Origin of the sequence: uncultured Clostridium sp., from assembly GCF_900547735.1 — a bacterium.
GTDB lineage: Bacteria > Bacillota > Clostridia > Lachnospirales > Lachnospiraceae > Otoolea.
On record NZ_URHZ01000010.1, the window covers coordinates 1 to 57,671 of the forward strand.

The 57,671-nt window shown below is 49.5% G+C and carries 53 protein-coding genes (1 of these 53 running past the window's edge); 35 read left to right on the top strand and 18 right to left on the bottom strand.

Annotated features, from left to right (window positions below; all coding sequences use genetic code 11):
- The first annotated feature begins 356 nt into the window (after positions 1 to 356).
- On the top strand, positions 357 to 1,109 hold the full coding sequence (locus QZT18_RS04750) for a DeoR/GlpR family DNA-binding transcription regulator (protein WP_294145222.1): 753 nt from the start codon (positions 357 to 359) through the stop codon (positions 1,107 to 1,109).
- Between the two features lie 205 nt (positions 1,110 to 1,314).
- Here QZT18_RS04750 and QZT18_RS04755 read toward each other — a convergent pair whose 3' ends face one another.
- Positions 1,315 to 2,208 carry a glycyl-radical enzyme activating protein gene (locus tag QZT18_RS04755; RefSeq protein WP_294145114.1) on the bottom strand — a complete coding sequence of 298 codons (894 nt, stop codon included), beginning with the start codon at positions 2,206 to 2,208 and terminating at the stop codon, positions 1,315 to 1,317.
- Positions 2,209 to 2,548: 340 nt separating this feature from the next.
- Between QZT18_RS04755 and QZT18_RS04760 the strand changes: the two genes are divergently transcribed.
- From QZT18_RS04760 to QZT18_RS04770, 3 genes are all read left to right on the top strand, one after another.
- Positions 2,549 to 4,966, top strand: a complete 2,418-nt coding sequence (locus tag QZT18_RS04760; RefSeq protein ID WP_294145116.1) for a glycyl radical protein — start codon at positions 2,549 to 2,551, stop codon at positions 4,964 to 4,966.
- Positions 4,967 to 5,189: 223 nt separating this feature from the next.
- Positions 5,190 to 5,867, top strand: coding sequence for a fructose-6-phosphate aldolase (locus tag QZT18_RS04765; protein ID WP_294145118.1), 678 nt, complete (start codon positions 5,190 to 5,192; stop codon positions 5,865 to 5,867).
- A gap of 68 nt (positions 5,868 to 5,935) precedes the next feature.
- Entirely contained in the window at positions 5,936 to 6,847 is a 912-nt protein-coding gene (locus tag QZT18_RS04770) for an ROK family protein (RefSeq protein ID WP_294145120.1), read from the top strand.
- A gap of 62 nt (positions 6,848 to 6,909) precedes the next feature.
- Here the strand turns inward: QZT18_RS04770 and QZT18_RS04775 are convergent, their stop codons facing one another.
- The 4 genes from QZT18_RS04775 to QZT18_RS04790 all read right to left on the bottom strand — a co-directional run bounded on the left by QZT18_RS04775 (position 6,910) and on the right by QZT18_RS04790 (position 10,173).
- Positions 6,910 to 7,359, bottom strand: coding sequence for a hypothetical protein (locus tag QZT18_RS04775; RefSeq protein WP_294145122.1), 450 nt, complete (start codon positions 7,357 to 7,359; stop codon positions 6,910 to 6,912).
- A gap of 28 nt (positions 7,360 to 7,387) precedes the next feature.
- Positions 7,388 to 8,266, bottom strand: a complete 879-nt coding sequence (locus QZT18_RS04780; protein ID WP_294145123.1) for a hypothetical protein — start codon at positions 8,264 to 8,266, stop codon at positions 7,388 to 7,390.
- 40 nt (positions 8,267 to 8,306) lie between these two features.
- Entirely contained in the window at positions 8,307 to 9,041 is a 735-nt protein-coding gene (locus QZT18_RS04785; protein ID WP_294145124.1) for a DUF4825 domain-containing protein, read from the bottom strand.
- Between the two features lie 211 nt (positions 9,042 to 9,252).
- The gene (locus tag QZT18_RS04790; RefSeq protein WP_294145125.1) at positions 9,253 to 10,173 is read right to left on the bottom strand and encodes a LysR family transcriptional regulator; all 921 of its coding nucleotides are present in this window, start codon (positions 10,171 to 10,173) and stop codon (positions 9,253 to 9,255) included.
- 224 nt (positions 10,174 to 10,397) lie between these two features.
- Here QZT18_RS04790 and dctP point away from each other — a divergent pair, with 224 nt between their 5' ends.
- From dctP to QZT18_RS04855, 13 genes are all read left to right on the top strand, one after another.
- A complete protein-coding gene (dctP, locus tag QZT18_RS04795) occupies positions 10,398 to 11,495 on the top strand; it encodes a TRAP transporter substrate-binding protein (RefSeq protein ID WP_294145126.1) in 1,098 nt (365 codons plus the stop codon).
- A 38-nt stretch (positions 11,496 to 11,533) separates the two neighbouring features.
- Positions 11,534 to 12,052, top strand: a complete 519-nt coding sequence (locus QZT18_RS04800) for a TRAP transporter small permease (RefSeq protein ID WP_294145127.1) — start codon at positions 11,534 to 11,536, stop codon at positions 12,050 to 12,052.
- Positions 12,049 to 13,329 (top strand): TRAP transporter large permease, encoded by a 1,281-nt coding sequence (locus tag QZT18_RS04805; RefSeq protein WP_294145128.1) that lies wholly within the window; start codon positions 12,049 to 12,051, stop codon positions 13,327 to 13,329. Before QZT18_RS04800 ends, QZT18_RS04805 begins: the two co-directional genes overlap by 4 nt.
- Before the next feature lie 22 nt (positions 13,330 to 13,351).
- Positions 13,352 to 14,473 carry a 4-hydroxybutyrate dehydrogenase gene (locus QZT18_RS04810; protein ID WP_294145129.1) on the top strand — a complete coding sequence of 374 codons (1,122 nt, stop codon included), beginning with the start codon at positions 13,352 to 13,354 and terminating at the stop codon, positions 14,471 to 14,473.
- Positions 14,474 to 14,547: 74 nt separating this feature from the next.
- Positions 14,548 to 15,567 carry a succinylglutamate desuccinylase/aspartoacylase family protein gene (locus tag QZT18_RS04815; RefSeq protein ID WP_294145130.1) on the top strand — a complete coding sequence of 340 codons (1,020 nt, stop codon included), beginning with the start codon at positions 14,548 to 14,550 and terminating at the stop codon, positions 15,565 to 15,567.
- Between the two features lie 199 nt (positions 15,568 to 15,766).
- Positions 15,767 to 16,126, top strand: a complete 360-nt coding sequence (locus QZT18_RS04820; protein WP_294145131.1) for a hypothetical protein — start codon at positions 15,767 to 15,769, stop codon at positions 16,124 to 16,126.
- Between the two features lie 174 nt (positions 16,127 to 16,300).
- Positions 16,301 to 17,635, top strand: a complete 1,335-nt coding sequence (locus QZT18_RS04825; RefSeq protein ID WP_294145132.1) for a Sapep family Mn(2+)-dependent dipeptidase — start codon at positions 16,301 to 16,303, stop codon at positions 17,633 to 17,635.
- Between the two features lie 36 nt (positions 17,636 to 17,671).
- Complete coding sequence (locus QZT18_RS04830) at positions 17,672 to 18,760, top strand: dipeptide epimerase (protein WP_294145134.1); 1,089 nt, start codon at positions 17,672 to 17,674, stop codon at positions 18,758 to 18,760.
- 81 nt (positions 18,761 to 18,841) lie between these two features.
- Positions 18,842 to 20,149 carry a Na+/H+ antiporter NhaC family protein gene (locus QZT18_RS04835; RefSeq protein WP_294145136.1) on the top strand — a complete coding sequence of 436 codons (1,308 nt, stop codon included), beginning with the start codon at positions 18,842 to 18,844 and terminating at the stop codon, positions 20,147 to 20,149.
- A gap of 12 nt (positions 20,150 to 20,161) precedes the next feature.
- The gene (locus QZT18_RS04840) at positions 20,162 to 20,947 is read left to right on the top strand and encodes a serine hydrolase (protein ID WP_294145138.1); all 786 of its coding nucleotides are present in this window, start codon (positions 20,162 to 20,164) and stop codon (positions 20,945 to 20,947) included.
- Positions 20,948 to 21,192: 245 nt separating this feature from the next.
- A complete protein-coding gene (locus tag QZT18_RS04845; protein WP_227030464.1) occupies positions 21,193 to 21,513 on the top strand; it encodes a DUF3870 domain-containing protein in 321 nt (106 codons plus the stop codon).
- A gap of 1 nt (position 21,514) precedes the next feature.
- Complete coding sequence (locus tag QZT18_RS04850; protein ID WP_294145139.1) at positions 21,515 to 22,273, top strand: threonine/serine exporter ThrE family protein; 759 nt, start codon at positions 21,515 to 21,517, stop codon at positions 22,271 to 22,273.
- Positions 22,270 to 22,728, top strand: coding sequence for a threonine/serine exporter family protein (locus tag QZT18_RS04855; RefSeq protein ID WP_294145140.1), 459 nt, complete (start codon positions 22,270 to 22,272; stop codon positions 22,726 to 22,728). The genes QZT18_RS04850 and QZT18_RS04855 overlap by 4 nt, the downstream gene beginning before the upstream one ends.
- A 63-nt stretch (positions 22,729 to 22,791) precedes the next feature.
- On the opposite strand, the gene QZT18_RS04860 is transcribed toward QZT18_RS04855, so the two are convergent.
- The 4 genes from QZT18_RS04860 to QZT18_RS04875 all read right to left on the bottom strand — a co-directional run bounded on the left by QZT18_RS04860 (position 22,792) and on the right by QZT18_RS04875 (position 27,321).
- Entirely contained in the window at positions 22,792 to 23,787 is a 996-nt protein-coding gene (locus QZT18_RS04860) for an MBL fold metallo-hydrolase (protein ID WP_294145141.1), read from the bottom strand.
- Position 23,788: 1 nt separating this feature from the next.
- The gene (locus QZT18_RS04865; protein ID WP_294145142.1) at positions 23,789 to 25,147 is read right to left on the bottom strand and encodes an MATE family efflux transporter; all 1,359 of its coding nucleotides are present in this window, start codon (positions 25,145 to 25,147) and stop codon (positions 23,789 to 23,791) included.
- Positions 25,148 to 25,181: 34 nt separating this feature from the next.
- Positions 25,182 to 25,613: a MarR family winged helix-turn-helix transcriptional regulator gene (locus QZT18_RS04870; RefSeq protein WP_294145143.1), complete on the bottom strand. Its 432-nt coding sequence runs from the start codon at positions 25,611 to 25,613 to the stop codon at positions 25,182 to 25,184.
- 766 nt (positions 25,614 to 26,379) lie between these two features.
- A complete protein-coding gene (locus tag QZT18_RS04875) occupies positions 26,380 to 27,321 on the bottom strand; it encodes a 2-hydroxyacid dehydrogenase (protein ID WP_294145144.1) in 942 nt (313 codons plus the stop codon).
- Between the two features lie 399 nt (positions 27,322 to 27,720).
- Here QZT18_RS04875 and QZT18_RS04880 point away from each other — a divergent pair, with 399 nt between their 5' ends.
- From QZT18_RS04880 to QZT18_RS04895, 4 genes are all read left to right on the top strand, one after another.
- Positions 27,721 to 28,422 carry an RraA family protein gene (locus tag QZT18_RS04880; protein WP_294145145.1) on the top strand — a complete coding sequence of 234 codons (702 nt, stop codon included), beginning with the start codon at positions 27,721 to 27,723 and terminating at the stop codon, positions 28,420 to 28,422.
- Between the two features lie 107 nt (positions 28,423 to 28,529).
- The gene (locus QZT18_RS04885; protein WP_294145146.1) at positions 28,530 to 29,552 is read left to right on the top strand and encodes a tripartite tricarboxylate transporter substrate binding protein; all 1,023 of its coding nucleotides are present in this window, start codon (positions 28,530 to 28,532) and stop codon (positions 29,550 to 29,552) included.
- Positions 29,553 to 29,569: 17 nt separating this feature from the next.
- On the top strand, positions 29,570 to 30,031 hold the full coding sequence (locus QZT18_RS04890; protein ID WP_294145147.1) for a tripartite tricarboxylate transporter TctB family protein: 462 nt from the start codon (positions 29,570 to 29,572) through the stop codon (positions 30,029 to 30,031).
- An 11-nt stretch (positions 30,032 to 30,042) separates the two neighbouring features.
- On the top strand, positions 30,043 to 31,530 hold the full coding sequence (locus tag QZT18_RS04895; RefSeq protein ID WP_294145148.1) for a tripartite tricarboxylate transporter permease: 1,488 nt from the start codon (positions 30,043 to 30,045) through the stop codon (positions 31,528 to 31,530).
- A 208-nt stretch (positions 31,531 to 31,738) separates the two neighbouring features.
- On the opposite strand, the gene QZT18_RS04900 is transcribed toward QZT18_RS04895, so the two are convergent.
- The 4 genes from QZT18_RS04900 to QZT18_RS04915 all read right to left on the bottom strand — a co-directional run bounded on the left by QZT18_RS04900 (position 31,739) and on the right by QZT18_RS04915 (position 36,346).
- Complete coding sequence (locus QZT18_RS04900; protein ID WP_294145149.1) at positions 31,739 to 32,581, bottom strand: DUF6282 family protein; 843 nt, start codon at positions 32,579 to 32,581, stop codon at positions 31,739 to 31,741.
- 91 nt (positions 32,582 to 32,672) lie between these two features.
- A complete protein-coding gene (locus QZT18_RS04905; RefSeq protein ID WP_294145150.1) occupies positions 32,673 to 33,926 on the bottom strand; it encodes an SLC13 family permease in 1,254 nt (417 codons plus the stop codon).
- A 159-nt stretch (positions 33,927 to 34,085) separates the two neighbouring features.
- On the bottom strand, positions 34,086 to 35,039 hold the full coding sequence (locus tag QZT18_RS04910) for a LysR family transcriptional regulator (RefSeq protein ID WP_294145151.1): 954 nt from the start codon (positions 35,037 to 35,039) through the stop codon (positions 34,086 to 34,088).
- Positions 35,040 to 35,110: 71 nt separating this feature from the next.
- Positions 35,111 to 36,346, bottom strand: coding sequence for a Zn-dependent hydrolase (locus tag QZT18_RS04915; protein ID WP_294145152.1), 1,236 nt, complete (start codon positions 36,344 to 36,346; stop codon positions 35,111 to 35,113).
- A gap of 391 nt (positions 36,347 to 36,737) precedes the next feature.
- On the opposite strand from QZT18_RS04915, the gene QZT18_RS04920 reads away from it, so the two are divergent.
- The 10 genes from QZT18_RS04920 (at position 36,738) to tuf (ending at position 46,261) form a co-directional block, all read left to right on the top strand.
- The gene (locus QZT18_RS04920; RefSeq protein WP_294145153.1) at positions 36,738 to 37,883 is read left to right on the top strand and encodes a hypothetical protein; all 1,146 of its coding nucleotides are present in this window, start codon (positions 36,738 to 36,740) and stop codon (positions 37,881 to 37,883) included.
- 83 nt (positions 37,884 to 37,966) lie between these two features.
- Positions 37,967 to 38,377 (top strand): DUF3795 domain-containing protein, encoded by a 411-nt coding sequence (locus QZT18_RS04925; RefSeq protein WP_366925799.1) that lies wholly within the window; start codon positions 37,967 to 37,969, stop codon positions 38,375 to 38,377.
- A 28-nt stretch (positions 38,378 to 38,405) separates the two neighbouring features.
- Positions 38,406 to 38,870, top strand: coding sequence for a cupin domain-containing protein (locus QZT18_RS04930; RefSeq protein WP_294145155.1), 465 nt, complete (start codon positions 38,406 to 38,408; stop codon positions 38,868 to 38,870).
- Positions 38,871 to 39,881 carry a GNAT family N-acetyltransferase gene (locus QZT18_RS23470; RefSeq protein ID WP_366925800.1) on the top strand — a complete coding sequence of 337 codons (1,011 nt, stop codon included), beginning with the start codon at positions 38,871 to 38,873 and terminating at the stop codon, positions 39,879 to 39,881.
- A 47-nt stretch (positions 39,882 to 39,928) separates the two neighbouring features.
- Positions 39,929 to 40,576 carry a class I SAM-dependent methyltransferase gene (locus QZT18_RS04945; RefSeq protein WP_294145156.1) on the top strand — a complete coding sequence of 216 codons (648 nt, stop codon included), beginning with the start codon at positions 39,929 to 39,931 and terminating at the stop codon, positions 40,574 to 40,576.
- A 9-nt stretch (positions 40,577 to 40,585) separates the two neighbouring features.
- Positions 40,586 to 41,122: a GNAT family N-acetyltransferase gene (locus tag QZT18_RS04950; protein ID WP_294145157.1), complete on the top strand. Its 537-nt coding sequence runs from the start codon at positions 40,586 to 40,588 to the stop codon at positions 41,120 to 41,122.
- A 578-nt stretch (positions 41,123 to 41,700) separates the two neighbouring features.
- Positions 41,701 to 42,120 carry a 30S ribosomal protein S12 gene (gene rpsL, locus QZT18_RS04955; protein WP_125143004.1) on the top strand — a complete coding sequence of 140 codons (420 nt, stop codon included), beginning with the start codon at positions 41,701 to 41,703 and terminating at the stop codon, positions 42,118 to 42,120.
- Between the two features lie 180 nt (positions 42,121 to 42,300).
- Positions 42,301 to 42,771 carry a 30S ribosomal protein S7 gene (gene rpsG / locus QZT18_RS04960; RefSeq protein WP_206429510.1) on the top strand — a complete coding sequence of 157 codons (471 nt, stop codon included), beginning with the start codon at positions 42,301 to 42,303 and terminating at the stop codon, positions 42,769 to 42,771.
- A gap of 15 nt (positions 42,772 to 42,786) precedes the next feature.
- Complete coding sequence (fusA, locus tag QZT18_RS04965; protein WP_294145158.1) at positions 42,787 to 44,907, top strand: elongation factor G; 2,121 nt, start codon at positions 42,787 to 42,789, stop codon at positions 44,905 to 44,907.
- A gap of 160 nt (positions 44,908 to 45,067) precedes the next feature.
- Positions 45,068 to 46,261: an elongation factor Tu gene (gene tuf, locus QZT18_RS04970; protein WP_125143007.1), complete on the top strand. Its 1,194-nt coding sequence runs from the start codon at positions 45,068 to 45,070 to the stop codon at positions 46,259 to 46,261.
- Positions 46,262 to 46,710: 449 nt separating this feature from the next.
- Here tuf and QZT18_RS04975 read toward each other — a convergent pair whose 3' ends face one another.
- The gene (locus QZT18_RS04975) at positions 46,711 to 47,862 is read right to left on the bottom strand and encodes a PucR family transcriptional regulator (protein ID WP_294145159.1); all 1,152 of its coding nucleotides are present in this window, start codon (positions 47,860 to 47,862) and stop codon (positions 46,711 to 46,713) included.
- A gap of 283 nt (positions 47,863 to 48,145) precedes the next feature.
- Between QZT18_RS04975 and QZT18_RS04980 the strand changes: the two genes are divergently transcribed.
- Both QZT18_RS04980 and QZT18_RS04985 read left to right on the top strand, forming a co-directional pair.
- A complete protein-coding gene (locus tag QZT18_RS04980) occupies positions 48,146 to 49,225 on the top strand; it encodes a DUF917 domain-containing protein (RefSeq protein WP_294145160.1) in 1,080 nt (359 codons plus the stop codon).
- A 15-nt stretch (positions 49,226 to 49,240) separates the two neighbouring features.
- Positions 49,241 to 50,608: a cytosine permease gene (locus QZT18_RS04985; protein ID WP_294145161.1), complete on the top strand. Its 1,368-nt coding sequence runs from the start codon at positions 49,241 to 49,243 to the stop codon at positions 50,606 to 50,608.
- Positions 50,609 to 50,921: 313 nt separating this feature from the next.
- Here QZT18_RS04985 and QZT18_RS04990 read toward each other — a convergent pair whose 3' ends face one another.
- The 4 genes from QZT18_RS04990 to QZT18_RS05005 form a co-directional block, all read right to left on the bottom strand.
- Entirely contained in the window at positions 50,922 to 51,998 is a 1,077-nt protein-coding gene (locus tag QZT18_RS04990) for a substrate-binding domain-containing protein (protein ID WP_294145163.1), read from the bottom strand.
- Positions 51,999 to 52,167: 169 nt separating this feature from the next.
- Entirely contained in the window at positions 52,168 to 53,058 is an 891-nt protein-coding gene (locus QZT18_RS04995; protein WP_294145164.1) for an SMP-30/gluconolactonase/LRE family protein, read from the bottom strand.
- Between the two features lie 17 nt (positions 53,059 to 53,075).
- Positions 53,076 to 54,224, bottom strand: a complete 1,149-nt coding sequence (dgoD, locus tag QZT18_RS05000; protein ID WP_294145165.1) for a galactonate dehydratase — start codon at positions 54,222 to 54,224, stop codon at positions 53,076 to 53,078.
- Entirely contained in the window at positions 54,221 to 54,997 is a 777-nt protein-coding gene (locus tag QZT18_RS05005) for an SDR family NAD(P)-dependent oxidoreductase (protein ID WP_294145168.1), read from the bottom strand. Before QZT18_RS05005 ends, dgoD begins: the two co-directional genes overlap by 4 nt.
- A gap of 521 nt (positions 54,998 to 55,518) precedes the next feature.
- Between QZT18_RS05005 and QZT18_RS05010 the strand changes: the two genes are divergently transcribed.
- Together QZT18_RS05010 and QZT18_RS05015 are read left to right on the top strand one after the other, a co-directional pair.
- Positions 55,519 to 57,033, top strand: a complete 1,515-nt coding sequence (locus QZT18_RS05010) for a sugar ABC transporter ATP-binding protein (protein ID WP_294145170.1) — start codon at positions 55,519 to 55,521, stop codon at positions 57,031 to 57,033.
- Between the two features lie 16 nt (positions 57,034 to 57,049).
- On the top strand, positions 57,050 to 57,671 hold the 5' portion of the coding sequence (locus QZT18_RS05015; RefSeq protein WP_294145172.1) for an ABC transporter permease. The gene runs 392 nt beyond the window's last position; only the first 622 of its 1,014 coding nucleotides appear in the window; it begins with the start codon at positions 57,050 to 57,052; the stop codon falls past the right edge of the window.

Here is a 57,671-nt window from a genome sequence, read left to right on the forward strand (position 1 = left end):
GAGGAGAAAAACTTTCCGAAGGGTGACCTTGAAGCCCGCCGGTGCTTGGCGAGGTATTTTCGAGCCTAGCATCCGCTGTGCGCTTCACAAGCGGGAGCGCGTCCCCGCAGGAATTTTTTTCTCCGGATTCCCCCTCACGACAACCAACCATCGGGACTGAAGACTCATACACACCTTCTCACTACCCCGTCCGCCGTCTTACAGAGGCGTCCTCGCATCTCAACTAAATTCCTATTTACGGATGAAAGTCTGATATGTTATACTAAAAAACAGCAGACACAGAGCGGAAGAGGGCGGCCGCAATTTGTGGCACACAATTACAGAAAGGAGAGCGGCATATGCCGCAGGGAGTGACAATGACAGAACGCCATACGAGAATACTTGATATAGTCAGCGAGGAGAAAAAAGTGGAGGTTAACCGGCTGTCGGAGCTTCTGGGCGTTTCACAGGTGACGATCCGTAAGGATCTCGATATGCTGGAGGAGAGAGGGCTTCTTTCACGCGAACACGGCTATGCGGTCATGAAGAATGTAGATGACATCAACAACAGAATGGCGGTCCGCTACGATACGAAACTGAAAATTGCCAAAGAGGCGGCAAAGAGCGTCGTGAACGGTGAGACGATCATGATCGAGTCCGGTTCCAGTTGTGCCCTTTTGGCAGAACAACTGGCCGTGGAAAAGAAAGATGTGACGATTATCACCAATTCCGCATTTATAGCCAATTATATAAGGGAGATATCCGTAGGGAGAGTCATTCTGCTGGGGGGAGAATACCAGAAAGAATCCCAGGTCATGGTCGGCCCTCTTGTCAGGCAGTGTGCCGGAGAATTTTATGTAGATAAGCTGTTCGTGGGAACGGACGGTTTTGTGCCGGAGATCGGTTTTACCGGCGGTGACATGATGAGGACCGAGGCCATGAAGAGCATGGCGAAGTCGGCAAAGAAGGTAATTGTCGTCACGGATTCCAGCAAGTTCTGTAAACAGGGCGTGGTCGTGCAGTTCAAGCTTTCCGAGGTCCACAGCGTCTATACGGACAGTGGTCTTTCAATGGAGGCGAAGGAACTGCTGGAAGAACAGGGACTGAAAGTGTGCCTGGCGGGTGAGTGATAGAATAAGCGGGTAATATAATAAATGGGTAATATAATAAATGAGTAATATAATAAATGAGTAATATAATAAATGAGTAATATATTGAATGAGTAATATAATAAGTAAACAGTACGATAAAAAGAGCAAGCGCCTTATCCGGTAAATGGATAGGGCGCTTTGACTGTAGATAAACTATAGTTTCCTTGTATCGGAAGTTTGAGAGTTACATGGAAACATTCAGCCCGGCATCTTTAAATACGTTGAAATACTCGGTTAAATCCTCCGGGTGCAGAGCTTTTACGTCTTTCAGCTCGTACGGGACCTGCAGCTCCTCGTACTTTTTCTCACCAAACTGGTGGAACGGAAGCAGGTTTACCGTATCAACCCTGTGTGCCTTGAGCAGTTTTACAAATTCTTTCGCATCGTGCAGGCTGTCGTTGATATTCGGGATAACCGGGATTCGGGCAATGACCGGAACCCTCATTGCGATGGCAAAATCCAGGTTTTCCAGGATAGACTGGTTGGAGACGCCGGTGTATTTGATGTGCTCCCTGTCACTGTGGTGCTTGATGTCCAGAAGCAGCAAATCCGTCCCCGCAATCACTTTGGAGAAGACAAGGGGAGTTGCAAACGCCGTGGTTTCCAGAGCGGTGTGGATTTTCTGTTCCCTGCATTTCTTCAAAAGTTCTGCGGCAAAAGCAGACTGCATCAGGACCTCTCCGCCCGAGAGAGTGACGCCGCCGCCGGATTCCTGGTAAAAATCCATGTCTTTTAACACTTCCTCCATCACCTCATCCACTTCCATCATATTGCCGACGAAAGTCAATGCCCTTCCGGGACACTGGGTAATGCAGCTTTTACACCCGGTACAGCACTCCGGGTCAAATACCAGATTGTTGTTTTTAAAACTCATGCAGCCGGCGGGGCACTTTACCTCGCACAGATGGCCGTACAGACATTTCTTTTTGTCCCAGAGTATCTGAGTGGGGCGCTGCTGTGACTCAGGGTTCGAACACCAGGGACATCGTAAGGGACATCCTTTGAAAAATACGACCGTCCTGATTCCCGGACCGTCATGGATACTGAATTTCTGGATATTAAAGATATTCGCCTTCATATTGGTAAGCTCCTGTTACTCTTAACAGCTAATGTGCGTATTAAAGAAAAAACAACTATTGGATACTATAGCACAACCGAATTCAAAAGTAAATAAGTTTCAAATGAAAATACAATATTGACAAAATGAAATAAAAAGCGTAAACTGAAATCATAAAAAAGAAAAAAAATCGGCAAAATGTCTTTGCAGGATTGAGCGGAGCTGTTTTTATAGGCAAAGTGCCTGAATGAAAGGGAGCGCAGTGAAACGGCCTCTTTCATATGAAGAAAAAACGGCAGAAAAAAATAATATAAAAAGAGATGTTAAATTTACATAGTGCGGTTTTGAGGAGGATATGACCATGGAAAACAATCATTTTGGAAAGCTGACGGAGCGTATGCATCATTTCAGAGAAGAACTTCTCGATGCCAGGCCCTATGTCTGCGCGGAGCGGGCCGTCCTGACGACGGAGAGTTACAGGCAGCATGCGGATAAACCGGTTGTCCTTAAGAGGGCCTATATGCTGAAGAACATTCTGGAACATATGACCATTTTTATCGAGCCGCAGACGCTTATCGCAGGGAACCAGGCATCCGCGAACCGTTCAGCCCCCATCTTTCCCGAGTACGCGATGGACTGGGTGATTGATGAACTGGATCAATTTGAGCACAGGGATGGGGATGTCTTTTATATTACGGAGGAGACCAAGAAAGAGCTCAGGGAACTGGCTCCATACTGGGAACATAACACGACAAAGGACAGAGGCCTTGCGGCAATGCCGGAGCAGAGCCGGATTTTCTACGACCTTGGGATTATCAAGGCGGAGGGGAACATTACTTCGGGTGACGCCCATCTTGCGGTGGAGTATGAGAAGGTGCTGAAACTCGGTCTGAAAGATTACGAAAAACGGACCCGGGAAGCGATGGGGAGTCTTGAGCTGACCGAGATGGAGAATCTGAAAAAGTTCTATTTCTATCAGGCTATTTTAATTGTCATAGACGCCGTAAGGAATTTTGCCGCGCGGTATGCGAAGCTCGCCCTCTCACAGGCCGAAGCGCTGGAGAGCGAAGGAAAGCAAAGGAGAGCCGGGGAGCTTAGGGAGATGGCGCGTATCCTTACCAAAGTGCCCTATGAACCGGCGGATACATTTGCCGAGGCGATCCAGTCCATGTGGCTCGTCCATCTGGTGCTTCAGATTGAGTCCAACGGCCATTCCCTTTCCTACGGAAGAATGGATCAGTATCTGAACCCATTTTACCAGAGGGATCTTGAAAGCGGCAGGGTGACGGAAGAATCGGCCTGCGAGCTGATGACAAATCTATGGCTTAAAACATTTACAATCAATAAGATTAGAAGCTGGTCCCATACCCAGTTCAGCGCCGGAAGTCCGCTCTACCAGAATGTGACGGTCGGAGGACAGACAGCCGGTAAACAAGACGCGGTTAATCCGATGACCTATCTGATTCTCCGGAGTGTGGCCCAGACTAGGCTGCCCCAGCCGAACCTGACCGTGCGCTACCATGCCGGCCTAAGTGAGGAATTCATGGGAGAATGTATTGAAGTGGTGCGCCTGGGCTTTGGAATGCCCGCCTTTAACAATGATGAGATTATTATTCCATCGTTTATTGAAAAGGGCGTAAAGGAGGAAGACGCTTATAATTACAGCGCCATCGGCTGTGTTGAGACGGCGGTTCCGGGAAAATGGGGATACCGCTGTACGGGAATGAGCTTCTTAAATTTCCCAAAGTCACTTTTGATTGCACTGAACGACGGAGTGGATCCGGAATCGGGAGTGAAGCTGTGCGAGGGAGCCGGACATTTCAGGAATATGACATGCTATGGGGATGTAGAGCGGGCCTGGGATAAGATTATCAGGATTTTCACAAAACACAGCGTTATTATCGAAACCTGCTGTGATATGGTTCTGGAAGAAACCGTACCCGACGTGCTCTGTTCCTCCCTGGTAGAGGACTGCATCGGCAGAGGAAAGACCTTAAAGGAAGGCGGCGCCGTTTATGACTTTATCAGCGGCCTCCAGGTGGGGATTGCCAATATGGCGGACTCCCTTGCCGCGATTAAGAAATGTGTGTTTGAGGATAAAAGTTTTACGGCCGGGGAACTGTGGGACGTCCTGGTGAACAACTTTGAGGGGGAGAAGGGAAACTGGATCAGAAACCAGCTTCTTGCAGCCCCGAAGTACGGCAATGACGAGGATTATGTGGATTCCCTGATACGGAGCGCCTACGACGTCTATATTGATGAGATTAAAAAATACCACAACACCCGCTACGGCAGAGGCCCTGTGGGCGGTGTCTACTATGCGGGAACCTCCTCCATATCGGCCAACGTGGGCCAGGGGATGGGAACGTCGGCCACACCGGACGGAAGGAAGGCCGGTGAACCGCTGGCGGAAGGCTGTTCTCCGAGCCACGGGATGGACCGGAAAGGACCGACGGCCGTCTTTAAGACCGTTTCCAAACTGCCCACAAAAGAGATTACGGGCGGGGTACTGTTAAACCAGAAGGTGACGCCGCAGCTCCTCTCAAAGCCGGAAGACAGGATGAAGCTCACGATGCTTTTGCGGACATTTTTCAACCGTCTACACGGTTATCATGTCCAGTACAATGTCGTATCAAGGGATACACTTAAGGCGGCACAGAAAAATCCGGAGGAGTACCGCGACCTGATCGTCCGCGTTGCCGGGTATTCGGCATTCTTTAATGCATTGTCACGCCAGACGCAGGATGATATTATAGAGAGGACGGAGCAGAGTCTGTAAGGACCGGAAGCAGCCGGCAAATAACGTTACTGTTCACCCCCCAGCTAAAAGCAGCTGTGCTGCGAACAATAACACGCTCCGCGATGCACAGAAACGACAAAAAACGCCGTTTCGCGCGACACAACTCGGGATTTTCACGAAAAAACGTGAAAACACCTCGCGGAATATATCCTGTGTGAACAGTAACGAAATAACACAGATCAAAGCGGAGGATACAGAAATTATGGAATTTTTATTTGACACAGCCAATATCGAAGACATCAGAAAATACAGCGCCATCTATCCGATTACGGGCGTTACCAGCAATCCTTCCATCATTAAAAAGGAAGGTAAAATCGATTTTTACAGCCATTTCAGGGAAATCAGGAAGCTGATCGGCATGGAACGCTCCCTGCATATCCAGCTCACGGCGCCGGATGAGGCGACGATGATGCGGGAGGCCGACGCTGTCCTGAACCGGGTGGATGACCGGGTATTCATCAAAGTCCCCACGAATGAGACGGGACTGAAGGTGATGAGGGCTCTTAAAAATGAAAAGGCCGGGGTCACCGCTACGGCCGTGTATTCGAAAATCCAGGGTTATCTCGCGCTGGAGGCAGGGGCCGATTTCATAGCGCCGTATTATAACCGCATGGAAAATCTGGACATTGACTCCTTTGAGACCATTGCGTCCCTGGCGGAACAGATTAGAAATTACGGTTATAAGACAAAAATACTGGCGGCCAGCTTTAAAAATATTGCACAGGTAAACGCGGCTTTTGCGGCCGGCGCCCAGACGGCTACGCTTCCTCCGGAGCTTCTGCATGAGGCGATGGGAATGGCGGCCATCGGAAAGGCTGTGGATGGCTTCCATAATGACTGGAAAAGTGTGTTCGGGGACCGGGATCTGACTCAGTTGTAAAAGAAATTTACCGGATGCGGGATGGCATTTTTAACAGGGGATGGAAGTGTTATAAAAGGGGAGACAGGATGAAATTTCTTGTGATCGATATTGGGGGATCTTTTATAAAATATGCGCTGATGGATGAGGCGTACAATGTGATGACGACCGATCAGCTTCCCACGCCGAAGGAGGGGAGGGAGGCCCTGATCGAGGCCATCGGAGGACTTTACGATAAGTTTGCCGGGGAGATAGGCGGCATGGCGCTGGCGGCTCCGGGAATAATCGACAGTGAAAAAGGTTATTTTTATACCGGGGGAGCGCTGCGGTATAATGAAGGTTTTGCCATGAAGGAGGCGCTTTTAAGGCGCTGTCCGACCAGAATCCATATTGAGAATGACGGAAAGTGCGCCGCTATGGCCGAGGCGGAGCTGGGCAGCCTGTCCGACGTGGAAAACGGCGTTGTGCTGGTACTTGGAACAATGATAGGCGGAGGGATTATCGCAGGCGGAAAGCTCTACAAGGGAAGTCACTTTTCGGCCGGGGAGGTATCCTTTGTCTGCACGGCAGGAACGGGGCGGCCCGATGCCGGGAATATCTGGGGCAATCGCTGCGGGGGCGTGTCCCTGGCAAAGAGAGTGGCGGAGAAAAAGAAGATTCCATACGGCGAGATGGACGGAAAAAGGGTTTTTCAACTTGCCGGGGATGGGGATGAAGAGGTGCTGCAATGTCTGGATGACTATACAAAAGAGATTGCCGTCCAGATATTTAATCTCCAGAACATCCTGGACCCGGAGCGGTTCGCCATTGGAGGCGGCATCAGCGGCCAGCCTCTGCTGATGAAGTATATTGAAAAGAACCTGGACGAGATATACAGTGGGTTTACCTATATTGTCAGAAGGGCGGAAGTAGTGACCTGCCAGTATCTGAATGCGTCGAATCTGCTGGGTGCTCTTGTCTGTTTCCTGAAAGAGGAACAGGAAGAAGTGGGGGAAAATTGAAAAGAATAGAAAAAACAGGAGAGGTCCAGATTGCAAAACAACCTGGGCATCTCCTGTTTTTTCTATTCTTTTCTTTCCGCCATATAGCGTTCAACTTCGCCGGCAGTCAGTTTCCGGATCCTGGTGTGCGGATATTCCCGATATTGATCTGCCGTATAAACAGGTTCCATCCGTTGGCACGTCTTGCCTTTGTTTTTTTGAAGGTAGAGACGCAGGCTTTCGGCGTCCTCAAAAATCTTATAGGAGGCCCTGCCGATTTTGCTTTTAAGCTCATAGACACCGCAGGTTTTTTTTGACGTGTAATCTGCGGTGCGAAGGTAAAGCACTGCGATTTCGGCGGACTTAAACGGGAAATTCCATCTCTGTAAATTCCGGACCGGATCATGTTCGATACAGATGCAGCGGCCGCAGGTCCCGCAGATGTACTGAGTATGGTTTTGCAGACAGCCGAGCGGTTTCAAAAGCGGAGTAATCCTGTTGTTTTCGGAATAACATTCCTGACATCGGGACATAGCGTTTCTCCATTCTGGATTTGTCGTTTTATTTTTTCCGGAAACGTCTCCTAAGACGGATCCCCAGGGCGGTACTGATAAGGCAGATTACGGCAAAAGCGGCGATAAGCGGCCAGAAATTGGAGCGGTAACTTCCTTCCCCGGTTTCTCTTGCCCGGTTATCCTGGACTTCCGCATGGCCGTCGTCTTCAGCGGCCATAGTTTTTCCCACTCTGTCAGATGCTGAGACATCCTGGCTTTCCGGTGTTCCGTCAGCCTCTGCATCAGAAGTACCTGCCGCCTTTTCCCAGACGGTTTCTTCCGCAGTGGTGCCATCCTCCTGGCGTATGTACGCGACAATCATATCGCTTTCGATGGATTTAAAGTCGTTTACGGCTCCGTCGGAATGGATAAAAACTTCCCAGGCGGCCGCCGTGCCGCCTTTTTCTTTTTCGGGCAGAAGCTCCAGTGTTTCCGGATCGGTTCCGCTCACTTCATAGGGGCCCCAGACGGCATCCCAGATATCCCCCTTTTTGTCCAGGGACAGAAGGACGAAGTCGCCTTTTTCAGGCCGGCTTTTGCCATGGTAGGAAATCAGATAGGAGAAAATCTGTCCGTCATAACCGGTCAGATCGGCGGTCAATGAGGCCGGAATTTCATCAACCGGCAGCATACGGTCTATTACGGTTTTCTCAGCGCCCTCCGGGCCGCAGGTGAATGCGTGGTTTACCGTCACCCGGCACAGGGTTCCGTCTATCTCTTCAATTGTTCCGATGATAAGCGCGTTCTGCTCACCGTGCCACATCCCGTACTCGGCGTCGTGGGCCAGAGCGGTGAGGGAAAAGACAAGGCACAGCAGGAGACTGAGGGGCAGGGCAGTCAATCTTCTTACCGCTTTCCTGCGGGCGGAACTGGTGGGATATACCATAAAATCACGTTTCCTTTCTCTGTTAACGGCAGTTATCGGGTCAGCGGTTAATCTCGGTCAGACGGCAGAGCGTATCGAGAAGCTGTGACAGCGACTCCTCGCTTTCACCGTATTCCGCAATATGTTCAATGCCCAGAAGTTCTTCGGCGCTTTCCGCGGTGAGGCTTTCGCTCTCTTTGACTCCGTCGCCGTCGGACGGATAATCCCAGCGGACTTCTCCGCAGTTCTCGATCAGAGCCAGGAGGCAGCCTGCGGCCTGGTACATGCGCCTGTTATCGGGTTCGCTTTTAAAATGAATAATGTAGGTGTAAGGTTCCTCCGAGGTCTGAAGTTCGGTGGTTCTTTCTTCCCCTATGTTGAAACAGTCGGACAGCAGGCCGAACAGACGGCCGTCCGCAGAGGCGTCACCGATGTACTTATTCTTTGCCTGGTAAAGTTCTTTGCTGTACAGAGGGGGCAGGCTGTAGATGGCAAAGACGGTCCCCAGTGAGGCAGGCTCACCCTTTTCCACCTTCCCGTTCCATACGATGCGGGCGGTGTCACCCGGTTTCAGGTCGGGAACCTCATTGGTGGAGAAGACGGTGTCCGAAAGCGCGATGACGGACGCCTTTTTTAGAATTTCTTCCCCCTTGAACGGTTCCACGGTATATCCGTCCTCCGTGACTTCCGTGACCACGGCATTAAAGTACTCGTTACTCTTTTCGGAGCAGGCCGAGACGGACAGGGCCATAAATATACATAGTACGGACAGGACGGCGGCTTGTTTCAGTTTCATATCTTAACTCCCCTTTCGGCCGGCAGTTCCGCTGCAGCGGGTACCGGTAAACTCATATTGCTATTTTAAACTATTTGGAGCCGTGATCCTATTACGGCCATCCTAAGAATTCTTACATTTCTTTTTCAGTTTTTACATGCAATCCGCCGCAGGCGGACAATCCTAGGAATTGGCTGCCGCCACTTGGGTTGGCACAGAGGCGGCCGCCCGGTCACAGTCCGGAGGCATTGCAGTATTCCTCTTTGACTTCCTGGATAAACCGGTCAATCTCGGGAATCGCCTTATCGGCCAGCTTGTTGTAAGCCAGATAGATGGGCAGTTTGCAATCTCCGATAGAAATGGGGCAGAGGGACTGTGTGACATCAGGACGTCCATATTTTAACTGGCTGCGGATTACGCTGGTGAGACCGACGCCTTTTGCAGCCAGGTCAAGAGCCAGGGGGGCCGACGAGGCCTTGATGGTGGATTTCGGCGCATAGGATTTCTGGCGTAAAGCGGCCTCTGCATAACTGGCTTTGTATTGGATCATGGGTATGTCGTTCAGTTCCGAAGGGCTGATGTGAATGGGGTGCTCAATATCCGCATGGGTGACGTCGTAATTTTTAAGCGCCGGGTGATCCTTTGCGCCAATCAGCAGCACCGGCTCATACAGAAGCAGTTCAACCACAATGGAGGAATCGGTGTTGGGTGCGGCGACGCAGGCAATGTCGATCTGCTGGGCGGCCAACTGATGGTACAGGTTATAGCTGTAGTCTGAAATGGGATCGATCCTGATAAAAGGATATTTCTTTGCCATCCGCGGCAAAATGCGCGACAGAATATAATCTCCGCTGATGTGCGGGACTCCGACTCTGAGACTCCGTTCTTCCAGCGCATTTTGTTCCTGGAGCTCCCGGTACAGGGCTGTTTCCAGGTTGAGGATCTTTTTAGCGTAAGTGCAGAAAATAGTTCCGGACTCCGTTAACTGAATGGGTGTTGTGCTCCGGTCAAACAGGGTGGTCCCCAATTTTTTCTCCAGTGTGCTGATGTACCGGCTCAAGGAAGGCTGTGAGACATAGAGAACCTCCGCCGCGCGGCTGAAATTGCCGCATTGCGCCACAGTCAGAATATACTGAAAATCTTTTTCGTTCATTAAAATAACTCCTTTTCTCAGTGTGCAGGCACACCGGTGAAAAATGACGGTTAAAAGCGCTTTTGTGCAATAATTTACGGATTCAGTATATCATACCAAAATTGGTATGGGAAGTATGGCATAAGAAATATTGGACAATTTGCTGTTTTTTGTATATTTTTAATAAAAAAGGGTTGAGAAATCAGCTAAGTGATTCGTACCCGGCAAAAGAAAGGAAGAGGAAAATGAAACGAAAAATGCGTCAAATGTTATCGGTTACTCTGTCCCTGGCTATTCTGTTATCTTTAACTGCCTGCGGAGGCGGCGGCAAGGCTCCTGCAAGCAAAGAGGGGGGCGGCACGGCTCCCGCGGGTGATACGGGAGGGGAAGCTTCCGGTGAGAAGGTCAAGATCAGCATTGCCACCACCAATGTGGACGGCGATCCCATGCAGGACCTGATTTACTATTTTGAGGAGCAGGTGGATGAAATTCTGCCGGGCCGTGTGGAATGGGTTAACTATACCAACAGCTCGATGGGTTCCGAGCGTGAACTTGGTGAGATGGTTATGAACGGAGGCCTGGATGCCTCTCTGCAGGGGCCGTCGAATATCACTGCTTTTGCACCAATGAACGCGGTCCGTCTTCAGGACGTTCCTTTCCTGTTCAAAGATCAGGACGAGCTGTATGCCGCTACCAACGAGTGGTACCGGGATATGATCAACAAAGAATGCGAGCCTTACGGATTTACCACGATGTTCTTTGAGTATTTCATGGGGCAGGAAATTGAGAACACAAAACGCCCTGTCACCACTCCCGAAGATATGGTCGGCTTAAAAATCCGCGTATATGATTCTCCTGGCCCGTACAACTTCGTGGAGGCCTGCGGCGGTCTGCCCGTGGCAATGGCTTTCAGCGAGGTCTACACAAGCCTGCAGCAGGGAGCCATCGACGGCACCTACACCACGACTTCCAGCTTTGTAGCCGATAAGCTGTGCGAGGTTACCAAATACCATACGAAGATGAGTATTACAAACCTCGGCATGACGCTGATCTGGAATTCAAAATCCCTCGAAAGCTATCCGCAGGATCTGAAGGACGCTCTGGCGGAAGCTGCTAAACGCACGGAAGAGCATTGCCAGAAGGTGGTAAGCCCGGAGGTTAAGGAAAGTGTCTACGCCGAGATCGAAGCCGAGGGTGTTGAGGTGAACGAGGTCGCCGAAGAAGATTACCAGCGCTTTGTGGAAAAGGTAGAGGCATATTGCTACGATAAAATGCGCGAAGATATCGGGGCTGAAGTCTGGGATCAGTGCACAGCGTGGCTTAAGGAGTACCGCGCCCGATAGATAAATCCATTCCGCTGTGCTTTTGATAGGAGGGTTGTATGAAAAAAATATACCAAATTTATAATCAGATCGAAAGGATGATTCTGGGACTGATTCTGATTGTGTTGATTTTTATGGGTTTTATTTCCGTGGTCTGCCGCTTTGTCCTCAGGGTGCCTCTGGCCTGGGCGGAGGAATTCATGCTCTTCTGCATGGTATGGATCGCTTATCTGGGAGCCAGCGCCGCGGCGAACGAGCGCAAGCATGTCCGGGTCGGCCTCTTTGTCGGATTTATGCCGAAGCCGGTCCAGAAAGTGGTATCTCTGCTCGCTGATATCCTGTGGGTAATCTGCGCCCTGTTTTTAATTTATTTGGGGTATATTGTCACTTCCGGATATATTGCTCATAAGGCTGCGTCTCTGGGCGGAGGGTATCCCTATTGGATTGCATCAATTTCGATTCCCGTCGGCATGATTTTGATGTCAATCCGCGTCATTCTTGCCATGGTGGATACAGTGCGCGGGAAGAGTGATGAGCGCTCAATCGAAGAAATCATTAAGGAGGAGACTGACACATGAATACGGCATTGATTCTCGGACTATTTTTTATACTTATCATTTTGAAAGTGCCTGTAGCCTTTGCCCTGGTTCTTTCCTCGATTATCAGCTGTTTTATTCTGCAGTTGGCTCCGCTCAGCACAGTTGCCGCGGCCGCCATGAACTCGCTGTTTTCTTATCCGCTGCTGGCAATCGCCTTTTATATTTTTGCCGGGTCGGTTATGACCCGCGGAGGAATCTCCAGAAAACTGTGCAAATGGATCGATACAATGTTTGGACGGTTTACCGGTGGACAGGGTATGGTCACAATCGTGACGTCCGCTTTCTTTGCCGCGCTTAGCGGCTCCGCTTCCGCCACCTGTGCTTCCATCGGTTCCATGATGGTGCCTGAGATGGAAGAGCAGGGGTACCGTAAGCCCCAGGCCCTGGCCATTGCCGCTGCGGGCGGCGTCATCGGCCCCGTAATTCCACCCAGCAACATGTTCGTACTGTACGGCGTTGCGTGCGGCGTGGGTGTGGGCGAGCTGTTTTTAGCCGGTATTGTCCCCGGTATTTTAATGGCTGTGTTCCTGTGCATAGCCGTTTCCATAACCGCAAGGGCGGAAGGACTGAAGGGCAAGGGCAATAAGTTCAGCATCTCTGCATTCCTGCACACGCTGTATGACGCAAAGTGGGCGATTATGGTTCCCGTGATAATTCTGGGCGGTATCTATTCCGGTGTTTTCACACCGACGGAGGCCGGAGCCGTTGCCTGTGTCTATGCCATAATCGTGGGCCTGCTCATCGAACGGACGTTGAATCTGAAGAGCCTGCTGGACTGTGCTGCAGAAGCCGCCATTACCAGCGCTACTATTTTCATTCTGCTCTCTGCCGCTGGTATTTTCGGCAAGATTATGACACTGGCCCAGGTACCCCAGCAGTTGTCGGCAGCAATACTTTCTGTTTCGCAAAACAAGTTTGTTGCCCTGATGCTCATTAATCTCCTTCTGCTGCTGATTGGCTGTATTATGGACGGCGGCGCCGCACTGGTCATTTTGGCGCCCCTGCTGCTTCCCGTTGCGGTAGCCATGGATATCAACACGATCCAGTTTGGTATCATCCTGTGCCTGAACCTGAGTATCAGCGCAATTACGCCACCGGTAGGCACCTGCCTGTTTGTCGCGTCGGTCATGGGCGAAATGCCTTTAGAAAAGATAGCGAGGGAGATTCTGCCCTTCCTGATTGCCGAGGTATTAGTGCTGGTTGTTGTCAATGTTTTTGAACCGGTCACGCTTGCCCTGGTGACCCTGCTGAGGTAGGGAAGAGACAAAGGAGGATATCATGGTTCAGATTTTGATGAGGCCGGAGCTGCACAAGTTTGGAAGCTGTAAGGAATTTGCCGAAGAACTGCATCTGTGCGGCGAAGACCTGGTACTTACCAACCAATATATTTACGAGCCGTATTTTGGGAAACTCGGTCTGGATGTAAAGCTTGTTTATCAGGAGAAATATGGAGCCGGGGAACCCACGGATATTATGACGGAGCAGATTATCGCGGACGCCGCGAAACTGGGCGGGTACAGGCGTATCATTGCCATCGGCGGCGGGACGGTCATTGATATCGCCAAGGCCATGGCGGTCGGTTCTCAGGGCGGAAACATGGACGAACTCTACAATTCCATGCCGGATCTTAAGAAAAACTGTGAGCTGGTTATTGTGCCCACGACGTGCGGCACCGGAAGTGAGATGACCAATGTGGCTGTGTTTAGCCGGACCAGGATGGGGACGAAGATGGGGCTGGTCGGCGAGGCGATGTACGCGGATAAAGCGGTTCTGATTCCGGAGCTGCTAAGCGGCCTGCCCTTCGGCGTTTTTGCCACCAGTTCCATCGATGCGCTGGTTCACGCGGTGGAGTCCTGTCTCTCACCAAAGGCCACCGTGTACACGAAGACATTTGGCTATCAGGCCATTGGGATGATTCTCTCCGGGTATCAGAAAATGGCTGTGAGCGGTCCGGAGAGCCGGAGCGCCCTGCTGGAGGATTTCCTGACTGCTTCGAACTTTGCGGGCATCTCCTTTGGCACCGCGGGCTGCGGGGCGGTTCATGCCATGGCATACCCTCTGGGCGGAAAATACCATGTGCCCCACGGAGAGAGCAATTATGCCGTCTTTACCGGAGTGATGAAAAATTATATGGAACTCAAATCGGACGGGGAGATCGCCGTAATGAACAGCCGGCTTGCCGGGCTGCTTGGCTGCGGCAAAGATAATGTATACGACCGTCTGGAGGACTTACTAAACCGGATTTTACCTAAAAAGAAACTGCGCGAATACGGCGTCACCGAGGAGGATTTGGGTGCGTTTTCAAAGAGCGTGATGGAAACCCAGGGCAGGCTGATGGCCGGCAGTTTCGTTCCGCTGGACTATGACCGCGTGCTGAAAATTTACACAGAGCTTTACTAAGCAGGAACGGTGAACGGCGAAGAATCATTGAAAAGCAAATAAATAATTATAAATATGAAATGGAGGAAACAACAATGGATATTACAGATTGCAAGGATTTCAATTACGAAGAGCTGGTGAAAGAAAGAGGCACGAAGAAGTTCGGCTATGTTAACATCGCCAAGAAGGTCGATGGCTCGGATGTCCGCATTCCGTACATGGTCGTGACCGGAGCCGAGGAAGGTCTGACGATTCTGGTGGAGGCCTGCTGCCACGGTGACGAGCAGGAGGGAACCGAGGGTCTGATTAAGCTTTACAAGGAGCTGGATCCCATGAAGCTGAAGGGAACTCTGGTCGGCATTCCGGCCCTCAACCTGGAATCCTTCAATGCCGGTGACCGCAGCGCCCCGCAGGATTGGTCTCATCAGGATATGAACCGCTGTTTCCCGGGAGATCCAAGCAGTTTCATTACAAAAAAGGTTGCTCACTACTATTGGGAGAACTTCGTCAAGAACGCAGATCTCTCCATCTCTTTCCACGGCGGCGGCAATCACCTTTGGATCGAGCCTCTGTCTCTGTACCCATGCGGCTCCGACCCGAAGCTGAATGACATGGTCAGGAGGATGGCTTATGCTACAGGAACGAAGCTGATCTGGATCGAAACCATGGAAAGCACCGAAGGCTGCGGATTCCAGGAGTCCAATGCCTATGCGGACGGCGTGGCCGGCATCACCGTAGAACTGGGCGGCCAGTGCATCCGTCATGAGCACAGGGATGAAATGGTTGCGATGGCGGCCGACACCATCAGAAACGTAATGATGGAGTTTGATATGCTGGAGGGAGACGTTCCCTATATCGACGAACACATAGAGATTGAGACGCTCTACCTGCATACCCTGGACGGAGGCTTCCACAAAGTAAAAGTAAAACCGATGGAGTTTGTCAAGGAGGGCACCGTGCTGTCAGAGATCGAGGATCTGTTCGGGAATAAGGTGAGCGAGATGATAGCTCCCTTCGACTGCTACATCTGTTCCTATTGGTGCTACCCTGTAATCCAGCCGGGCAACTGGGGCTTTATCCTCGGCAAGCCGCTGCATCCTGAAAATATCCGATAGCAGCGCTGAAACAAGAATACGGCCAATACTACAGAACTTTCCGCCTGGCACCGTTTTTAAATGGCGCCGGGCGGAAAACGTTTGCCTGGCAATGAAGAAGTCTTCATAATCCTTCGTTGCTGTCTGGCCTCCGTTGCTGTCGTATAAAGTCTGAAACCCACCCGGAAAAACAGATTTTGTCAAAATCGGGAAAAATAAATTGTCAAATATTTCAGAAGAATTGACAAGCCTGTTTTTTTATATTATACTTAACCTGTGGTTAATCACATACATAAGACAGCTTACAAAAGATAACTTACAGAAGAAAAAAGCAAAAGATACCAAAGAACAGCATCAGAAAGTACATAAGAACTACTCAGGTACAGAAGACAGAAAGCTACACCAAGCGTTCACAAAAGACAAAAAGTACAAAAGACATCCGTTACAAATGAGCAGTTTACGTACAAAAGAAGCGACAACAAAAGTCAATATTTACGAAAGTACAAAAGACAAACTTTTAAAAGTACAAAAGACAAATTTTCAAAATACGAAAGATAAAGCACAAACCAAATACAGATGAAGAGCTGCTTCATTTTGTATGATATAGCAATCACTATATTGGAGCAAATGAAACCCAGCAAAGAACAGGTAATCCTGTTTTTTGCTGGGCTTTTTTTCGTCCTGCCGGGAAGTTCCCGGGGGATGTCATCATGTGCCGGAGCAATTTTCAGACATGCTCTGGGGAGGAGGAAACTTGGAATTTGAAGAATTGATCCGCGAGGATTCGGATGCGATGATCCGAGACCTGAAGAAGCTGATTGCCGTCAAAAGTGTGGGACAGAAGGGGGAGGGAGGATATCCTTTTGGAACCGGGGTTCACCGGTGTCTTAAAGAGTGTCTTTCCCTGGCGGAAAAGATGGGATTTCAGACCGCCAATATCGACAACATGCTAGGATACTGTGAATACGGCGGCGGAGAAGAGATGACGGCCGTGCTGGGACATCTGGATGTGGTTCCGGAAGGGGAGGGCTGGACGCATCCTCCCTATGGAGGGGAGGAAGAAAACGGGCGCATTTACGGCCGCGGAGCCATTGACGACAAAGGCCCTTTGATAGCCGCCATGTACGCCCTGAAGGCGGTAAGAGAGTCGGGGATCCCGCTTAAACGCCGGGTCCGGATTTTCTTTGGCCTCAATGAGGAGACCGGCAGCGCCGACATGAAGTATTATCTGTCCCACGGAGGCGAGGTTCCCGTCATGGGATTTACACCCGATGGGGAATTTCCCTTAATCAATGGGGAGAAGGGCATTGTCAACGCAGTCTATGAAAAGAAGATTCCACAGAAGGAGCCGGTATCCGGTAAAGGAATACGAATCCTGGAAATCCATGGGGGCACGGCGGTCAACGTTGTACCGGCCCTGGCGTCCGCCGTCATAGAGGAAGACGGAGAGACAAAAACAGTGCGGGAGGAGGGGACGGGAGCCCACGCCAGCATACCGCATAAGGGCGTCAACGCCGTTGGTAAGCTCCTTGCAGGGCTGGACGGATTGGAATCAGGAGGAAAACTGCATGACACCATTCATTTTCTTGCTGAAAGATTCGGAACGGAATGGGACGGACAGAGCGCGGGAGTGAAATGCTCCGACGCGGTTTCCGGGGATCTGACCCTGAACCTGGGAACCATCGCCTATGACGGGGAGACGCTCCGCGTCGGGTTCAGTATGCGCTACCCCGTGACCCTGGACTTTGAAACCTGCGGGCGGAAGCTGGAAGAGCTGATGCACGGGGCGGGATTTGCGACAGCGGAACTGGTACATAAAAAAAGCCTCTATATGGAGGAGGACAGCCCTCTGGTGAAAATCCTTTCATCCGTCTATGAGGAAGTGACCGGTTTTTCCGGAAAACCCAAGTGCATCGGAGGAGGCACATACGCCAAGATGATGCCGAATATTCTGGCCTTTGGCCCCGTATTTCCCGGGGATCCGGTCTGTGAACACGAACCGGATGAGTACGTGGAGCGGGAAAAATTAATCCGCGCCTGTACGCTCATGGCACATGCAATCAGCCGGATGGCCGGTGAAGAAGATTAACATGGCGACATAAAGAAAACAGAAAGCAGGGAGAACATGAAGATAACAGAGATAAGAACAGGCACGCTGTCGGTGCCGCTCCATGTGCCGTTTAAAACGGCGCTGAGAACCGTGACCCATGTGGAGGACATCATCGTTGAGGTCCACACCGATACGGGAAATACCGGATATGGGGAGGCGCCGCCTACCGGGGTGATCACGGGAGACACCAGGGGGAGCATCCTGGGAGCAGTTAACGAGCATATGAGGCCTCTCCTGATCGGGCGCGAGGTAGATGATTTTGAGTCGCTGCTGAAGGACCTCAATGCCTGTATGGTAAAGAACAGCAGCGCCAAAGCCGCGCTTGATATGGCGCTCTACGATCTGTACGGCCAGCTCTACGGCATACCGGTGTACAAGCTGCTCGGCGGCTGCAGGGATACCATCCGAACCGATATCACAATCAGCGTGAATTCCCCGGAACAGATGGCGGAGGACACAAAAACAGCGTTGAAACGCGGGTATGACTGCCTGAAGATTAAAGTCGGAAGCGATCCGTCCTTGGATGTGGAGAGGCTCCGCGCCGTGAGGGAGACGGCGGGGAAGGATATCTGTATCCGGATCGACGCCAACCAGGCGTGGACGCCCAGGGAAGCGGTAAAGCTTCTGAACCAGATGCAGGAATACGGACTGGATATTGAGTTTGTCGAACAGCCGGTAAAGGCCGCCGACTTCGAGGGAATGAAATATGTAACGGAACATTCCTGTATACCGGTACTGGCCGACGAGAGCGTATTTTCCCCTCAGGACGCCGTGAAAATCATGCAGATGCGGGCCGCCGATCTGGTCAATATCAAGCTGATGAAATGCGGGGGAATCTACAATGCGCTGAAGATAGCCTTGGCCGCCGAGATATACGGCGTCGAGTGTATGATTGGCTGCATGCTGGAGACAAAGGTCAGCGTCAATGCCGCAGTCCATCTGGCCTGTGCAAAGCAGGTAATCACGAAAGTCGATCTCGACGGTCCCGTACTCTGCAGTGAAGATCCCGTAATCGGGGGAGCCGTATTCAACGAGAAAGAGATACGTGTAAGCGGCAGACCGGGAATGGGGATTGAAGGAATCAGGGGAGTTGTATATCATTAAAAATGCCGCCAATCAAGTGACAAAGCACAATAAAATGTATTGAGACTGCTCAGAAAAAGAAAGGTCTTTAAGGAGGATACTATGGAATCTACAATGATATTTGGAATTTCACCCATATTTGCATTGCTGCCGTTAATTATTTACATCATACTGGCATTTAAGGATATCAACCCGGTGCTGAATGTGGTTATCTGCGTTGTGTTAAGCGCAATCATGACAAAACAGCCGTTTTCCGCCATGGGCGGCGTGCTGGCCGACTCCATCGGCTCATTCCTGGGCATGATTGGATTTATTATCATGCTCGGTTCGGCTCTGGGGGCCGTGTTAAAGGAAACCGGAGTTGCGGAATTCCTGATTATGGCCCTGATGAATAAAATCGGCATTGACAGCGAGAAGAAGGCAATCATTGCATCGATGATTACTTCTATCGTGGTTGTGGCGCTTCTCGGAACACTGGCCGGAGCCAATGCAATCATCGCGCCGCTGATTATTCCGCTGGTGGCGATAATCGGACTGACTCCTTCCACGATGGCGGCGGTACTGATGGGAGCGGGAATCACGGGCCTTTTTATCGGACCGTACTCTCCCCAGGTGGTCACGATTATGTCCCTTACGGGCATGACATACGGAAATTATTTTATCCAGGTCGGCCTTCCAGTGGCGGCGCTTTGCTGGATCACGACATTCGTTTGTTCCATCAGAATCCAGAATAAGACGAGAAATATGTATAAATATGAGGACGTGGAAGAGGCAAAGACAGATTATTCTGCAAGTCCGCAGGCAAAACGCGCGACAGCCGTATTTTTTGCCTGTATGGTGCTTCTGATTGGTTACGGAATCTACCTTCAGTCGGGATCCTCCTACGCGATCCTGGTCATCTCCGTGACGGCGATTATCACCGGTCTTGCAGGCGGAATCCATCCCGACAAGCTGTTCGACGTCATGATTGAGGGCGCCAGCAGGATGATGTGGCTCTTTATCATGTTCGTATTATTTACTCCGTTTATCGGCTTTGTTTCCGAGGCGGGAGCATTCGATGCGCTTGTAAAACTGATCGAGCCGCTGCTCCGTTCCAACAGTAAAATCATTGTTTCCTTAATCACCGCGCTGACGGGAATCTTCGGCGTGGGCGGCGCCGCTGCGGCACAGTCGGTTGTTATGGACAGCATGTTTAAAGAACTTGTAAATAATATCGGAATGTCCACGGGACTCTGGGCAACCGTACTGCTGGTAGGCTCCCAGATTACATCCTTTGCCTATCCCGAGGCGGACATGCTCGGACAGATGGGACTGGCCCGCTCCAAAGATCTGAAGAATATGGTGAAATTCGGCGTCACGATCACCATCGTTACGATTATCTATGTAGGCGTACGCGCAATTTTCGGATAGGGGAGAAGAAGGATGGCATACAGGGAGAACCTTTTAAGAAAGATAAACGAATATACCGCATCACAGAGCGGAACGATTTCCGTCTCATTTTATGACCTGAAAGAACAGGACGGATTTTCGATAGACGGCGGCCGGCGCGTACCCTCCGCCAGCACGATCAAGCTGGTTATCATGGCGGAGCTGATGCGACGCGTCCGCAGGGGAGAACTGTCGCTGGACGACAAAATTACCGTTACCGAGGAGATGAAGACGGGCGGCGACGGAATACTTAAGGAACTGGCTCCGGGCCACCGTTTTACGATAAAAGAGATTATGACGCTGATGATTATTATCAGTGACAATGAGGCCACCAATATTCTGATAGAAATGCTGGGAATGGACGGCATTAATAAGATGGCGGGGGAACTGGAACTGAAAGAGGCGTCGCTGGGGCGGAAGATGATGGATTCCGAGGCCAAAAAGCGGGGGCATGATAATTACATTTGCGCCGACGACATTGCCCTGATTCTCAGGAAAATCTATACGGGAAACTGCGTGGACGGCGAGGCCAGCGCCGTTATGCTCGATATTCTGAAAAGGCAGCAGCAGTCCGGCCGCCTCCAGCTCTATCTGCCCGAGGAGGTGGAGGTGGCGCACAAGTGCGGAGATCTGGATTTCCTGGAAAATGACGGCGGGATCATCCTGCTGCCGGATCATCCCTATATTCTTGTGGTCCTTACCGGCGGGATGCCGACAAATAAGGACGGCAGAGAAGCAATCGGCAGAATATCCAGGATCGTATACGAGGAACTTTCATAGGCCGCGCGGCCTGTGTGGAAAGTTAGGAATATTTATGGATGCAGCCGCAAATGAAGTTTATTTGCGGCTGCATTTCTTGACAGGAAAATGATACCTGCCGTATAATAAATAACAGTTCAGCTATGATGCAATCCGCGAGGCGTTTTAGCAGCGTTCTGTGAAAATCACGAGTTATGCGGAGCGATACGACGCATACTTTAAACTGCTGTTCGCGGACAGTATACAGTTTAATGGGGGTAGGGGAGATGAATCAGGAGGAGACGGTGTACATCATCGGTGAGTCCAGGACGAACCTGGATAATGCGATTACAAAGGTCTATGGGACATTCTACATTGCCTTTGAAATCATACCGGAGACAGAGGAGATTGTGGACGTGGACTGTTCACGGACTCTGGAGCTGACAAAGGATTTCATACGGAGGCTGTTTCTGGGGAAAAGAATAGAACTCGATTCGGAGAAAATTGAGGCGGAGGTCAAAAGACGGTATTTTGGTTCCTCGACAAAGGCGATCATCGTCGCATACCGTGATGCACTGAAACGTTTTCAGAAGATTAAGGAATCATAATATGACGAATGAACAGATACTGACCTGCGCGATCAATATAGGGGAACAGCTTCTGGTGAACGGTGCGGAGATCAGCCGTGTGGAGGATACCATCAGCCGCATCTGCAGGGCATACGGGGTGCGCCAGAGCCATATTTTTTCCATTGCCTCCTGTATCATAGTTTCTCTGGAAACGGCGGACGGCGAATGGATTACCCAGACGAGAAGGATCCTGAATTACGGGACCAATATGTATAAACTGGACAGGCTGAACAACCTGTCCCGGAAAATCTGTGCCGGACGTCCGGCCTGGGACATGGTGGAAGAGGAGTTTGAGGCAATTGTGCAGAGCAGGGAGTATTCCCCTGCGGTACAGGTCGCGGTCTGCGCGATGGTGGCCGCCGCTTTCACCGTTTTTTTCGGGGGAACCTTAAGAGACGGGCTCGCCGCCGCCTTTGTCGGAGTGCTCTTAAAAATGACACTGTTCGGCCTGCAGGCCATGAAAATGAAACAGATATTTTCCAACATGATCTGTTCCATCCTATCGGGTCTCGGCTGTATCTTTGTATGCTTTGTGGGCCTTGGGCGGAACCTGGATGCAATCATGATAGGAAATATCATGCTGCTGATTCCGGGAGTCCTTTTGACAAACTCATTCCGCGACTTCATCAGCGGTGATATGATCAGCGGCCTTCTTCACTTTTCAGAGGCGATCATCACGGCAATCTGTGTGGCGGGCGGATTTATCATTGCGATTATCCTGACGGGAGGCAGCTTATGAGAGAGGCATGTTTTTCAATCGCCGCATCCTTCTTCGGATCGCTGGGCTTTGCCATTCTTTACAACACCAGGGGCAGGAGAATTCTGATTTCCTCCCTCGGAGGAGCCGCTTTCTGGGGACTCTACCTGGTCTTTTTTCACTATGTGCAGAATGACTACCTTGGCTTCTTTACCTCGGCCATCCTGATCACAATCTACGCCGAGATATGGGCCAGAATATTAAAAACACCGGCGACCACGGTCCTGATGCCGACGGTCATTCCCTTCATCCCGGGAGGCGCTCTCTACTACGCCGTAAGCGCGGCCCTGAAGATGGACATGCCCGTCTTTGCCGAAAAAGCCCGCTCCGCCCTCGGCCTGGCGGTAGCCCTGGCAGCCGGAATCATGGTCGTGACATCACTTCGCGGACCGGTGGATATGCTGTTAAAAATGATAAACAGAAAAAAACGGAGATAAACAAACAGGGAGCTGTCACAGAATCGTGATACGCTCCCTTTACCTTCCGTCAGGCACACTCCGTCAGGCGCCCGCCCGGTACCTCCAGACACCGTCCTCATAATAACGGCTGATCTTTCCAAGTTTCTCCAGATGATCCACGTGAGCCATGCATTCCCCTACTGCAAACCACTTCTGGGCCGCGGGAAATTCCTCCCAGTTGTTTGCCCGGATCTTCCAGCGCATCTTTCCGGTCAGCTCATAAATTGTCATATCCGGTTTTTCCTTCAGAAGTTTTATGACCTCCTCCAGACGTTTTTCATGGTGAAGCAGAAGCTGTTCAATCCTCTCCTCATAATTTCCCGTCTTCCTGTGACCCGGGAGTGCAAGCTGCACCGGATACCTCTTTGCTTTTTCCAGGCTGTCCAGGTAATTACCCAGAGAGTCCTCCACACCCAGCCAGGATGTAATGTTTGGAGAAATGTCAAACAGGATATGATCTCCTGTAAACATAAACTGCTGCTCCTCTTCCCAGAACATTGCGTTGCCGGGCGTATGTCCGGGCACGGAAATCATAGTCAGGCTGTATGGACCGGCCTGAATCTTATCGCCTTCACGCAGCGGGCAAAAGCGTCCGTCCAGTGCATCCAGCTTATAGCGGGACGCCGGATTAACCGCCTCTGTTTCATTTAACAGCTCCTCGGGAAAACCGGCCTCCAAAAACTGGCGGTGGCGGAGCAGACTTCGCTGCGGAAGAAATCCCTCCTGTAATACCTTGAAATCCGTCTCACTGATATAAATCCGGCCGTCCGGGGCCGCCGCCTCCCTGGCAAGTCCGGTGTGATCCGAGTGGAGATGCGTGAGAAGCACATCGATCCGGCTTGTACTGCTGCCGGCTTCTTCAATGCCTGCCATCAGCGCCTCCCGGCATTCCGGACGGCGGAATCCCGTATCAATCAGAAGATCCCGCTCCCCGCCCCGGATCAGGTAGCTGTTCAGCTCCCTTAAAGGATTCTGAGGCAGCGTGACGCCCAGCCTGTATATATTTTCTTTTATCTGTTCTACCGCATGCTCTCCCATATCAGTATTCCTCCTCAGCGCCGTTACGGTGCGCCATTGCCTTAAACAGCCCGAAACAAATGATAACGCCCAATACAATCGATAAATAATCGGCCGCAGGCTGTGCATAAATTACGCCGTCCAGTCCAAACATCCGGTTCAGAATAAATACGAGAGGGATAAAAATCAGGCCCTGGCGGCAGACTGTAAGTACCAATGACGGGAGTGCCTTTCCCATTCCCTGGATTGTGTTGATGCAGAGAAAGAGAATGCCGATGAACGGGCCGGAAAGCTGAAGGGCAATGACCATCTGGATTCCATAGGCGATAACTTCGGGATCGTTTATAAATACCTGAATCAGCGTCCGGCGTGCAATCATCATGATAATCGTCAGAACCGTACCCATGATCACGGCGCAGATACCGGTAAAACGAAATACCTGCATCAGCCGCTTTTTATTCCTGGCTCCGTAATTATAACCAATCAGCGGCTGGATGCCGGCGCAGAGGCCAATCTGCAGAAGCACCACCAGCATATTCGATTTCATCGCCACGCCCATGGCGGCTACCGGAGTGTCTCCGTATCCCACCAGTGCCAGATTTAAAATAATATTGGCAAAACTCATCAAAATATTATTCAGGGATGCCGGAATTCCAATCGAAGCCACTCCGGATGCGATCCGTCCCCCCATTTTAAAGTCCTTAAGCCTGATGGAGAGGGAAGATTTTTTCCTGAGAAAATAGACAAGATAAAAGGCGCTGGCCGCGATATTTCCGATAACGGTAGCAATGGCTGCTCCGGTTACCCCCCAGCCCAGTCCCAGAATCATAACCGGATCCAGGATGATATTGACCACGGTTCCAATCAGATTTCCAATCATCGATTCCCGGGCCGCTCCCTCGCCCCGGAGAATGTTGCCGAAAGCAGTGGCAAAGATGATAAAGGGGCCTCCGAAAGAGATGTAGGTCAGATACTGTCTGGCGTACTCAATTGTATTCGCGCTGGCTCCTATCAGCTTCAGAATCAAATCCATTCCGGCTATAAAGAGCACCGCAACTATTACGCCCAGGCCGAGAGAGCCGTAGCAGCAAAAGGATGACAGGTTCCTGGCCCGCTCCATCCGCTTTTCTCCCAGCGCCCGCGATATGGCGGAGCTTCCGCCGATGCCGAACAGGTTGCCCAGCGCCATGTAAATCATAAAAACCGGTGTAGCCAGCGAAACGGCCGCCACCTGAAGGGGATCTCCGGTCTGGCCGATAAAAAATGTATCGGCCATGTTATAAATAACTACCACCAGCATGGAAATCATGGTGGGGACAGCCATGAGGGCCACCGCTTTGGGGACCGGCGCCTCCTCAAATAATTCTCTGTTTGTGTTCATGTAAGTAATTCTCCTTTTTCGTTGCCTGCAATAACTACTTGATATTTTCTTCCAGCTTTCTTATCGTGCTCGTAAGCTGATTAAGCTCCTCCGGAGAAATTCCGGACTGAAGCTCTGCCTCAAACCGGTTCAGGCGGTCTATCATCCTATCACGTGCCTCGGTTCCCTTCTCCGTCACCACCAGCTTCTTCAGTCTGGCATCATAGGAAACCGGCTCCCGGCGGATATAACCGTTGCGCTCCATCAATTGCAGAGTCCGGCTGGCCGTGGAGCGGCGGATTGAGAATTCCTTCTCGATATCCCTCTGCATGATATCTCTCCCCTGCGACTGAATCAAAAAGTGCAGAACCCAGTCCTGATTCGCGGTCAGCGTCTCCCCTTCCTGGGCCGACATCTGATTGATTCTGCGGTAAATAAGATTCGATAATACGCGGATTTCAAATCCGACATGAGTGTTTACTGTCATCTTTATTTCCTTCCTGGATGCTTATTTCATATATTTAAAGAGATAGAGCCTGTTCCGGGAGCGGCCGCCTGCGCCTTAAATCAATCCGAATCAGCTTTTCCGCCCCTGGCTTTACTGAAAAGATGTAAGCACCCTAACATTCTAAACGAACGTATATTCTTTGTCAACTCCGTTTTTCAATCGGGCAGCAACCGGGAGTCACCCCTTTGCACCGAAAAGCGTATAAAAGAGAAAGGAACCGTGAGGTTGATTAAAGCACAAAAAAACGGACGAAATCCCTTAAACAGGGGAGCCGTCCATTTTTTTATCCATAAAAACAAGGGTATCGTTCCATCACTTTATTTTGTGATATAGACGATACCCTTCTGCCTATTCATCAACTATAAAATATAATCCGCCAAAAGGGCAGTCTATAAGTAAGTAGTGGCTGCAACAATACCTCTCCCCCATTTGGCGGAAGAGACAGTCAGCCGATGCCGGAATGACGGACGGGCCGATCCCTGCCTGCACTTCAGTCCCATCGATAAATTACGCGGGAAAGGAGGGAGAAAACTTTCCGAAGGGGACCTTGGAGTCCGTTGGCGTTTGATGAGGTCCCTCACGAATCTAGCGCCATTACGCACTCCGTAAGCGGGAGCGAGTCCCCGCAGGAATTTTTTCTCCCGGATTTCCCCTCACCACAACCTCACATAGGGACTGAAGGCTTATCCAACCCCTAACGCACCCCGTCCGCCATCCATCCATCAGCGTCCTTCCCCCAACTAAATCACATCACATTCACAGGCGTCCCATCCACCCATTTCGCCACATTATCAAACACAATCACAGCCCTCTTCACAAGCGCTTCTTTCGTAGCAAACGCAATATGAGGCGTCGCAATCACATTTTTTGCATTCAGCAGCGGGTGCTCTTTTTTTACCGGAGGCTCATTTTCAAATACGTCGATACCGGCTCCGGCGATCCGGCCGGCGTTCAGCGCTTCGGCCAGGGCCTCGCTGTCCACTACAGGGCCGCGGGCCGTATTGATAAGAACTGCCGTTTCCTTCATCATAGCCAGTTCTTCTTTGCCAATCAGGCCCTTTGTCTCCGGCGTAAGCGGTGTGTGCAGTGAAACAATGTCACAGGTGGAGAGAAGTTCATTCAGGGAAACATATTTGATGCCCTCAATTTCTTTCACCGTTCTGCTGTATGCATATACTTCGCAGCCGAAGGCCTGTGCAATCTTTGCCGTGCGCAGTCCGATGGCGCCTGTTCCCACGATACCAAACTTCTTACCTTCCAGCTCAAAGCCGACAAGGCCGTCTTTCGTCCCCTCTTTTCTGACCACGTCATTGCATGGGATGATATTTCTGTAAAGTGCAATGACCATGCCGAATACAAGGTCGGCTACGGCAACGGTGGAATATCCGGCACAGTTGCAGACCATGACGCCGTTGCTGCGGCAGTGATCCATGGCAATGTGATCAACTCCCGTAAATGCAACGGATAAAAGCTTTAAGTTTTTGCATCCGTCGATTACTTCACCGTTCATCGGAAGGTTGGACACGACGATGATATCGGCGTCTTTGCCTCTCTCAATCAATTCCTGCGTGCCTGTAACGCGGGTGTCGTAATATACGATCTCCAAATCCTTCGGAAGCGCTTCGTGCGCCATGGACAGGAGCTTTTCCTGCGGGACTCCAAGAGGTTCGATGATAACAAGTTTCATAATAACAGATCTCCTTTCGCGGCTCTATTTATAGGCTTGAAAAACGCCAAAATCCATATCATAACGGCGTTTTTGTAAAGTTAAAATAACTCTTTACGGAGGAACGGAAAGCCGAACTGCGTGATGGCAGCCGGACGTGTCCGCCGGTAAAAGAATTATGCTTTTATGATACCACACAAACGTCTTTTTGGGGCGGCAGATTTTACGGATTGCTAAAACTAATTAGAGATGAATGTGGAAAGTATGATGATTTTTGACGCACTGGGAATTTTTAACAAATTTTTATTGTTAACTTGGCTTGTTTTTCTTTGTTTGATTTATGAATATGCCTGGATTAGAATGAAATTAAGAAAAAAACATAGCTATGGAAATCGATTAAAAATACAGGAGGAATTAAAAATGTCAGTGGGAAAAAGAATTTATTTAAAGAGAGAAATGCCGGATCCGGAAATTATGGAAGAGTTTAAAAACATTCCGGCATCAAATACAGCGGATGTGATGGGCCGAAGCTGTGCCATGAATCCCAGAATTAAGCTTGTGAGCAGTCCAAAAAACCAGATGATGGTGGGACCGGCTTATACGATAAAGGGCAGAGCCGGCGATAATCTGGCGCTTCACGCGGCGCTGAACTTCTGCGAAGAGGGAGATGTGCTGGTTGTTTCCAATGAAGAGGATAATACCAGAGCCCTGATGGGAGAGATAATGATGGCCTATTTAAAATTTACGAAAAAAATTGCCGGAATTATTCTGGACGGTCCTATCCGTGACATCGATGAAATCGGAAAATGGGATTTCCCGGTTTACTGCACCGGCACGACACCAGGAGGCCCATATAAGGAGGGACCGGGCGAAATCAACGTTCCAATTTCCTGTGGCGGCATCAGCGTAAATCCGGGAGACATTATTCTGGCGGATCCGGATGGAGTGATTTGTATTCCGAGAAAGGACGCGGCTGTGATTCTGGAAGATGCAAAGAAATTCCAGGCTGCCGATGAGAAAAAACTGGAAGCGGCGAAGGACGGAACGGCGAACCGCGGCTGGGTTGAGAAGTCCCTGGAAGAAAAAGGATTTGAAATTATCGATGATGTATACAGACAATAATGTAACGTAAGAATAAGCAATACCGGGAAGAAACGGTAAAGCCAGGGCGCTGCGGGTATGCAGCCCTGTAGTAAGAAAACTGATAATAAGCAGAGGGAGAGGGAAACATGAAAAAAACAGTAAAGGCCGTCATGGCGGTTTTAATGACATCCGTAATAGCAATGACAGGCTGCGGCAACGCGGCACAGACCGATGTGAAAACAGAGAAAAAGGCAGATGGCGCAAATGCCACTGCGGACGGTTCGGACCTTGACTGGCCGAAAGAGACAATCACGATTACGGTTCCCTACAGCGCCGGCGGTGACACGGATACTTACTGCCGTCAGATGTCAAATATGATGTCGAAGAAGCTGGGAGTCAATGTGGTAGTAGTAAATACAACCGGAGGAGCCGGTGTTGTGGCTGCTTCTTCCGTAATGTCGGCAAAAAACGACGGATATAATCTGTTATTCCATCACACCGGTGTTATGCTGACACAGGAAGCGGCCGGATCAAACCAGTTTTCTTTCCTGGATGATTTCGAGGTGGTTGGTTCCATTGCCCGTGATGATACATATGCCCTGATAGCCAAGGCCGGAAGCCAGTGGACCACACTCGAGGATATGATTGCCTGGGCAAAGGCAAATCCGGGAAAACTGAAATATTCCATCACCTTTAATGGGGCGACTCATGCGGTTGCGGAGCAGATGGAAAGAACTATGGGAATTGAGATGGATAAGATCGACGTAGGTTCCAGTACCGCAGACCGCTTAACGGCCTTTATGGCAAATCAGTGTGACATTCTTGTTGTTAACTATATGAATATTGCCGATTACATTGAAAACGGGGATTTTGTCATTCTCGGCGTCTGCTCGGAGGAGAGGCTGAAAGGACTTGAGGACTTCCCGACCTTAAAGGAACAGGGATATGATGTGGTTCAGCCTAAGATTTATGAAGTGAGGGCGCCAAAGGGAACGGATCCGGCGATTGTCGCCAAGCTTTCCGAATGTATGAAGGAAATTGCGGAGGCGCCTGAATTCCAGGAAATCCTCACAAAATACTATGCGGAGGCGTTTTACCGGAACGGCGAGGATACAATTGCCGAAGATCGGGCTGAGGTAGAGGCAATGAAGGAATTATTTGCACAATAACAGAAAGAGGAGTTCTTATGACAGGCAAAAAGAAGAATATTTTAGTTTCCATCGGATTTATTTTATTCGGCATTGTTCTCCTTACTCAGTCTGCGAGTATTAAACCAATGATGAAGAACGACCTGGGTTCAGGATTCTTTCCGACGATTATTGGAGCGGCCATTATCGTGGTGGCGCTTGCTTTACTGGTATTCTCCCTCAGAGAAAAGGAGACCGGGACAACGGCGTCAGACAGCGATATGGCGGGAGGGTGGCTCAGCATCCTCCTGCTCCTGGCCTATGTCGCGGCTTTTAACCGGATTGGGTTTATAATATCTACAATGGTATATCTGTTTTTCCAGATTCTGGTGCTCGCTCCCAGGGAGAAGAGGAGCTGGCCTGTTACGGTCATTCTTTCCGTAGTTGCTCCACTGTTTATTTACGGAATGTTTGTGTATGTTATCAATAGTCCCCTGCCGAAAGGCATCTTTGGATTTTAGGAGGTAATTCTATGGTTTCACAGGCAATACATATGGTTTTATTGAATCCAATCTGCCTGCTGCTTATTCTAATCGGCGTCGTAATCGGTATTATCTTCGGCTCGATTCCCGGTTTGTCGGCATCTATGGCATTGATACTTTTTTTGCCGATGTCCTTCGGCATGGAGCCGATGAACGGCATCGCACTGCTGGTGGGGCTCTATCTGGGCGGCATTTCCGGCGGACTTATCTCGGCGATTCTTTTAAGGATTCCGGGAACGGCATCCTCCATTGCAACTGTGTTTGACGGCGGGCCGATGGCGGCTAATGGAGAGGCCGGAAAGGCATTGGGCGTCGGTATATTGACTTCCTTCGTAGGCGGACTTATCAGTATTTTCGCACTGATGTTTATTTCACCGTATCTGGCAAAGGTTACATTAGCCTTTACATCTGCCGAGTATTTTGCCATTGCGGTATTTGCCCTGACCATTATTTCCAGTCTGTCCGGCAATAACCTGATTTTGGGAATTCTGGCCGGTTTGTTCGGAATTGCCCTGTCGCTGGTGGGAATCGCCCCCGTTGACGGAGCTATCCGGTTTACCTTCGGACAAACCAATCTCTACGGCGGATTTGAGACGGTCGTTATCCTCATTGGCCTCTACGCCGTGACGGACATTATTAAAACGGGTTTTGAGCGCCGTTCCATTATCAACGAAACGGCAAAGAACCAGTACGCCTTAAAAGGTTATGGAATTTCCGTGAAGGAATATGCCGGACAGTGGGTCAATATCATCCGTTCTGCCCTTATCGGTCTTGGAATCGGCATTCTTCCCGGAATCGGCGGTTCCACATCCAGCCTTCTGTCTTATTCCGCGGCAAAGAGCAGTTCAAAATATCCGGAGAAATTCGGAACGGGAATTATAGACGGTGTTATTGCATCGGAGACATCAAACAACGCCGTAATTGGAGGCTCCCTGATTCCTCTGATTACGATGGGAATTCCAGGAAATGTGGCAACGGCAATTTTCCTGGGTGGTCTGACTATCCATGGAATTTCACCGGGTCCCCTGATTTTCCAGAAGAGCGGAGAATATGTGTACGGCATTTTTATCGCACTGCTGGTAGCCAATGTATTCATGCTCATATGTGAGCGCGCCGGTCTTCCGGTGTTTGTCAAACTTCTCGACATTCCTAAATACTACCTGCTTCCGGTTGTAATGGTCTGCTGTGTAGTCGGTGCATACTGCGCCAATTACAGTGTTTTCGATGTGTGGTGCGTAGCTGCATTTGGTCTGGTAGGTCTCCTGTTCAAGGTACTCCGGGTGCCGTCGACGCCGATGATTATCGGGTTTATCCTGGGTTCCATGACAGAGGAAAACCTGCGCCAGGCGTTGATGCAGACGGGCGGAAGCTGGTCCATATTCGTGACAAGGCCCATATCACTCATCTTCCTCCTGATTGCCCTGGTATCGGTTGTGATGACCATCCGCAGTAAGATGAAGGAAAAAAAGACGGCGTAAGAGCCGGAAGCATGTGAAGAAATTCGGCAGCGGTATCAGAGAAGCGAAACAGCTGTAATGCAAAAGAGAGTAATAGAAAAAGATATAATAAAGAAGGAAAAGAAAGAGCCTGGTATGCTGTGTATGCATATACCAGGTTCTTTCTTTATACTTAATATAAATTGATTTAGAGTAAGACACTGTTGACAAAAGGGCTGATTTCCGCCGTCTATCCCTGCAGCAGTTCTTCCGGATTGCGGCGTATCATGAGTTCCAGTTCCTCCGGTGTGATCCCGTGCTCTAAGAGTCCATTTGCGTACAATTCCATGCCCTCGTCGGAGAAGGGAGACTCTGTCTGTCCGAAATCCGTGGTCAGGTAGATGTGGGAAGCGCCGATCCCATGAATTTGTGCGGTTAAATCCTCCCAGGAGGTGCGGTTAAAGTAGGTGGTAAAATAAGAGTGTTCAACAACGGCTCCCATCGAAACGCATTCCCTCTGCTCTTCAAGAGAATAATGGTTGGCCGGGTTGTCCGCATGGGTAATTACCATTCTTTTTATTCCGCAGCGGCCCGCCTCGCGCAGCAGTATCATTCCTTCCGCAGGACCCAGATGACCGGTACAGAGAATCATGCCATACTGTTTTACGGATTCAAAGATTTCATAGACCTGAGGCAGCAGCCGTCCGTCCCCACCCAGGATAGAGAGGTAAGGGGAAAGGTCACAACCGGTATCATGTCCGCGGCGGAAAGACTGGTAGCAGCGGGCATCCAGCGTGGGAAACCATAAAAAGCGTCCCCCGGCCTGTCCGCAGCGCTCTGCCGCATCAGGATTCAGTCCTCCGGCCTGCCGGTTCAGCACGAGACCGCCCACGACGGTTAATTCCGGAAACAGCTCTCTCAAAACAGCGGCGCGTCCGGTGGTGTCCGCGTAATGGCATTTAATCAGGCCGCCTTTCATCCCTGCCGCTTTCCAGCGTTTTGCAGCCGTCAAGTCGCTGCATTTGCGTTCATTTACATCCGGAGCGGTATGAAAGTGAAGGTCATAGGCTCCATCTAAAAGATTGTTCATCATAATTCCTCCCGGGCACCCGGCCCATGAAAAAAGCGCCGCAAAGGGAAAACTTTCTTCCCCCTTGCAGCGCTGTGACAGGTAAGTTTCAAAATCAGTAAGGCATGAAAAGCGGAATCAGCGCGACGACGGAAAGATAGGTCAGAAGCACGGTGGGGATTCCTACTTTCATGAATGTAAGGAATTTGTATTTCGTCCAACCGACGGTCATCATATTCTGCGGGGCGGCAAATGGGGTGGCGTAGGAGGCCGCTCCGGCCAGCGTGATAATCATGGCAATGGGATAGGGGCTGACGCCAAGGCTCTCCGCAATGGAAATTCCAATGGGAAGGAAAATAGTAATGGTCGGGATATTGGACATTACCTGGGTAAGGAAGGAGGCGGCGAAGAAAATGACCGTGCTGATCATAAAGGTAGAGGGATTTTCGCCCAGTATCTCAAGAATCATGTTCGCAACGGCATCACCCAGGCCACAGTTCTTGACGCCTGTGGAGATGGCGGTCAGCGCACCTACCAGAATCAGGCAGTTCCAGTCGATCGCTTTTATGGCGTCCTGAACGGACATACAGCCGGTCCCCACAATAATCATCGCTCCGATGACGGCCGCGATGTGCATCGGGACAACCTTTGAGCCGGATGCGATCACAATGAGAACGGCAGCCATGGTAACGCTGCAGATGGTTGCTTTTTTCCTGTCAAAATCCTTCTTCTCGGCTTTGGCGAATTCCGGTATGTATCCGGTGTCGGGAATCATCCTGGCGCCGATAAAGACGAAGTAAAGGATGCCCAGAATGGAAAGGCCGATGCCGAAGGGGGTGATGGCAAAAAAGCCGAATGGTTCAATCCCCAGTTCCGCCATGACACCGGCTGCTGTTGCGTTGGAGCCGACGCCCACCAGCGTAAGGAAACCTCCGAATTGTGCTCCGAACAGCAGAGACAGAAGCGCCTTGCTGGGACCGAAGCCGGCGGAAATACACATCGCTGTTACCAGAGGGGCAAGAGCGACCATAACGCCTATATTGCTGCAGATGGCGCTTAAAAGACAGGAGACAACCATGGTCGCAAGGATGATATTCCGTTCGCTTTTTCCGGTCACGGCAACCATCTTTTTACCGATAATGTCGGTCAGTCCGGAGTGGAACAGGGAGGAACCGACTACCATCATCCCGGCCAGCAGTACAATCGTTGTGCTGTTGTAGCCGGAAAAAACGGAACCGATATCAATAATTCCCGTATAGGCATAGAGGAGGGAGGCACCCAGGGCGGTAATAACTATCGGAATGGGTTCCCATATAAAGAGAACGATGGTTGCAGCCAGAATAAGCAGTGCGATTAGTATTTGACTCATTTGTAAAACCTCCGTTTGCTTTGTTTTAAATTAAGTCTAACATGAGGATTATAAAAATCAAAACAAAGAAAAATCGGTTTTTTAACAAAGAAAAATTGTGAAGGCTGTTTACACGGAAAATGTCCCGCAGGGGTGACCTGCTTTATGCTAAGACAGGCATTACGTTATTTTCCTAAGTTCGGAAATCTCCCAAAATACATCCTGTGTGATTTCAATAAAGTCATTTGCATAAGGAGGAAGAAACCGCTCCTTGTGGCTGGCCAGGACCAGACGGTGCTCAAACAGAGTGTTCTTCGACAAAATAGGAAAAGCATTTGCCCTTGGAACCTGATCCAGCAGAAGGGGAAGACGCATCTGGGTACAGAAAATACCTCCGTAATTGTATGGATAAAGAGAGAGAAGCAGCTCGGTTGTCGAGGATTCAAGGAAAATATTGGGTGTGACCTTTTCTTCCGCAAAGCAGGCGTCAATCGTTTTGCGCAGCTTCATGGGAGGCTGCGGCAAAAGAAAGGGCATTTTGGAAAACCATTTCAGCTCAGCGCCTTTTCTTGCCTTCTGTTTCAGTTCCTCCCAGGTGTCCGGATAGTAAGATTTCAGAAGCTCGTCGGAACAGACAAGGAGAAGATGATCGTTTAAAAGAAATTTTACATTTAATTTAGGCGCATCGTAATGCATAATGCCGATAAAAAGATCCAATTCACCGTTGAACAGCATCTCTTCCATTTTTTCAGAGGTTTCATGGACCAGTTGAATATGAACATGGGGCCATTTCTGATAAAAGCGGGGGAGAATCTTGGGAAGACAGATCTGGCCGCGGTAGGTGGGAATTCCCACTTTCAGGCTGCCGCCCCGTTTTTCCGAGAGGAGGCTGAGCCTGTTTACCAGTTCCGTTTCCTCATTCAGTATTTTGACCGCTGCCCCATAGAATTGTTCTCCGGCATAGGTTAAGGAAAGTTTGGGCTTGCGGTGGAACAGCTCGACTCCGTAATATTTTTCCAGCCTCTGAATGTGCTGGGTTAAATTCTGCTGGGAAATGTAGAGTTTCTGTGAAGTGTTGGTAACATGAAGCTCCTTCGCCAGCTCTACAAAATAATAAAGGCTGATTAAGTTCATATAAACTCCTCTTATCTTTCCGTAAGTGTGTCATCAGCCGGCGGGAGGAAGGAGCCGGCTGTTATGGAAACCTACCGGGAGGCAGCTTTGACGACGGTCCGGAGCAGTACATCGGCTCCGTCACTAACCTGCCGGTAATCGGTCCATTCCTGTGGACAGTGGCTTCTTCCGCCCCTGCTTGGGACAAATATCATGGCCAGAGGACATACTCCTTTGAAATTCATGGTGTCGTGTCCGGCTCCCGATAAAAGATGCATGGAGGATAAGGACAACTCATCGGCGGCCTCCTCAATCAGCTTTTTCAAGGTTTCATCCATCATCGCAGGCTCCGCCTGAAGATTCCTTTTAATCTCAAATGACAAATCAGGGAAGGCCTTAGCGCTTTCCTGCAGACTTTCCTCAAAAGTTTCCATGACGCTGCCTATTGATGTTACGTAGGGACTTCTGCAATCTGCGGTAAACCGTACTTCTGACGGAACCACATTGGCGGATTCCGGAACCGATTTTATACAGCCAAAGGTGACGACCGTTCCGTCACCGCAAGCCACCGCTTTGTCGGTGGCAGCGGAAATAGACTTTGCCGCGGCTAACAGCGCATCTGCACGCATCGCCATCGGGGTGCTGCCTGCATGGTCGGCTCTCCCTTTAATCAGGATATCAAAGCCCTCCAGACTGACGATTGCATCTACAATACCGATATCCTTGCCGTTTTGCTCCAATACGGGCCCCTGTTCGATATGCAGTTCGATAAAGGCGGTAATATCGTCGGGACGGATCCTGGCATTTCCTATTTCATCGGGATTCAGGCCATAGTTTTCCAGTGCCTGGTATAATGAGACTCCGTCCGCATCCTTAAGGGTTTTCAGTTCATCTGTGGAAACACCGTTGCATATGGCCCTGCTTCCAAACAGGCCTCCGCCGAATCTTGCGCCTTCTTCCTCCGGCATGGCGATAAAATCAATAGGATGACAGGGAGTAAAGTTATTTTCTCCAAGTACCCTGGCGACCTCTATCGCGGCGCATACGCCGGCCTGACCGTCAAAATTGCCTCCGTGGAATACGGTATCAAAATGACTGCCCGTCATGATAACGGGCTTATCCATTTTCCCGGGATAGCGCCCGATGAGATTGCCGGCCGCATCCTCGCGTACCTTAAGACCGGCCGCTTCCATTTCGTTCCTGATATAATCCCGGGCCAGGGAGAATTCCTTCGTATAGGAGAGCCTGGTACAGCCGTCACCGGGAGTCATGTTAAATTCGGCCAGGGATTCCAAATCATGCCGTATCCGTTCCATTTTACATTTCATATTGTATGCTGCCGGTGGAAAGAGTCTTCCAGCGGTTTTTCCTTTCATATTTATGTTTGGTTCCTCCTGATATCTGCAAGCTTTAATCAGCATCCGGTTTCTTTCTGTTCTCTGCGGCGGATACGAAAAAAAGAATAGGCAGAATTATAGGAGTATAGGGATTTCTGCATTGAATTTCTGTTGAGAATACAGAAAACGTAATATGCCGGTAAAAAACTATTATATAAAAAATTATACCACATATCCGCCTGCGGAGGGGATATCATGATTCATAATTTTGTAATCAGGTATTTCTTTATTTATAGTAGCTTATTTGAATAAAGTTATGTAGAATAGAAGTTAGGTATCGGGATTTATTAGGACAGCAAATTTGAGATAAGGAGGGATTCCTATGAAAAAAATATTATTAGCCGCAGCGCTTTCAGGATGTCTTATGAGTACGGCGTGTGCCGGCAGCGGTGTTTCTGATACGGCGCCGCAGTCCACATCGGGAGCAATAGCGACGGTGCAAACCTCGGGTTCCGGAAAAGAGAGTACCGGAAGCAGTAAGGCAGTAACGGATACCAGTAAGGCAGGGATGGATATGCAGCACACCGTTACTTCCTATTATGAAGGCCAGAGCTCACGGGCGTATAAGATGCTGCAGAAATCAATTTTTAAGAACCTGATAGGCGGCTGGACGGAAGAGGGAATCTCAAATCCGGTCTGGAATTATGACAGTTTTGCCCGCTATGAGGTTCTGAACCGGGATCTCACCGGGGTTGAGAAAGATGCGGAGCTTTATTACTGCACATTTTCGGCCGACAATGGGAAATGCGGTTACGGTGTATTAGCCTACCATGGGGAAGGCATGTCGAGGGTAAAGGTGGTGGAAACACCATACCTCTATGATCTTCAGGCCAATATGGAAGCAATCTCCGACGCGCTTGGAAAGACGGAACTGGATCCCGCAACGGCCAGGGCCGTGCGTGTGGAGGTAAATGGAGCGGCCGAGGGAGAATCTGAAGAAGCGATTCGGATCTCCGATGATAAGGGCCATGCCTATCTCTATTATTTTGCAGATTCATCGTTAAAACCGGCGGAGGAGATTCGCACAGGCGCGGTGTCTGAGGTTGAGAAAGCGGCTGAAGGCCAGGAACAGGGGAACAAAAAGCAGAGTTATTATAATGAATTTGAAAGCAAATCAAAGGGAGATGCATACCTCCTGAAGGGCATTATCCATCAGAATCAGGATAAACGCGGCCTGGTGCGCGTGGAAGCGCCCAAGGGGACGGAGATTTCGGTGAAAGGCAGCATGGTAAGAGAGAGCGGTGAAATCAAGCTTGTTTACAGAGATTCCGACGGAACCATTACCGTCCTGGCCGAAGGAAAAGGGAACGGAACCGGGGAACACGCCATTGATATAACTGTCAAGGTAAAAGACGGGAAGGGAGACTTCTATTTTGAGGGAGACGCCGCCGTCTATCAGTTTGAATTGTCACTTGGCCTTACTAAGGAGATAAAGTATTATCTGACCGGGAATAATCCGATACAGTAGGAGGAAAAGAGGCTGCAAAGAAGCCGGTTCGACGAGGCAACGGGTAAACCGAATGTTTAATGAAGGGGGGCCGCTAATTGAAAATGCCCGGGATAATTGACCCGCTCATGTTCGCCCCATGCGGAATGAACTGTATGGTCTGTTATAAGCACTGTTATCACAGAAAACCCTGTGCGGGCTGTCTGAACAGTGACCAGGGAAAGCCGCAGCACTGCCGGAAATGTAAAATAAAGGACTGCATCGGGGAACGCGGCCATTCCTATTGTTTCGAATGTTCGGATTACCCCTGTAAACAGATTAAGGCCCTGGAAAAGAGTTACAACACCCGCTACGGTGCGAGCCTTATGGGTAACAGCGCCGCTGTCAGACAGGATGGCCTGGAAAAATTTATGGAGCGGCAGAGAGACGAATATACCTGTCCTTCCTGCGGCGGGATTTTTTCCATTCATGACAGGGAATGCAGTGAGTGCAGGAGAAAACGGGAACTAGAGTGAGAACAATTTAATTTAAAGGAGACAATATTTGAATTATAAAGGAAATATTAATCAGATACCGGACGAATTTACCATGAGCGACAGCGTGGGACTGGTTACGAAAGAGCTTGGTAAAAGTGCGGGAAGTGAAAAGATCTATGTGAATCTGGACAGTGTGCCTGTCGGGGCGTACAGTACAAAATATCACAGCCACACGCAGCAGGAGGAGTTCTTCTACGTTCTGTCGGGAGAAGGGACACTCCGGTTTAACGATACCGAACAGAAAGTGACGGCGGGGGATTTTATTGCAAAACCGTCGGGAAAAGATATTTCCCATACATATTATAATTCGGGTTCGGAACCGCTGCTGATACTTGATATTGGGACGGTTGAAAAGGAAGATACGTGTTACTACCCCGATGACGATGTCTATCTGCATAAATCAAACGGAAAGAGCCATGCATTCAGGGGAACTGTGTTCCTGGAAGACTGGACATCGGAGCCGAATCTGTAATTGAGCGGAGAAGAGACGGAAGAGAGGAGACTGGAAGTGATGACACCGGAAGAAATGACACCGGAAGAGATGACACTGGAAGAGACGACGCTGGAATACAGAAAAGCCGTGAAAGAAGATGCATCACAGATAACCGGCCTGGTACAGGAGACAATTAAAACGGTCTATCCAAAGTATTACCCGGAAGAGGTGGTGGGATTTTTCTGTGGGCTCCATTCGCAGGAGTCGGTCGGCGAAGATATAAATGACGGAAATACCTGGATTCTTTATGAAGGCCAGCGTCCGGCAGGAACGGGAAGCCTCCGGGGAGACTACATTACCAGAGTTTATGTCCATCCCGATTTTCAGGGAAAGGGATACGGCAGCTTTATCGTAAGAAAGCTGGAGGAAGAGATCTTTTCAAAGTATGACAGGGTTTTTCTGGACGCCTCCCTCCCGGCCTGCCGGTTATACGAGGCGCTTGGCTATAAAACATTGAGGCACGATAAATGGCTGGTTGAGAACGGTGTGGTGTTGGTTTATGAGATAATGGAAAAAGGAAGACATGAATCGGGAGCGCTGGTGAGGACCTGGGATTACCGGGACAGGGATGGTGAGTTAACGGAGAAACTGTTTCAAATATGGAAAAAGTCGGTGAACGAGACCCATCTGTTTCTGTCGGAACAGGAGATAGGGAAGATAGCCGGATACGTGCCGGAAGCGCTCAGTACGGTGCCTTACCTGATGACCGTAACGGATGAGAACGGCGTCACTGCCGGTTTCATGGGAATCTCGGAAAGAAAGCTGGAAATGCTCTTCTTACTGCCCGAGGCGAGGGGAAAGGGACTGGGACACCGCCTGCTCCGGTACGCTGTTGAGAAATACGCGGTGAATGAGGTGTGCGTCAATGAACAGAACCCACAGGCCAGGGGATTTTATGAGCATGAGGGATTCAAAGTATACAGGAGGACGGAACACGACGAGCAGGGGGCTCCGTATCCGCTTTTATATATGAAGCTTCAGGAATCGTAAAAAGGTTTTAAATATTTATGTAACAATCGGGGAAGGGGATTAGCAAAATGAAACAGGAAGAATATGCAGAGAATGAAGCGTACTGGAACAAAAGGTCGGAGATATTTGACACGCAGATTTTAAAAACATACGAGGATGCGTACAGAAAGACCATCGACAACACAAAAAAATACCTGAAAGAGACGGACAAAGCACTGGATATCGGCTGCGGCACCGGTGTGACGACGATCGAGCTGGCCGGCAGTGTGGCGGCAATGACGGCTGTGGACACGGCGCCGGAGATGCTCCGCCAGGCGGTGGAAAAGACAGAAAAAGCGGGCGTTCATAATATCAAATATATTCAGGGCGACATGTTTATGGAAGAACTGGAACCGGGGACCTTTGACACGGTAATGATTTTTAACGTGCTTTTATACATGCCGGATCAGGACGCAGCGATGAAACGCCTCAAAGAACTGGTGAAACCGGGCGGCTATCTGGCGGTGGCGGCCGATTGCCTGAAGAACAGTCTTACAAAGGAGGCAATTCGGAAATGGTACCGCAGCCACACCGGTAAGATGCCGTTTGTGGAATTCTACTCGCCGGAGAGTCTGGAGAAGATGATCGAGGCGTACGGGTTTGAGATAGTGGAGAGGGAAAAATTATTTCTGCATCCTGTGAACTATTTTTTAGTGGCGAGACGGTGTGAAGAGTAACGGGAGGCAGTGAAAGGCAGAATTATGCGCGATTATTTTATGAAGACGGAACGAATCGGATTTTCACACTGGAAACCCGAGGACCGGGAGCTGGCGGAGCTTCTCTGGGGAGACCCGGATGTAACCCGCTATCTCTGTGCAGACGGAAGATTTACGGAGGAAGAGATAGAACAACGGCTGGAGACGGAAATCAGCAATTTTGAAAAATATAAGATACAGTATTTCCCCATGTTTGAGCGAAGCAGCGGAAAACTGATAGGATGCTGCGGACTGCGTCCTTTTGAAGACGAAACAGAGATTTTCGAAACGGGATTTCATCTGCGGAAAGAGTTCTGGGGAAAAGGACTGGGCGAGGAAGCCTCCCGCGCTGTTACGGCCTATATGCCCACGGTTATAAAGGTAAAAGAACTGAGGGCGGGCCACCATCCGGAAAATACTGCATCGGCGAAACTTTTGAAGAAGCTGGGATTTGAGCATATCGGGGACGGTTTTTATCCTCCGACCGGACTGCGCCACCCCTGGTACAGGAAAAGCATAGAACAGTAGAGCCGCCCGGCTTCTAAATACATATATCAGGTGCCGGAGGAATGAAATCAGTAAAAGAATTGGGAGATTGTATATGCAGAATGGGTGGATTTTTTATTTTTTATTTGTCAGCGTAATTGTGCTGCTTTTTCTCTTTTGTACCGTATATGTCATAAAAGTAATATTCCAGGCCTGCATGAAAAGCAGGCGGAAGGATAACGGAAGATAGAAGAAATAGCGGCAGATTTTTAAACATGGTAAAAGGCAGTTTACAGTAATGTTTTAAACTTTGAAAGTGCAACAAATTCAAAGCAAAACCACGGCTGTGACTGCCTTTTGTGATCTAAAATAAAAAAATGGAAATGAATATTTTTCCTTCAAATTGTCAATAATCCATTCAGATTTCATGTTCTGTGGCCGGATACCGGAAAAAACATGATAAATACGCCGAAAAAGCCGGATTTTTTTACATTTTATGCCTTGACACAAATTGACAAACTGATTATAATAAGTAGGCGTGTAAAAATGCAATGAATTTTTGTGCGTAAAAATATCAGCTTTTAAAGCAACCACAGACAATATCACAGGAGGTGAAAAGGATGCCAACATTCAACCAGTTAGTAAGAAAAGGAAGACAGACATCTGAGAAGAAATCTACAGCACCGGCTCTGCAGAAGGGATACAACTCTTTACAGAAAAGAGCTACCAATATCTCTGCACCGCAGAAGAGAGGTGTGTGTACAGCCGTTAAGACTGCTACACCTAAGAAACCTAACTCAGCTCTGAGAAAGATCGCCAGAGTACGTCTTTCCAACGGAATCGAAGTAACAAGCTACATCCCAGGTGAGGGACACAACTTACAGGAGCATAGCGTTGTTCTGATCCGTGGCGGTCGTGTTAAAGACTTACCAGGTACAAGATACCATATCATCAGAGGTACTCTTGATACAGCAGGCGTTGCTAACAGAAAACAGGCCCGTTCCAAATACGGCGCTAAGAGACCGAAAGACAAAAAGTAATTAAACGTTAATTTAGGTAAAATTCGTTAGAATTTAGTGCCGGACTTTGATATTGACCCTGTAGGTTGCAGGTAATCATAGATTCGAGCGCGAACGCACATTGTATGCGAGTACCTAAGATCTAATGAAACGCTTCGGCCCATTTCCGGAGCTGGAGCAGATATTAAGGAGGGAAGTAACGTGCCACGTAAAGGACATACTCAGAAAAGAGACGTATTAGCAGATCCGCTTTACAATAACAAGGTTGTTACCAAGTTAATCAACAACATCATGTTAGATGGTAAAAAGGGTGTTGCCCAGAAGATCGTATACGGCGCATTTGACCGTGTAGCAGCTGAGACAGGTAAAGAGGCTGTAGAAGTATTCGAAGAGGCTATGAACAACATCATGCCTGTACTGGAAGTTAAGGCAAAACGTATCGGCGGCGCCACATATCAGGTTCCGATCGAGGTTAAGCCGGAGAGAAGACAGGCTCTTGCACTTCGCTGGATCACTCTCTACTCCCGTAAGAGAGGCGAGAAGACTCAGGAAGAAAGACTTGCAAAAGAGATTCTGGATGCTTCCAACAACACAGGCGCATCTGTAAAGAAGAAAGAAGACATGCATAAGATGGCAGAGGCTAATAAGGCATTTGCACATTACAGATTCTAATAGGAGGAAAAAGCTTTGGCTGAAAGAGAATATCCATTAGAGAGAACCAGAAACATTGGTATTATGGCTCATATTGATGCCGGTAAGACCACTACTACGGAGCGTATCCTGTATTACACCGGTGTAAACTATAAAATCGGTGATACACATGAAGGTACGGCTACCATGGACTGGATGGCTCAGGAGCAGGAGAGAGGTATCACCATCACCTCTGCAGCTACCACATGTCATTGGACTCTGCAGGAATACTGCAAAGAAAAGCCAGGCGCTCTGGAACACCGTATCAACATTATCGACACTCCAGGACACGTTGACTTCACAGTTGAGGTTGAGCGTTCCCTGCGTGTACTTGATGGCGCTGTAGGTGTATTCTGTGCAAAGGGCGGTGTAGAGCCACAGTCCGAGAACGTATGGCGTCAGGCCGACACCTACAATGTACCTCGTATGGCATTCATCAATAAGATGGATATCCTGGGTGCAGACTTCTATGGAACTGTAGAGCAGATTAAGAACAGACTTGGTAAGAATGCCATCTGTCTGCAGCTCCCAATCGGTAAGGAAGACGAGTTTAAGGGAATTATCGACCTGTTCGAGATGAAAGCATACATCTACAACGACGACAAGGGCGAGGATATCTCCGTAACCGACGTTCCGGACGATATGAAAGACGACGCAGAACTGTACCGTACAGAGCTGGTTGAGAAAATCTGTGAGCTGGATGACGAATTAATGATGCAGTACCTTGAGGGCGAAGAGCCTACAACAGAGGAACTGAAGATAGCTTTAAGAAGGGCAACATGTGAGTGCCTCGCTATCCCGGTTTGCTGTGGTACAGCTTACAGAAACAAGGGCGTTCAGAAATTACTGGATGCAGTTATCGAATTCATGCCTTCACCGGTAGACGTTCCTTCTATTAAAGGAACCGATCTGGAAGGCAACGAAGTGGAGAGAAAATCTTCCGATGCTGACCCATTCTCCGCACTTGTATTCAAGATTATGACAGACCCGTTTGTTGGTAAACTGGCTTACTTCCGTGTTTACTCAGGTACTATGAACGCAGGTTCTTACGTACTGAACGCAACAAAGGGCAAAAAAGAGCGTGTAGGACGTATCCTTCAGATGCATGCGAACAAACGTCAGGAATTAGATAAAGTTTTCTCCGGCGATATCGCAGCAGCAATCGGATTCAAGTTCTCCACAACAGGTGATACAATCTGTGACGAACAGCACCCTGTAATCCTGGAATCCATGGTATTCCCGGAGCCGGTTATCGATATCGCTATCGAGCCTAAGACAAAAGCAGGACAGGATAAGATGGGCGAGGCTCTTGCAAAACTTGCAGAAGAGGATCCTACTTTCCGTGCTTATACAGATAAAGAGACAGGACAGACGATTATCGCAGGTATGGGCGAGCTCCATCTTGAAATCATCGTTGACCGTCTTCTCCGCGAGTTCCATGTTGAAGCCAACGTAGGCGCTCCTCAGGTAGCATACAAGGAGACATTTACAAAGGCAGTAGACGTAGACAGCAAATACGCAAAACAGTCCGGTGGACGTGGTCAGTACGGACACTGTAAGGTACGTTTTGAGCCGATGGACGCTAACGCTGAAGAAGTATTCAAATTCGAATCTGCCGTTGTCGGCGGTGCTATTCCGAAGGAATACATCCCGGCTGTAGGCGAAGGTATCGAAGAGGCTTCCAAAGCAGGTATCCTTGGCGGATTCCCGGTACTGGGCGTTAAAGCTACCGTATATGACGGTTCTTATCATGAGGTCGATTCCTCCGAGATGGCATTCCATATTGCCGGTTCCATGGCATTTAAAGATGCTATGCACAAAGCAGGAGCTATCTTACTTGAGCCGGTTATGAAGGTAGAAGTAACAATGCCTGAAGAGTATATGGGTGATGTTATCGGTGATATCAACTCCCGTCGTGGCCGTATCGAAGGTATGGAAGATATCGGCGGCGGAAAGCTTGTAAGAGCTTACGTTCCGTTATCCGAGATGTTCGGTTACTCCACAGACTTACGTTCCAAGACACAGGGACGTGGTAACTACTCCATGTTCTTCGAGAAATACGAGCAGGTACCGAAGAGCGTTCAGGAGAAAGTTCTGGCTGCAAAGGCAGACAAATAAAGAGAGAAACAAATCGTTGTAAACTTTCCAGGCAGTGAAGAAACTGCCCGGAAAGTAAATAATAGGCTTGAAAAACATGCTCTGATCGAATATAATTAGAGACAGCCTAACATAAATTATGAAGCCCCGGATGGGTGCAAATTAAGGAGGACGTTATAAAATGGCAAAAGCAAAGTTTGAAAGAAACAAAACGCATTGTAACATTGGTACCATCGGACACGTTGACCATGGTAAAACAACATTAACAGCTGCTATCACAAAAACTCTTCATGAGAGATTAGGTACTGGCGAGGCTGTTGCATTTGAGAACATTGATAAAGCTCCGGAAGAGAGAGAGCGTGGAATCACAATCTCTACATCTCACGTTGAGTACGAGACAGAGAACAGACATTACGCACACGTTGACTGCCCAGGCCATGCTGACTATGTAAAGAACATGATCACTGGTGCTGCACAGATGGACGGCGCTATCCTTGTAGTAGCTGCTACAGATGGTGTTATGGCTCAGACAAGAGAGCATATCCTTCTTTCCCGTCAGGTAGGCGTACCTTACATCGTAGTATTCATGAACAAGTGTGATATGGTTGACGATCCAGAGCTTCTTGAATTAGTAGAGATGGAGATCCGTGAGCTTCTTAACGAGTACGAATTCCCAGGCGATGACACACCTATCGTTCAGGGTTCTGCTTTAAAGGCTCTTGAAGATCCTTCCAGCGAATGGGGCGACAAAGTTCTTGAACTTATGGCTGCAGTTGACAGCTATGTTCCGGACCCAGTTCGTGAAACAGACAAACCTTTCCTTATGCCAGTAGAGGACGTATTCTCTATCACAGGTCGTGGTACAGTTGCTACAGGCCGTGTTGAGCGTGGTACTCTTCATGTATCTGACGAAGTTGAAATCGTTGGTATCCAGGAAGAAGTTCGTAAAGTAGTTGTAACTGGTATCGAGATGTTCCGTAAACTCCTTGATGAGGCTCAGGCTGGTGATAACATCGGTGCTCTTCTTCGTGGTGTTCAGAGAACAGAGATCCAGAGAGGTCAGTGTCTCGTTAAACCAGGTTCTGTAAAATGCCATAAGAAATTTACAGCTCAGGTTTACGTTCTGACAAAAGACGAGGGTGGCCGTCATACACCATTCTTCAACAACTACCGTCCACAGTTCTACTTCAGAACAACAGACGTTACAGGCGTTTGCGATTTACCAGCAGGCGTTGAAATGTGTATGCCTGGCGACAACGTAGAAATGACAGTTGAACTGATCCATCCAGTAGCTATGGAGCAGGGACTTCGTTTCGCTATCCGTGAAGGCGGACGTACAGTTGGTTCAGGTAGAGTAGTTTCTATCATCGAATAACAATCGGTTATAAAACCGAGGTGCGATAAATTTAATTGAGCGGAATCCGGGAAGGAGCTTGCTCATTCCCGGATGGAGTTCAGTTGAATTTATCATAGCGCTGTTAAGCGCGGCTTCTTGTACGCTCTGCGTACAAGAAGAGGCACCGCCCCTATAGATAATTCCGTACCTCAACAGGTACATTATGTCCAAGCGTAAGATAACCCGGAAAACTTTTGTTTTCCGGGTTTTTCTGTTGAACTAATCTTTAACCGTTCAAGCGTTTCCTGCACTACAGTTCCTACACTACAGTTCCTGCACTACAGTTCCTACACTACAGTTCCTACACTACAGTTCCTACCCTGCATTTCCTGCTCTTCATTTTCCGCTCAAATGTTTTCCGCTCCAGGTTCCCCCTTTTAGCATCCCCTTCTCTTAACTGTACCTTAGCTCTCTTATCCCCACCCTACTTATTCTTCCGAGAATTTTTCCACATTCCGCGCCTTAAGCGCCAGTGCAACCTGTTCAATAAATTTGTAATGGGAATGTTCCATTCCCAGCAGGCTTTTTGCCTTGTTAATTCGGAAACGGATTGTATTCTCATGCTGTTTCATCCTGACGGCGGCCGCCTTATAATCGCCGTCGCAGGCAAGGTAAGTCTCAATTGTCTCTATCAAATCCACATTATGGCGTTTTTCATACCCGATAAGGGGTTCCAGTGTCATTGTATAAAATTTCTTTAAGGCCGCATTGTCATGGACTGCCATCAGCAGGTTATAAATATGCAGATCATCGAAATAGGTGACATTCTGTTTCAGCATCATACCGATCTTCAGGGAAGAGCAGGCCTGGCGGATACTTTGCTGGAAGTCGGAGGCATTCTCAAAGGGACCGCTGATTCCGGCGGAGTATCCGGCGCAGTAATAGGCGAAGAGCTTCCTGATTCCGGGCAGAGCAGCTTCAAACTCCGTGTGCTCCTGATAATTGAAGATGAGAAACCCGCCGTTCTGGTATCTGCGGAGACGCAGCTGGTACTGTGTCTTTAAATCGGATTGGAGGCTGTAGAATCTGCGGCTGTTCAGCTCCGGGAGATGAAAACACAGGGCAATATATTCTCTTTTAAAAATCGGGTTGACGTACTTCCCGATTTCCAGGATTTCCGAAAGGGAGAGAGTTTCATAAAGCAGGCGGTTCAGCTTATTTTCAAAGAAAAGCTCGGACTGTTCGGTCATCAGCAGTTCCGAGATATCACGTATCAAATCGCCATAAGGGACATTGCTGCTGATTTTTATAACAGGGTAATGATTCTTTTCCGTCAGCTCCAGGACATTCTCAGGAAACTCCGGCAGATACTCATTTGTCACAATACAGCAGGAGCTGCCGCTCGTTACATAAAAATAGAAGGTGTCATACAATTCTTTTTCATCATCCTTCACCGAATAAAGGCTCCTGATGTATAGATCCCCTTTCAGCGCCAGGCTGTATTCCAGATCATTAAACTGGATGGGACAGTCGGTAAAGTTAACCCTTGTCACCTCGCGATCCAGGCCGCCTGCGCCGGAAATGATCTCAGAGTCTTTCAGCAGGCTTAATTCCAGAATATCACGAACCGTTATGCTCATAGCAATCCCCCGTTCCATTTGTGTCAATCATAGGTATTCTTTTCTCATTATACATGAAAAACAGGGTGTAAACCAGAGCATAGAGTATGCATTGTGAAATTTACAATGAAATTCCGGTTGATCTTGTACTGCACTATAATGAAGTACTAAAGGGGGACTGGTATACTGATATCATCAAAGGAAATTATTGATGAGTGATAAAGAGTAAATGAAGAGAGAAGAGTAAATGAAGAGAGAAGAGTAATTGAAAAGAGAAGAGTAAATGAAAACGGAGGGGTAAGAAATGAGAAAACTGGATTATCAGGAGGTAAATGATATCCTGACAGGATGTACGATTCTGGGTACCGGGGGAGGCGGTTCACTGCAGAGCGGAATGGAAGCGGTGGAGAAAGAACTTAATAGTGGAAAGGAATTCAGACTGCTGGAATTTGACGAGATTGAGGATGAGGCCTGGTTTGCCAATCCCTATTTCTGCGGTTCAATCATGCCGGAGGGGCAGGAGGTGGAGATCACCGGCGAGGAGATTCCGGCCGCGGTGACGGCTCTTGAGGAGCATATGGGAATTACTTTCGACGGCCTTGTTTCCATTGAGTACGGCGGAGGCAATACAGGAGAGGCGATGGCCGCCGCCGCCCACCTGGGAAAATATATGGTGGATGCGGACGCAGCCGGCCGTGCGGTGCCGGAACTTCAGTTTTCCACCTATTATGTCACGGAACAGCCTATCACGCCGTTTTCGGTCACAACACAGTATGGGGATGTTGTGATTGTAAAACAGGTGGAGAGTGACGCCAGAGCGGAAGCGCTGTCGCGGTTTATGGCGGTCGGTTCCGATAACCTGGTGGGAATGGCGGATCATCCAATCCGGGGCAGGGAGCTGAAACACTCGGTAGTGCCCTCGGCCCTTACCTATGCGGAGAAGGTAGGAAAGGCCAGAAGGCAGGCCTGCGAAGAGGGAAGGGACCCTGTTGCGGCTATTCTGGATGCAGCGGAGGGAAGGCTCCTCTTTGAGGGGATTGTGACAGGGGAAACTGCCTGGGAAATCAAAGACGGCTTTACGCTGGGCGATATTTACCTGCAGGGGCAGGGGAATTTTAGAAACTCTCTGGGAAGAGTTTGGTATAAGAATGAAAATATGGTATTCTGGATAGATGAAGAGGTGAAACTGACCTGTCCCGACTTAATCTGTATTGTGGAGAAGAAGACGGGAATGCCTGTGACGAATCCCAACTGCAACGAGGGGATGGAATTGTGTGTTCTGGGATTTAAGTGTCACGAACTTTGGAGAAGAGACAGGGGAATGGATATTCTGAATCCGCGCTTTTTCGGATTTGATATGGACTGCCGGTTCTTAGATGATTGAGAGGGGGATATACGGATGAGTGAAACAATCAGGGAAAATTCATTATCGGAACTATTTAACGATTACGAGAAGACACCGGTTCCTCCAAAAGCCAGGCAGACCTGGTTTGAGCAGGGAATGGTATGGCTGGGTTCCGGTTTCGGCCTGAGCGGCCTGGCAACGGGGGGCCTCCTCGCCAACGGTTTATCATTTAAAAACATGCTGCTTGTCAGCGTGCTCGGTTCCTTAATTATTATGGTTCTCGGGATTTTAAACGCCATGGTGAGCACACATACCCACCTGTCCACCTCATTTACCGCCAGAAGGCCCTTCGGCAGACAGGGGGCAAAGATTATCGGCATCATTCTGTGTTTTTCCAACTTTGGCTGGTATGCGTTCCAGGCGGATTTGTTCGGTAATACGGTTTCCTCTATTGTCAGGGAGGTAAAGGGAACCGCAATCAATCCCGTCATTTTCACAATTATCGGCGGACTGGCCATGTCCCTGACTGCGATTATGGGATTCAAGGCAATTAAAAAGCTGAGTGAAATCGGGCTTCCGCTCTTATTTGTCTTATGTATTGTCGCCGTATGGAAGACGGCCGGTATTATTCCGATGAACAGCATCATCGAGGCGGGTCCCGTAGGAGATCCGATTACAATTCCGATGGGCATTTCCAGCGTAGTGGGCAGCTTTGCGGTAGGAATTGCGATGATAGGCGACTTCAGCCGTTTTTCCACTACAAAGAAGGACTGCGCGATCGGAGTGAGCATCGGCCATTTCTGGGGATACATTCCGGTGCTGATGTGCGGAGCTTTTTTTAACTACGCCTTCCATAACTGGAATATCGTAGAAATCATGATAGAGTCCCTGGGACTTGGATTCTTCGGTGCAATCGTGCTGATTATCGGCCAGTGGACTACGAATGACAACAATCTGTATACAAGCGTTCTGGGACTGATGAATACGCTGGACGGCGTAGTGAAAATTTCCCGTATGAAGCTGACCTTTATTGTGGGCATTATCAGCACAATGATAGCCGGACTGGGCGTATACAAATACTTTGTAACCTTTTTAAGCCTGCTGGGCGTGTTTATTGCTCCGATTACGGGTATCCTGATAGCCGACTTCTATCTGTGCAACAGAAAAAGCTATGACAAGGAAGGCGACGGCGGTGTGGAGGGCTGCAAATACGGCGCGCTGGCCTCCTGGGCAATTGCTTCCTTTGTCGGAATAACAATGACGGCAAAACCGGTGGGGCTTGGCTGGTTCACATCCGTTGGCGATATCATTCCGACTCCGATTGTATGTATTATTGTTGCGGTTCTCTGTTATTGTACGGCGGAAAAGATTTCTGTTAAACAGCGGGGAACACTGCAGGATATATTGCCGGTAAAAGAATAGAACCGTGTGGCGTTGTATGGTATTACCGGGAAGATAACAGGGAAGAACCGGTGTGAGGAACCAAAAGAGTAAGGTTATATGACGGTTCGTAAATATAGTTGGCAGACGGTATAGTAAGACCCTGCTGAAGCGTTATAAACTTCAGCAGGGTCTTACTATACCGTTTTATGGATGTATCTAAAATTTTGAGAATGCCGTTTGTACTGGAGGCATCCGGATGTCGTTGATGCCGGATGTTAATGATACCGAACATCTGCGATGCCGCTTTTTAGTGCGTCCGCAGGCTCAGTTTGCGTTTCGTCTCACCGGGACGCTATAAAAGATCCACCCCGCTCACCTTAATAAAAGGCAGAGTCTCTTTTACGATAATACTGCATTCCGTCGTGCAGATCGGCTGGGTGATCGTGCGTTCTTTATTCAAAACCTCATACAGCATACAGATGGCCTGATACCATTCGGAAGCCGGTTTCTGGTACAGAGAGGCGGCGATCGTTCCGTTCTGTATATAGCGGTACATATTGGAGGTATATTCGTGTCCGAATAAAAGAATTTCTCCACCTTTGCCCGCGTCTTCCACGGCCGCGGCAACCTGTTCGATCAGGCCGTTGGTCACGTAGATGGCATTCAGGCCGGGATAATTCGCAATGCAGTCGGAGGCAGCCTGATAGATATTGCGGTAGACACTTTCCTCCGAATCGTCGGACTCCACCGGAATCACGCGCTGAACCTGGATATCCAGTCCTTCCTGGTTGATCTTACTGAGAAAGCCGGAGATCCTCTGCTGCGTTCCGTTAAAAAGAGCGTTGGGAGAAAGGATGGCGGCATGACAACTGCCGGGCACGTACAGGCTGACCAGTTTGGCGGCAAGCCTTCCCAGTGCGAAATCATCAGGTCCTACGAAAAAGGTGCGCCGGCCGCCGACCGTATCGTTAATCACGGTGGCGTAAGGAATATCCTCGGGGATGTGTTCATCAATCTGGCCGGAAGTACCGTCGTCAACCGCGGTTAAGACAATTCCGTTCACACCCTCTGTCAGCAGCCGGTCGATGGAAGCGATCTGTGCTTTAATATTATACGCCGGAAATGAATCCACAACCAGTTTGACGCCGAAAGCTTCCAGTTTGGAGCAGGCGTACTGGATGCCGACCTGTGCTTCCTGCCAGAAATCACGGTCCACCATTGGGTAGGTAATACCCAGGGTAAGGGGGTTCTTTCGCGAGACCAGGGCGCGGGCGATCTGGCTGGGGCGGTAATTCAATTGTTCAATAGCCTGAAGTACGGCCTCTTTATTTTTGGCAGAAACGCGCCCTCTGTCATGCAGAACCCGGTCTACCGTGCCGATGGAGACGCCGGAAATTCTGGCAACATCTTTTATCGTTGGATGCAGCATATTATATAACTCCTAATTGTCATTTTTGAGTACTTGAAATACATTGATTATACAGGATTTTGGCCTAAAAGTAAAGAAAGCGCCATAATGCCCGCTCCTGTTTGTGCAGACCTATCTGAACTGTTACGGGTAGTTACTGTTCACTCGGGATGTATTACGCGAGGTGTTTTCACGTACTTTTCGTGAAAATCACCGGGTATTCCGATTTTCCGCAGCCGGCGCCGTCCAGCAGATAGGAGGGGCCTCCCGGAAAGGTCCCGGGATGATCTCCGGCTCCGATGGAAGCGGAGGTTACAAACAACTGATCCATGTTTGCTCCGCCAAAGCAGACGCTGGATACCTGGGAGGCATCCAGGGGATAACGGCACAGTATATTGCCGGAGGGGGAAAGCTTCAGCACACAGCCGCCTCCCCAGACGGCGGTCCAGATATTTCCCTGTGCGTCCACGGTCATTCCATCCGGCACAGCCTGAGGACCGGACGCCTGATAAACGACGCCGATTTTTTCCGGCACATTCTCCGGTACATAGCGGTAGGCGGTGATTGTTCCCGGACCCGAATCGGTATGGTAAAAGACGGTTCCATCCGGAGAAAAGCCCATACCATTGGAAATCTGTAAGTGATTCAGAAGAATATACGGTTTCCTGCCCGGTTCGAAGCAGTATAGCGCGCCGTCCTCATTATTATCTCTTTTACTTCCGGCCATGATGCGCCCGTCCGGACCGCAGATGGCATCATTAAAACGTTCTCCCTTTATAAAGGGGATATCGAGGGGGATCTCCCAGAGCTTATGCAGAGCGGCGTCATATTTATCTCCGGTCCAGGAGGACAGAAATATTCCCTGCTCCGTAAACAGCAGGAGATCCCAGGATGATGTAAACAGGAAGGCGCCTGTCTGGTATGGCGTTTCCAATACGGGGTATGCCGGTTTTTGGCCGGAGGCCGGGACGGCATAGATGATCCCGTTCACGATATCGGTCCAGTAAAATTCTTCCGTATCGGCCCTCCACAACGGGTTTTCACCCAAAGTGCAGGACGGTGCGTCTATCGTACGAATCAATGCGTTTTTCCTCCTTTCTACCATTCGGTTACGCTGCCGTCCGGCATGTGATAGATTGGATTCTTCCAGTGATGTTTTTCCCTGGAGGCGGCTAAAACTGCCTCCTCATTGATCTCAAGCCCCAGACCGGATCCCGCTAGCGCATGTACGAAGCCGTCTTCATACCGGAATACGGAAGGATCCTTTACATAGGTTGTAATTTCCGTCCCCTGGTTGTAAGCCATATTAAGGCTCTGTTCCTGGAGACATGCATTGATTGAGGTGAAGTCGATTTGCAGGCAGGAGGCCAGCGCGATCGGCCCCAGCGGACAGTGGGGAGCCAGGGCAATATCACAGGCCTCCGCCATGGCCGCGATCCGGCGGACCTCGGAGATTCCTCCGGCATGGCTCAGATCCGGCTGTATAATATCTACGTATCCGCCCTGGAGCATACGTTTAAAATCCCATCGCGTATAGCAGCGTTCCCCTGTGGCTAAGGGAATATGACTGTAGCTGTGCAGTTCTGCAAAAGCTTCTTCATTATCTATCAGGACAGGTTCTTCAACGAACAGAAGTTTAAAAGGTTCCAGCTCATGAAGCAGCGTTTTTGCGGTGGATTTATGGGCGCGGCCGTGGAAATCAATGGCAATGCCGATGCCGTATCCCACCGCATCGCGGATTGCCTGGACCTTTGCCAGCAGCGCGTCGATCTGGGCGGAATCATTGATCCAGCCTATTTGGTCCACACCGGTCATCTTGATATTCCGGAAACCGTGAGCTGCACGGTCTTTGGCACAGGCGGCAGCCTCTTCCGGGGAACCGGAGTCAATCCAACTGTAAACTTCCATTTTATCCCGTACCTTTCCCCCTAACAAATCATAGACGGGGGCGCCGAAATATTTTCCGCGGATATCCCACAGAGCCTGGTCGATTCCGGATAAGGCGCTGGACAGGACGGGGCCGCCGCGGTAGAAGCCGCCCCGGTATATGGTCTGCCAGATATCCTCGACCTGCCTGGGATCGGAACCTTTCAGCAGAGGAATGAGTTCCTGGACGGCCGTCTCCGTCGTATCGGCCCGCCCCTCCACAACGGGTTCACCCCAGCCGACAAAGCCGTCATCCGTTTCAATACGCAGGAAAAGCCAGCGGGGAAGGACGTGATAAGTATCTATTTTCGTGATTTTCATATTAATTCCTCCATCGGTTCATAATCGTTTTCGGGCAGGATCGGAAGCAGGGAACCTCCGTCGATGGTGACGCAGTTTCCTGTCATATAGGCACAGGCGTCTGAGGCCAGAAACGCGATAATTCCGGCAATTTCTTCCGGCTGGGCAAACCGTTTTAACGGGATTTTAGGAGCGGCCCGGTGGATGGGATCGGACTTATCCCAGCCGACGTCGGTGTAGCCGGGAGCGGCGGTGATAACACGGATTCCGTAAGGAGCCAGTTCCATGGCGGCATTCCGGCCGAATTTGGTCAGGGCAGCTTTCGTAGGGGCGTAGATGTTGGCGTTGGGCCAGCAGCCGTCGGCATGGTTGGAAGAAATGTTGATAATCACCCCGGATTTATTCCGGCTGATCATGTTTTGTGCCGCGCGCTGTGTACAGAAGAAAGCGCCTTTCCAGTCCGTCCGGGTAATCTCCTCCCATTGCTCTTCGGTGACCTCTAAAAATGGGTAAAATTTGCTGATACCCGCGTTGTTGACCAGCAGGTCAATAGAGGGGAACTCCTCAAAAAATAAATCAAACATCTGGTTTAGCTGCTTAAAGTCTGAGACATCGGCGCAGATAGGGACGGCTTTCCCGCCGTATTCGCCGACGATCCGGCAGACCTCCATAGCCCTTTCCCTGCTGTGGAAATAGTTCACTCCAACATCATAGCCGTTTTTGGCGAGTTCAATGGCGATGGCCCGGCCGATGCCACGCCCTGCTCCTGTAACGAGAGCTGTTTTTCTGTACATAACAAACCTCCATTCTGATTGTGAATGACAAAGTGTTAACGATAACACTCTAAACGTTTAAAAAATGTGATGATTATAAAAACAGCGGATATAAGCCCGATTCATCACAATATGTTAATCGTATTATACGAATAATATAGATTTATGTCAAGAAAAAGCAATCGTTCAACCCTATTAATTAACTGATTGTATAAAAGTATTGAGAAAGAAATTAGATAAAAAAGGCAAAACACACAAAAAACAATTGACAACTATAATTTGAAAAGATATAATCACAACATAAAGTGTTAACGAACACACATCTAAAAAAGGAAAAGTTAACTAAAAATGTCGGGAAGAAAATGATTTTTAAGTGCAGATGGCACAACAGATAGAGCGGCGGAGGCCGAATCGGGGGTTGAGGCCGAATTGGAAGCGGAGGCGAGGTAAAACAGAGGAATAAAACCAGAGCATACAGCAGACAAAAATACAAAGGAAAAGACAAAAACATAAAGGAAAAGTCAAAGGAGGTGGCGGAAACAGTGGAAACCTATGTGGAATTCAAACATATCAGCAAATACTTCCCAGGAGTGAAGGCGCTGGATGACATCTGTTTTAAGGCTGAAAGCGGCGAAGTATATGCCTTTTTAGGTGAAAATGGAGCGGGAAAGTCAACTCTGCTGAAAATCCTGAACGGCGATTATCAGCCGGATGAAGGAGAATACATTATTGACGGACAGGCCAGGCATTTCAGCTCCCCTCAGGAGGCAATCGCGGCGGGAGTGAGCGTTATCTATCAGGAACGTCAGATTTTAATGGAGATGACCGTCGCGGAAAATGTATTTTTAGGCTCCTGGATCAAGAAGAACGGGATGGTGGATTTTGAGACGATGAACCGGCGGACGAAGGAGATAGCCGGACGGTTTGGCCTCCATTCAATTGAACCGGATGCCAAGGTAGGCACGCTCAGTATCGCCCATCAGCAGATGGTGGAGATTATGAAAGCGGTTAACCGGGATTCCCGGATTATTGCATTTGACGAGCCTACCGCCAGCCTGAGTGATAATGAAATCGAAATCCTGTTCCGTATTATCAGGGAGCTGCAGGCGGAAAAGAAAATTATATTCTACGTGTCCCACCGGATGAATGAGATTGAACAGATTGCCCAGAAGGTAGTGGTTTTTAAGGACGGGAAAACAGTGGATCTGGTGGAACGCGATAAGGTGAGCAATGACGAGCTGATACGGATGATGGTGGGGCGTCCCCTGGGGAGTATTTTTGATTCGCTGCCGCGCAATACGGATTTCGGCGAAACCGTGCTTGAGGTGAAGAATCTGACAACCGCCTTTGTGAAGGATATCTCCTTCCGGATAAGGCGCGGCGAGATACTGGGCTTTTCCGGTCTGGTCGGTTCCGGAAGGACCGAGATTATGCGCGCCATATTTGGAGTTGATAAGGTACTGTCCGGTGAGATTCTGATGGACGGTAAAGCCATCTCTCCCCGGTCGCCGAAAGAGGCGGTCAATTTGGGAATTGCGCTGGTTCCCGAGGACCGCAAGGAACAGGGGATTCTGCCGAATATATCGGTCAGGGGCAATATCACGGTGTCCGTGCTCAGAAGCTATTGTAACAGGCTCGGTGTGCTGAATGAGGCCGGGGAGCAGGAGACGGCGGACGGAGATATAAAGAAATTTAATATTAAGACGCCGGACAGTGAAAAACTGATTGCCCAGTTGTCGGGAGGAAACCAGCAGAAGGTAATTCTGGCCAGGTGGCTGGAGACGAAGCCGAAGGTGCTGATCCTGGATGAGCCGACGAAGGGAATCGACGTAGGCGCGAAGTCGGAGTTTTATAAGATTATCTGCGAATGTGCCAGGGACGGTATCGCGGTGATTGTGATTTCTTCCGAGCTGCCGGAGATCATCGGCCTCAGCGACCGGGTGATTGTGGTAAGGGAAGGCCGTATCAGCGGTGAGATTTTAAGAACGGATGCTACCGAGGAACATATACTCGCTTATGCAATGACGGATAAGACAGGAGAACGGGCTGTGGTGTAACCGGAGGGCCTGATATATGGGGGTAAACATGGATCATTTTATAACAAAACTTAAAAAAAGCGACTTTGCGGAAAAGATCAGCCTGATAATTGCGCTTGCACTCCTCGTGGTTGTATTTTCCGTATTTAATAAGAACTACCTTACGGTGCAGAACTTTATCAATATTCTGGTGGCCTGTTCCCTGACCGGGTTTGTGGCGATTGCAGAGACGAATCTGATCATTGCCAACCAGATTGACTTATCGGCCGGGTCGGTGGCGGCTTTTTCCGGCGTGCTTGGCGCCGTTTTGGTGAAGGCCGGGTTTCATCCGGTTCTGGCCATACTGGCCGCGGTGCTGGCCGGATGCGTCATTGGAGCGTTTAATGCGGTAGCTGTGAATTTCCTGAACCTGCAGCCGTTTATTGCGACGCTGGCCACGATGTCCATCGTGAGGGGATTTGCCTATATTATCTGCGGCGGCAAGGCGGTGGCCGTCAGCAGCCAGATGTTTATTAAGTTCGGCACGTTCCGGTTGTTTGGAATTATCCCACTGCCGGTCATTATATTAATTGTAGCGTTTCTCGTGTTCGGATTTGTGCTGAAAAAGACCTTTTTCGGCCGGAGCATTTACGTACTGGGAGGTAACCCGTACGCAGCCC

Bases quoted from the DNA above. Each gene is read 5' to 3' on its own strand.
- QZT18_RS04860 (WP_294145141.1), bottom strand. From the start codon at position 23,787: ATGGGAGAGCATGCGGTAGAACAGATAAAAGAAAATATATACAGGCTG.
- QZT18_RS04770 (WP_294145120.1), top strand. From the start codon at position 5,936: ATGAAATTTCTTGTGATCGATATTGGGGGATCTTTTATAAAATATGCG.
- QZT18_RS04800 (WP_294145127.1), top strand. From the start codon at position 11,534: ATGAAAAAAATATACCAAATTTATAATCAGATCGAAAGGATGATTCTG.
- QZT18_RS04880 (WP_294145145.1), top strand. From the start codon at position 27,721: ATGTCAGTGGGAAAAAGAATTTATTTAAAGAGAGAAATGCCGGATCCG.
- dgoD (WP_294145165.1), bottom strand. From the start codon at position 54,224: ATGAAAATCACGAAAATAGATACTTATCACGTCCTTCCCCGCTGGCTT.
- QZT18_RS05005 (WP_294145168.1), bottom strand. From the start codon at position 54,997: ATGTACAGAAAAACAGCTCTCGTTACAGGAGCAGGGCGTGGCATCGGC.
- QZT18_RS04905 (WP_294145150.1), bottom strand. From the start codon at position 33,926: ATGAGTCAAATACTAATCGCACTGCTTATTCTGGCTGCAACCATCGTT.
- QZT18_RS04980 (WP_294145160.1), top strand. From the start codon at position 48,146: ATGAGAAAACTGGATTATCAGGAGGTAAATGATATCCTGACAGGATGT.
- QZT18_RS04900 (WP_294145149.1), bottom strand. From the start codon at position 32,581: ATGATGAACAATCTTTTAGATGGAGCCTATGACCTTCACTTTCATACC.
- QZT18_RS04855 (WP_294145140.1), top strand. From the start codon at position 22,270: ATGAGAGAGGCATGTTTTTCAATCGCCGCATCCTTCTTCGGATCGCTG.
- QZT18_RS04815 (WP_294145130.1), top strand. From the start codon at position 14,548: ATGGATATTACAGATTGCAAGGATTTCAATTACGAAGAGCTGGTGAAA.
- QZT18_RS04765 (WP_294145118.1), top strand. From the start codon at position 5,190: ATGGAATTTTTATTTGACACAGCCAATATCGAAGACATCAGAAAATAC.
- QZT18_RS04805 (WP_294145128.1), top strand. From the start codon at position 12,049: ATGAATACGGCATTGATTCTCGGACTATTTTTTATACTTATCATTTTG.
- QZT18_RS04790 (WP_294145125.1), bottom strand. From the start codon at position 10,173: ATGAACGAAAAAGATTTTCAGTATATTCTGACTGTGGCGCAATGCGGC.
- QZT18_RS04780 (WP_294145123.1), bottom strand. From the start codon at position 8,266: ATGGTATATCCCACCAGTTCCGCCCGCAGGAAAGCGGTAAGAAGATTG.
- dctP (WP_294145126.1), top strand. From the start codon at position 10,398: ATGAAACGAAAAATGCGTCAAATGTTATCGGTTACTCTGTCCCTGGCT.
- QZT18_RS04925 (WP_366925799.1), top strand. From the start codon at position 37,967: ATGCCCGGGATAATTGACCCGCTCATGTTCGCCCCATGCGGAATGAAC.
- QZT18_RS04895 (WP_294145148.1), top strand. From the start codon at position 30,043: ATGGTTTCACAGGCAATACATATGGTTTTATTGAATCCAATCTGCCTG.
- tuf (WP_125143007.1), top strand. From the start codon at position 45,068: ATGGCAAAAGCAAAGTTTGAAAGAAACAAAACGCATTGTAACATTGGT.
- QZT18_RS04830 (WP_294145134.1), top strand. From the start codon at position 17,672: ATGAAGATAACAGAGATAAGAACAGGCACGCTGTCGGTGCCGCTCCAT.
- QZT18_RS04885 (WP_294145146.1), top strand. From the start codon at position 28,530: ATGAAAAAAACAGTAAAGGCCGTCATGGCGGTTTTAATGACATCCGTA.
- QZT18_RS04890 (WP_294145147.1), top strand. From the start codon at position 29,570: ATGACAGGCAAAAAGAAGAATATTTTAGTTTCCATCGGATTTATTTTA.
- QZT18_RS04775 (WP_294145122.1), bottom strand. From the start codon at position 7,359: ATGTCCCGATGTCAGGAATGTTATTCCGAAAACAACAGGATTACTCCG.
- QZT18_RS04985 (WP_294145161.1), top strand. From the start codon at position 49,241: ATGAGTGAAACAATCAGGGAAAATTCATTATCGGAACTATTTAACGAT.
- QZT18_RS04920 (WP_294145153.1), top strand. From the start codon at position 36,738: ATGAAAAAAATATTATTAGCCGCAGCGCTTTCAGGATGTCTTATGAGT.
- rpsL (WP_125143004.1), top strand. From the start codon at position 41,701: ATGCCAACATTCAACCAGTTAGTAAGAAAAGGAAGACAGACATCTGAG.
- QZT18_RS04870 (WP_294145143.1), bottom strand. From the start codon at position 25,613: ATGACAGTAAACACTCATGTCGGATTTGAAATCCGCGTATTATCGAAT.
- QZT18_RS04865 (WP_294145142.1), bottom strand. From the start codon at position 25,147: ATGAACACAAACAGAGAATTATTTGAGGAGGCGCCGGTCCCCAAAGCG.
- QZT18_RS04990 (WP_294145163.1), bottom strand. From the start codon at position 51,998: ATGCTGCATCCAACGATAAAAGATGTTGCCAGAATTTCCGGCGTCTCC.
- QZT18_RS04755 (WP_294145114.1), bottom strand. From the start codon at position 2,208: ATGAAGGCGAATATCTTTAATATCCAGAAATTCAGTATCCATGACGGT.
- QZT18_RS04840 (WP_294145138.1), top strand. From the start codon at position 20,162: ATGGCATACAGGGAGAACCTTTTAAGAAAGATAAACGAATATACCGCA.
- QZT18_RS04850 (WP_294145139.1), top strand. From the start codon at position 21,515: ATGACGAATGAACAGATACTGACCTGCGCGATCAATATAGGGGAACAG.
- QZT18_RS04845 (WP_227030464.1), top strand. From the start codon at position 21,193: ATGAATCAGGAGGAGACGGTGTACATCATCGGTGAGTCCAGGACGAAC.
- QZT18_RS04760 (WP_294145116.1), top strand. From the start codon at position 2,549: ATGGAAAACAATCATTTTGGAAAGCTGACGGAGCGTATGCATCATTTC.
- QZT18_RS04875 (WP_294145144.1), bottom strand. From the start codon at position 27,321: ATGAAACTTGTTATCATCGAACCTCTTGGAGTCCCGCAGGAAAAGCTC.
- QZT18_RS04975 (WP_294145159.1), bottom strand. From the start codon at position 47,862: ATGAGCATAACGGTTCGTGATATTCTGGAATTAAGCCTGCTGAAAGAC.
- QZT18_RS04945 (WP_294145156.1), top strand. From the start codon at position 39,929: ATGAAACAGGAAGAATATGCAGAGAATGAAGCGTACTGGAACAAAAGG.
- QZT18_RS04750 (WP_294145222.1), top strand. From the start codon at position 357: ATGACAGAACGCCATACGAGAATACTTGATATAGTCAGCGAGGAGAAA.
- QZT18_RS04810 (WP_294145129.1), top strand. From the start codon at position 13,352: ATGGTTCAGATTTTGATGAGGCCGGAGCTGCACAAGTTTGGAAGCTGT.
- QZT18_RS04915 (WP_294145152.1), bottom strand. From the start codon at position 36,346: ATGAAATGTAAAATGGAACGGATACGGCATGATTTGGAATCCCTGGCC.
- QZT18_RS04835 (WP_294145136.1), top strand. From the start codon at position 18,842: ATGGAATCTACAATGATATTTGGAATTTCACCCATATTTGCATTGCTG.
- QZT18_RS04910 (WP_294145151.1), bottom strand. From the start codon at position 35,039: ATGAACTTAATCAGCCTTTATTATTTTGTAGAGCTGGCGAAGGAGCTT.
- QZT18_RS04785 (WP_294145124.1), bottom strand. From the start codon at position 9,041: ATGAAACTGAAACAAGCCGCCGTCCTGTCCGTACTATGTATATTTATG.